The sequence below is a fragment of the Stenotrophomonas sp. YJH_SMC_58 genome (assembly GCF_059369635.1).
The window spans coordinates 56704-112233 of sequence record NZ_JCAFSW010000010.1; the positions used below are offsets into that span (position 1 = coordinate 56704).

The 55530-nt window shown below is 67.1% G+C and carries 52 protein-coding genes, 1 tRNA gene and 1 riboswitch (2 of these 54 cut by a window edge); of the genes, 33 read left to right on the top strand and 20 right to left on the bottom strand.

Features of this window, described 5'->3' with window-relative positions; translation table 11 throughout:
* A protein-coding gene (locus AC5P68_RS13950) for a putative peptide modification system cyclase (RefSeq protein ID WP_495217102.1) crosses the window boundary here: on the top strand, positions 1 to 1910 show its 3' portion. Its footprint begins 628 nt before the window's first position; only the last 1910 of its 2538 coding nucleotides appear in the window; its start codon lies beyond the left edge, outside the window; it ends in the stop codon at positions 1908 to 1910.
* On the opposite strand, the gene AC5P68_RS13955 is transcribed toward AC5P68_RS13950, so the two are convergent.
* Entirely contained in the window at positions 1883 to 2188 is a 306-nt protein-coding gene (locus AC5P68_RS13955) for an NHLP-related RiPP peptide (protein WP_033833258.1), read from the bottom strand. The two genes, AC5P68_RS13950 and AC5P68_RS13955, sit on opposite strands and share 28 nt — an antisense overlap.
* Positions 2189 to 2331: 143 nt before the next feature.
* Between AC5P68_RS13955 and AC5P68_RS13960 the strand changes: the two genes are divergently transcribed.
* The gene (locus AC5P68_RS13960; protein ID WP_033833259.1) at positions 2332 to 3501 is read left to right on the top strand and encodes a putative peptide maturation dehydrogenase; all 1170 of its coding nucleotides are present in this window, start codon (positions 2332 to 2334) and stop codon (positions 3499 to 3501) included.
* 21 nt (positions 3502 to 3522) lie between these two features.
* Here AC5P68_RS13960 and AC5P68_RS13965 read toward each other — a convergent pair whose 3' ends face one another.
* Genes AC5P68_RS13965 through AC5P68_RS13975 form a run of 3 tightly spaced genes read right to left on the bottom strand, consistent with a single transcriptional unit; the run spans position 3523 to position 8331 of the window.
* Positions 3523 to 5538 (bottom strand): acetyl-CoA carboxylase biotin carboxylase subunit, encoded by a 2016-nt coding sequence (locus tag AC5P68_RS13965; protein ID WP_414498107.1) that lies wholly within the window; start codon positions 5536 to 5538, stop codon positions 3523 to 3525.
* Between the two features lie 8 nt (positions 5539 to 5546).
* Positions 5547 to 7157 (bottom strand): carboxyl transferase domain-containing protein, encoded by a 1611-nt coding sequence (locus tag AC5P68_RS13970; RefSeq protein ID WP_005411924.1) that lies wholly within the window; start codon positions 7155 to 7157, stop codon positions 5547 to 5549.
* 10 nt (positions 7158 to 7167) lie between these two features.
* Positions 7168 to 8331 carry an isovaleryl-CoA dehydrogenase gene (locus tag AC5P68_RS13975; protein WP_005407660.1) on the bottom strand — a complete coding sequence of 388 codons (1164 nt, stop codon included), beginning with the start codon at positions 8329 to 8331 and terminating at the stop codon, positions 7168 to 7170.
* 161 nt (positions 8332 to 8492) lie between these two features.
* Between AC5P68_RS13975 and AC5P68_RS13980 the strand changes: the two genes are divergently transcribed.
* The 3 genes from AC5P68_RS13980 to AC5P68_RS13990 all read left to right on the top strand — a co-directional run bounded on the left by AC5P68_RS13980 (position 8493) and on the right by AC5P68_RS13990 (position 11590).
* Positions 8493 to 9101: a TetR/AcrR family transcriptional regulator gene (locus AC5P68_RS13980; protein WP_005407661.1), complete on the top strand. Its 609-nt coding sequence runs from the start codon at positions 8493 to 8495 to the stop codon at positions 9099 to 9101.
* A gap of 205 nt (positions 9102 to 9306) precedes the next feature.
* Complete coding sequence (locus tag AC5P68_RS13985) at positions 9307 to 9825, top strand: c-type cytochrome (RefSeq protein WP_005407662.1); 519 nt, start codon at positions 9307 to 9309, stop codon at positions 9823 to 9825.
* 319 nt (positions 9826 to 10144) lie between these two features.
* The gene (locus tag AC5P68_RS13990) at positions 10145 to 11590 is read left to right on the top strand and encodes an ExeM/NucH family extracellular endonuclease (RefSeq protein WP_049404814.1); all 1446 of its coding nucleotides are present in this window, start codon (positions 10145 to 10147) and stop codon (positions 11588 to 11590) included.
* Between the two features lie 301 nt (positions 11591 to 11891).
* On the opposite strand, the gene AC5P68_RS13995 is transcribed toward AC5P68_RS13990, so the two are convergent.
* Positions 11892 to 12749: an EamA family transporter gene (locus tag AC5P68_RS13995; protein ID WP_049403806.1), complete on the bottom strand. Its 858-nt coding sequence runs from the start codon at positions 12747 to 12749 to the stop codon at positions 11892 to 11894.
* A 43-nt stretch (positions 12750 to 12792) separates the two neighbouring features.
* On the opposite strand from AC5P68_RS13995, the gene AC5P68_RS14000 reads away from it, so the two are divergent.
* The 5 genes from AC5P68_RS14000 (at position 12793) to AC5P68_RS14020 (ending at position 19381) form a co-directional block, all read left to right on the top strand.
* Positions 12793 to 13464, top strand: coding sequence for an alpha/beta hydrolase (locus tag AC5P68_RS14000; protein ID WP_049403805.1), 672 nt, complete (start codon positions 12793 to 12795; stop codon positions 13462 to 13464).
* Positions 13461 to 14561: a cell division protein ZapE gene (zapE, locus tag AC5P68_RS14005; RefSeq protein WP_049403804.1), complete on the top strand. Its 1101-nt coding sequence runs from the start codon at positions 13461 to 13463 to the stop codon at positions 14559 to 14561. The genes AC5P68_RS14000 and zapE overlap by 4 nt, the downstream gene beginning before the upstream one ends.
* A 632-nt stretch (positions 14562 to 15193) precedes the next feature.
* The gene (locus AC5P68_RS14010; protein WP_005407668.1) at positions 15194 to 17596 is read left to right on the top strand and encodes a ribonucleoside-diphosphate reductase subunit alpha; all 2403 of its coding nucleotides are present in this window, start codon (positions 15194 to 15196) and stop codon (positions 17594 to 17596) included.
* 144 nt (positions 17597 to 17740) lie between these two features.
* Positions 17741 to 18760, top strand: coding sequence for a ribonucleotide-diphosphate reductase subunit beta (locus AC5P68_RS14015; RefSeq protein ID WP_005407669.1), 1020 nt, complete (start codon positions 17741 to 17743; stop codon positions 18758 to 18760).
* 162 nt (positions 18761 to 18922) lie between these two features.
* Positions 18923 to 19381, top strand: a complete 459-nt coding sequence (locus AC5P68_RS14020; protein ID WP_227416083.1) for a hypothetical protein — start codon at positions 18923 to 18925, stop codon at positions 19379 to 19381.
* Between the two features lie 39 nt (positions 19382 to 19420).
* Here AC5P68_RS14020 and AC5P68_RS14025 read toward each other — a convergent pair whose 3' ends face one another.
* Entirely contained in the window at positions 19421 to 20056 is a 636-nt protein-coding gene (locus AC5P68_RS14025) for a LysE family translocator (protein WP_005407671.1), read from the bottom strand.
* A 152-nt stretch (positions 20057 to 20208) separates the two neighbouring features.
* Here AC5P68_RS14025 and AC5P68_RS14030 point away from each other — a divergent pair, with 152 nt between their 5' ends.
* From AC5P68_RS14030 to AC5P68_RS14040, 3 genes are all read left to right on the top strand, one after another.
* Positions 20209 to 20610, top strand: coding sequence for an acyl-CoA thioesterase (locus AC5P68_RS14030; protein WP_005407672.1), 402 nt, complete (start codon positions 20209 to 20211; stop codon positions 20608 to 20610).
* Positions 20611 to 20665: 55 nt separating this feature from the next.
* Entirely contained in the window at positions 20666 to 21481 is an 816-nt protein-coding gene (locus AC5P68_RS14035; protein ID WP_495217103.1) for an NAD-dependent protein deacetylase, read from the top strand.
* Positions 21482 to 21602: 121 nt separating this feature from the next.
* A complete protein-coding gene (locus tag AC5P68_RS14040; protein WP_005411935.1) occupies positions 21603 to 22703 on the top strand; it encodes an NADH:flavin oxidoreductase/NADH oxidase in 1101 nt (366 codons plus the stop codon).
* 3 nt (positions 22704 to 22706) lie between these two features.
* Here AC5P68_RS14040 and AC5P68_RS14045 read toward each other — a convergent pair whose 3' ends face one another.
* Positions 22707 to 23618: a LysR family transcriptional regulator gene (locus tag AC5P68_RS14045; RefSeq protein WP_111108756.1), complete on the bottom strand. Its 912-nt coding sequence runs from the start codon at positions 23616 to 23618 to the stop codon at positions 22707 to 22709.
* A gap of 114 nt (positions 23619 to 23732) precedes the next feature.
* On the opposite strand from AC5P68_RS14045, the gene purU reads away from it, so the two are divergent.
* The gene (gene purU / locus AC5P68_RS14050) at positions 23733 to 24584 is read left to right on the top strand and encodes a formyltetrahydrofolate deformylase (RefSeq protein ID WP_005411937.1); all 852 of its coding nucleotides are present in this window, start codon (positions 23733 to 23735) and stop codon (positions 24582 to 24584) included.
* Between the two features lie 291 nt (positions 24585 to 24875).
* On the opposite strand, the gene pncA is transcribed toward purU, so the two are convergent.
* The 4 genes from pncA to AC5P68_RS14070 all read right to left on the bottom strand — a co-directional run bounded on the left by pncA (position 24876) and on the right by AC5P68_RS14070 (position 29242).
* The gene (pncA, locus tag AC5P68_RS14055) at positions 24876 to 25502 is read right to left on the bottom strand and encodes a bifunctional nicotinamidase/pyrazinamidase (protein ID WP_049403799.1); all 627 of its coding nucleotides are present in this window, start codon (positions 25500 to 25502) and stop codon (positions 24876 to 24878) included.
* Positions 25503 to 25557: 55 nt separating this feature from the next.
* Positions 25558 to 26244 (bottom strand): epoxyqueuosine reductase QueH, encoded by a 687-nt coding sequence (locus AC5P68_RS14060; RefSeq protein WP_005407678.1) that lies wholly within the window; start codon positions 26242 to 26244, stop codon positions 25558 to 25560.
* A 161-nt stretch (positions 26245 to 26405) separates the two neighbouring features.
* A riboswitch (cobalamin riboswitch) is annotated at positions 26406 to 26635 on the bottom strand.
* 83 nt (positions 26636 to 26718) lie between these two features.
* On the bottom strand, positions 26719 to 28128 hold the full coding sequence (locus AC5P68_RS14065) for a nicotinate phosphoribosyltransferase (RefSeq protein WP_423373162.1): 1410 nt from the start codon (positions 28126 to 28128) through the stop codon (positions 26719 to 26721).
* 64 nt (positions 28129 to 28192) lie between these two features.
* On the bottom strand, positions 28193 to 29242 hold the full coding sequence (locus AC5P68_RS14070; protein WP_005411941.1) for a bifunctional nicotinamide-nucleotide adenylyltransferase/Nudix hydroxylase: 1050 nt from the start codon (positions 29240 to 29242) through the stop codon (positions 28193 to 28195).
* Between the two features lie 193 nt (positions 29243 to 29435).
* Between AC5P68_RS14070 and AC5P68_RS14075 the strand changes: the two genes are divergently transcribed.
* Positions 29436 to 31328: a patatin-like phospholipase family protein gene (locus AC5P68_RS14075; RefSeq protein ID WP_423373163.1), complete on the top strand. Its 1893-nt coding sequence runs from the start codon at positions 29436 to 29438 to the stop codon at positions 31326 to 31328.
* A 317-nt stretch (positions 31329 to 31645) separates the two neighbouring features.
* Here the strand turns inward: AC5P68_RS14075 and AC5P68_RS14080 are convergent, their stop codons facing one another.
* Positions 31646 to 33013 carry a helix-turn-helix domain-containing protein gene (locus tag AC5P68_RS14080; RefSeq protein WP_049452549.1) on the bottom strand — a complete coding sequence of 456 codons (1368 nt, stop codon included), beginning with the start codon at positions 33011 to 33013 and terminating at the stop codon, positions 31646 to 31648.
* A gap of 115 nt (positions 33014 to 33128) precedes the next feature.
* On the opposite strand from AC5P68_RS14080, the gene AC5P68_RS14085 reads away from it, so the two are divergent.
* From AC5P68_RS14085 to mmsB, 5 genes are read left to right on the top strand one after another with little or no spacing between them, the layout of a single operon-like run.
* The gene (locus AC5P68_RS14085) at positions 33129 to 34634 is read left to right on the top strand and encodes a CoA-acylating methylmalonate-semialdehyde dehydrogenase (RefSeq protein WP_012478809.1); all 1506 of its coding nucleotides are present in this window, start codon (positions 33129 to 33131) and stop codon (positions 34632 to 34634) included.
* 14 nt (positions 34635 to 34648) lie between these two features.
* Positions 34649 to 35815 carry an acyl-CoA dehydrogenase family protein gene (locus tag AC5P68_RS14090; protein ID WP_033833499.1) on the top strand — a complete coding sequence of 389 codons (1167 nt, stop codon included), beginning with the start codon at positions 34649 to 34651 and terminating at the stop codon, positions 35813 to 35815.
* Positions 35812 to 36609, top strand: a complete 798-nt coding sequence (locus AC5P68_RS14095; RefSeq protein WP_005411946.1) for an enoyl-CoA hydratase — start codon at positions 35812 to 35814, stop codon at positions 36607 to 36609. The genes AC5P68_RS14090 and AC5P68_RS14095 overlap by 4 nt, the downstream gene beginning before the upstream one ends.
* On the top strand, positions 36606 to 37781 hold the full coding sequence (locus AC5P68_RS14100; protein WP_049433153.1) for an enoyl-CoA hydratase/isomerase family protein: 1176 nt from the start codon (positions 36606 to 36608) through the stop codon (positions 37779 to 37781). The genes AC5P68_RS14095 and AC5P68_RS14100 overlap by 4 nt, the downstream gene beginning before the upstream one ends.
* The gene (gene mmsB, locus AC5P68_RS14105; RefSeq protein ID WP_005407687.1) at positions 37778 to 38668 is read left to right on the top strand and encodes a 3-hydroxyisobutyrate dehydrogenase; all 891 of its coding nucleotides are present in this window, start codon (positions 37778 to 37780) and stop codon (positions 38666 to 38668) included. Before AC5P68_RS14100 ends, mmsB begins: the two co-directional genes overlap by 4 nt.
* A gap of 148 nt (positions 38669 to 38816) precedes the next feature.
* On the opposite strand, the gene AC5P68_RS14110 is transcribed toward mmsB, so the two are convergent.
* Together AC5P68_RS14110 and AC5P68_RS14115 are read right to left on the bottom strand one after the other, a co-directional pair.
* A complete protein-coding gene (locus AC5P68_RS14110) occupies positions 38817 to 39242 on the bottom strand; it encodes an organic hydroperoxide resistance protein (RefSeq protein ID WP_014035621.1) in 426 nt (141 codons plus the stop codon).
* A gap of 111 nt (positions 39243 to 39353) precedes the next feature.
* Positions 39354 to 40334 (bottom strand): cation diffusion facilitator family transporter, encoded by a 981-nt coding sequence (locus tag AC5P68_RS14115; RefSeq protein WP_049403794.1) that lies wholly within the window; start codon positions 40332 to 40334, stop codon positions 39354 to 39356.
* A gap of 104 nt (positions 40335 to 40438) precedes the next feature.
* Here AC5P68_RS14115 and AC5P68_RS14120 point away from each other — a divergent pair, with 104 nt between their 5' ends.
* The gene (locus AC5P68_RS14120) at positions 40439 to 40618 is read left to right on the top strand and encodes a hypothetical protein (RefSeq protein WP_033833506.1); all 180 of its coding nucleotides are present in this window, start codon (positions 40439 to 40441) and stop codon (positions 40616 to 40618) included.
* A 293-nt stretch (positions 40619 to 40911) separates the two neighbouring features.
* On the opposite strand, the gene AC5P68_RS14125 is transcribed toward AC5P68_RS14120, so the two are convergent.
* Together AC5P68_RS14125 and AC5P68_RS14130 are read right to left on the bottom strand one after the other, a co-directional pair.
* Positions 40912 to 42693: a peptidoglycan-binding domain-containing protein gene (locus AC5P68_RS14125; RefSeq protein WP_033833503.1), complete on the bottom strand. Its 1782-nt coding sequence runs from the start codon at positions 42691 to 42693 to the stop codon at positions 40912 to 40914.
* Positions 42694 to 42735: 42 nt separating this feature from the next.
* A complete protein-coding gene (locus AC5P68_RS14130; protein ID WP_005407691.1) occupies positions 42736 to 43155 on the bottom strand; it encodes a lysozyme inhibitor LprI family protein in 420 nt (139 codons plus the stop codon).
* 220 nt (positions 43156 to 43375) lie between these two features.
* Here AC5P68_RS14130 and dusA point away from each other — a divergent pair, with 220 nt between their 5' ends.
* The 4 genes from dusA (at position 43376) to AC5P68_RS14150 (ending at position 47202) form a co-directional block, all read left to right on the top strand.
* A complete protein-coding gene (dusA, locus tag AC5P68_RS14135) occupies positions 43376 to 44407 on the top strand; it encodes a tRNA dihydrouridine(20/20a) synthase DusA (RefSeq protein WP_033833505.1) in 1032 nt (343 codons plus the stop codon).
* Positions 44408 to 44620: 213 nt separating this feature from the next.
* Positions 44621 to 44995 (top strand): hypothetical protein, encoded by a 375-nt coding sequence (locus AC5P68_RS14140; protein WP_005407693.1) that lies wholly within the window; start codon positions 44621 to 44623, stop codon positions 44993 to 44995.
* 73 nt (positions 44996 to 45068) lie between these two features.
* Positions 45069 to 45752, top strand: a complete 684-nt coding sequence (locus tag AC5P68_RS14145; protein ID WP_004136763.1) for a response regulator transcription factor — start codon at positions 45069 to 45071, stop codon at positions 45750 to 45752.
* Between the two features lie 25 nt (positions 45753 to 45777).
* Positions 45778 to 47202 (top strand): ATP-binding protein, encoded by a 1425-nt coding sequence (locus AC5P68_RS14150; RefSeq protein WP_032953760.1) that lies wholly within the window; start codon positions 45778 to 45780, stop codon positions 47200 to 47202.
* Positions 47203 to 47801: 599 nt separating this feature from the next.
* On the opposite strand, the gene AC5P68_RS14155 is transcribed toward AC5P68_RS14150, so the two are convergent.
* Together AC5P68_RS14155 and AC5P68_RS14160 are read right to left on the bottom strand one after the other, a co-directional pair.
* Complete coding sequence (locus tag AC5P68_RS14155; protein WP_414497863.1) at positions 47802 to 48593, bottom strand: M90 family metallopeptidase; 792 nt, start codon at positions 48591 to 48593, stop codon at positions 47802 to 47804.
* Complete coding sequence (locus AC5P68_RS14160) at positions 48560 to 48838, bottom strand: hypothetical protein (RefSeq protein ID WP_005407696.1); 279 nt, start codon at positions 48836 to 48838, stop codon at positions 48560 to 48562. The genes AC5P68_RS14155 and AC5P68_RS14160 overlap by 34 nt, the downstream gene beginning before the upstream one ends.
* A gap of 144 nt (positions 48839 to 48982) precedes the next feature.
* Between AC5P68_RS14160 and birA the strand changes: the two genes are divergently transcribed.
* From birA to AC5P68_RS14190, 6 genes are all read left to right on the top strand, one after another.
* Complete coding sequence (gene birA, locus AC5P68_RS14165; protein WP_033833474.1) at positions 48983 to 49951, top strand: bifunctional biotin--[acetyl-CoA-carboxylase] ligase/biotin operon repressor BirA; 969 nt, start codon at positions 48983 to 48985, stop codon at positions 49949 to 49951.
* Positions 49948 to 50679: a type III pantothenate kinase gene (locus AC5P68_RS14170; RefSeq protein ID WP_005407698.1), complete on the top strand. Its 732-nt coding sequence runs from the start codon at positions 49948 to 49950 to the stop codon at positions 50677 to 50679. The genes birA and AC5P68_RS14170 overlap by 4 nt, the downstream gene beginning before the upstream one ends.
* Before the next feature lie 9 nt (positions 50680 to 50688).
* On the top strand, positions 50689 to 51549 hold the full coding sequence (locus AC5P68_RS14175) for an SPOR domain-containing protein (RefSeq protein ID WP_049452260.1): 861 nt from the start codon (positions 50689 to 50691) through the stop codon (positions 51547 to 51549).
* Positions 51550 to 51589: 40 nt separating this feature from the next.
* A tRNA-Thr gene (locus AC5P68_RS14180) sits at positions 51590 to 51665 on the top strand.
* 206 nt (positions 51666 to 51871) lie between these two features.
* Entirely contained in the window at positions 51872 to 52159 is a 288-nt protein-coding gene (locus tag AC5P68_RS14185) for a type II toxin-antitoxin system RelE/ParE family toxin (RefSeq protein WP_288419445.1), read from the top strand.
* Between the two features lie 58 nt (positions 52160 to 52217).
* Positions 52218 to 52520, top strand: coding sequence for an addiction module antidote protein (locus tag AC5P68_RS14190; RefSeq protein WP_049433632.1), 303 nt, complete (start codon positions 52218 to 52220; stop codon positions 52518 to 52520).
* A 453-nt stretch (positions 52521 to 52973) separates the two neighbouring features.
* Here the strand turns inward: AC5P68_RS14190 and AC5P68_RS14195 are convergent, their stop codons facing one another.
* A complete protein-coding gene (locus AC5P68_RS14195) occupies positions 52974 to 53381 on the bottom strand; it encodes a hypothetical protein (protein WP_288419447.1) in 408 nt (135 codons plus the stop codon).
* 592 nt (positions 53382 to 53973) lie between these two features.
* Between AC5P68_RS14195 and AC5P68_RS14200 the strand changes: the two genes are divergently transcribed.
* A complete protein-coding gene (locus AC5P68_RS14200) occupies positions 53974 to 54744 on the top strand; it encodes a DUF3011 domain-containing protein (protein WP_049454227.1) in 771 nt (256 codons plus the stop codon).
* Positions 54745 to 54768: 24 nt separating this feature from the next.
* Here the strand turns inward: AC5P68_RS14200 and AC5P68_RS14205 are convergent, their stop codons facing one another.
* Entirely contained in the window at positions 54769 to 55128 is a 360-nt protein-coding gene (locus tag AC5P68_RS14205; protein WP_288419449.1) for a hypothetical protein, read from the bottom strand.
* Positions 55129 to 55245: 117 nt separating this feature from the next.
* On the opposite strand from AC5P68_RS14205, the gene rocF reads away from it, so the two are divergent.
* Positions 55246 to 55530 carry the 5' portion of an arginase gene (rocF, locus tag AC5P68_RS14210; RefSeq protein ID WP_033833619.1) on the top strand. 636 nt of this gene lie beyond the right edge of the window, so only the first 285 of its 921 coding nucleotides appear in the window; it begins with the start codon at positions 55246 to 55248; the stop codon falls past the right edge of the window.

Sequence of the window (55530 nt, forward strand, 5' to 3'; positions counted from 1 at the left end):
CCAAGGCCCGGCGTGATCTTCCGTTGTGGCGCCGTCCGCTGGCGATGGCGGCGCAGGCCGCCGTACTGCTGGCCGCAGTGCTTGGTGTCTGGTTGCTGACCCGGCCACAGCCGGCCATCGCGTTCGCCGAACGCGACTGGGTGGTGCTCGGCGGGCTGCATAACCTCACCGGCAATCGACTGCTCGATGACGCCCTGGACCAGGCGTTCCGGATCAGTCTCGAGCAGTCCCGCTACGTCAACGTCGTCAGTGACGACCGCGTCGGCCGCACCCTTGAGATGATGCGGAAACCGCCGGATCGCGGTGTCCGTGAACGTGGCGATGCCGCCGCTGTGGCGGTGCGCACGGGCGCCCGCCTGGTGTTCGTGCCATCGGCGACCGATGTCGGCGGCCGAACCCGCTTCAGCGTGGAGGTGGTCGAGCCGTCGACGCTGCGCACCCTGGCCGTGGTATCCGCCGATGCGAAGGCCGGTGCAGTACTGGCGGCGGTGGACGATGTTTCGCGCCAGCTGCGTGATCGCCTGGGCGAAGAGCCCGCATTGATCCAGCGCGACAGCCAATCCCTGCCGGAGGTGACCACGGGCAGCATGGATGCGTTGCGTGCGTTTGCCTTGGGCCAGAAGCGCTACAGCCGAGGAGATTTCAACGGCGCTATGGCGTTCTTCGGGCAGGCGATCGAGGTCGATCCTGAGTTCGCCCTGGCATGGCTGGGCCAAGCCCGCTGTCGCTTCGCCATGATGAATTACCGCGATGCCCGACGTCTGCTGGCAGAGGCCGACCGTCGATCAGGGCACCTTACGCCACGCGAGCGCCTGTACGTGCAGAACTGGGCGCTGCAGATCAGTGATCCGGATCGCGCCACCGACGGCTGGGCGCGCATGGCGGAGCTGTATCCGGATTACATGCCTGCAAGCTACAACGCCGGTCTGAATCTTTTCCACGAGAACCGCGTTGCCGAGGCCCTGGCGCTTTCCCGGCGTGTTGCACAAAGCAGGGTCGAGCTGCCTGAGATCGCGCAGGACCAGTACGGCCGCGCCTTGCTGGCCAGCGAGCGCTACGCAGAGGCTGACATCGCGTTCAGCCGTGCCGCCGGCAATGGTTGGGAAGGTGCATTGATGCGCCAGGCGACGGTGGCGGCAGCGCGTTCCGAGTTCGAGAAGGCCAATGCGCTGCTTGGGCGGATCGATCCAGGCAACTTCCATGCTGGCAATTTCGCTACCACGATTGCGCTTGACCAAGGCGATGTCGAGGGCGCCATCAAGCTCGCCGAACAGGGAAGGATGCTTGCCGGACAGCGCCAGGGCATGGATCGGTACAACTTCGACATGCCCCTGGCCGTCGCCTACATGATGGCCGGCAGAAGGTCGAAGGCGCTGATGGTGGCGCGCGTGGCCGCGACCGCGCCGTTCGCAGAGCTGAGCGGCGAACCCGCGGTGGAGGTGGTGGATCGCCTGGTTGCAGCACACGCAGCAGCCTTGCTGGCACTGAGACTGGGCGATGCCGCACCGGCCAAGGCGGTCCAGGCCCGGATGAACGCGCTTCAGGATCTCCCTGACAGCAGCGTGTTGCGCCAGTACGTCACCCTGTTGGCCGGGCGGATGATGCAGCATGAGGGCCGGCCCCAGGCCGGGCTGGACCTGCTCGTACCGCTGCTGAAGAAGCAGCCACGCCTGCAGGTGCGGCTGGCAGTGCGTGACCTGGCGCTGGAGGCGGGCCTGAAGGATGTTGCCCAGGAGCAGACGCGTTGGCTGCGTGATCGCCCCGGATTTGCATATGCAGAAGCGCAATGCAGCTTCTGCCTGCAGGCGCTTAACGTAGTGGATGTGCGGAGGCTCATGCCGGCGCCGGCAATCGAGGCTGCCGACACCATGGCCTCGATGCCTCAGCGCAGCGTGCGCGGCGAGCCGTAACCGTCCTCAAGCATCGGCACGGAGTAGCCGGTACCACTGGTCAGCATGGCGATGATCTGGTCTTCGGCCTGTGCGATGACGTCTTTCTCCGCCAGGCAGATGTTCTTGCAGCAATCCTGGACGAACTGCTGAAGGTCAGCCGGGTTGGATGGAACGTGTCCAGCCAGCAGTATCGCGGCGGCCGTGTCGGTAGCGAAGAGCTGGCGGAAGGTGTCATCGGTGGCGAGGCGCTGAACCAGCGTCCTTGCGACCGGCAGCGAGAGCGTCAACGTGGGCATTGTGTCCTGCATCCATGGAGTGTCGAGGGGCAGTGGTGATGTCGGCTTGGCAAAGCGGTTCTTGAGAGGGTAGAGCGGGAGATGTAAAGGAATCGGGTCGCGGTTCGATAACGTGGATTCACGATGAAGGAAGGGCTGATCCGATGGATGTCAGGCGCTGCGCGATCGTAGTGGTACAGCCCACCGAGCAGATCCGGTTTGAGTTTGAGGGCCTGCTGCGCGGTGGTGATGGGCTGGTGCGCACGCTTGCCTGGGAGGCACTCGCCCCCCACCTGGATGGACCGGTGGTGCTGGACGCTGCGGCACAGGCACTGCTGGGAAGCCTGAGCCCAAGTGCATGGACCACGCTTGAGGCAGGGAAGGCCTGTTCACCTGCCATGGACCTGCTGATCGCCAGTGGCCTGGTGTTGACTCGCGGACAGGATGACGATGTTGCCGCTCGTGACGAGCGGCTGCGTGCAACGCATTGGCACCCCCTGGCTGCGGTCATGCATGCCTTCTCACGCTGGGAGGATGTTGACGCCGTTCGCAACATGCGTGAATCACAGATCGAAACGGCCTCGCAGATGCGCAGGACATTGGGACCGCCGCCACCGCACGCTGCCGCTGCCGACGCTGGGTTGGTACCACTGCCGCCTCAGCAGTCCACCGATTTCGACGCACTGCTGGCGCGGCGCGTCACCTGCCGGAACTTCGATGTCACCCGATCACTGCCGCTGCCCCTGCTGAGCCAGATGCTGCAACGGGCATTCGGCAGCAGCAGCTGCCAGCGCGAAGGCGATGATCTGGTGTTCCTGAAGAAGAACGTACCTTCGGGCGGCGGACTGCATCCTGTGGAAGCCTACGTGCTGGTGCGCAATGTCGATGGACTTGCCGCGGGCATGTACCTCTATCGAGCGCAGGGCCACGGACTGATGCCGGTTGATTGCCCCGTGGCCATCGATCGCGACTTCGTGATGTCCATGGTCGGGCAGCAGCACTGGTTCGCGGATGCGCACGTGCTGGTGGTCCTGGCCCCACGTTTCAACAGGACGTACTGGAAGTATCGCCAGCATGGGAAAAGCTATCGGGTTGTCGCGATGGAGGCGGGACATCTATCCCAGACGCTGTACCTGGCGGCCACGGATGCCGGCCTGGGAGCATTCATTACTGCAGCGATCAACGAAAAGCCCATCGAACGTGCCCTGGGCCTGGACACGATCAATGAGGGGGTACTCGCGGTCTGCGGTTTCGGATGGCGTGCATCACGGATGACGACCAGCGAACTGGACCCGGCAGGCGTGATCTGGAACCTTGAAGACCGCGCGGGCTGACCCCGCGCGGCCTCTGCTGCATCACGCCGCGTCGAAGTCCACCAGCACCGCACCATCACCCACCTGGTCGCCGGCCTTGGCGCGATAGCCCTTCACCGTCCCATCCGCCGGTGCCTGCAGGGTGTGCTCCATCTTCATCGCTTCCAGCACCACCAGCGGCGTGCCGCGCTTGACCTCGGTACCGGCGGCGACCAGCGTGGCGACGATCCTGCCCGGCATCGGCGCCAGCAGGCTGCCGGCATCCGCCACGGCGTGGTCCGATTCGCCCACCGGATCGTGCAGGGTGAAGCGGTGCTGGCCGTCGGCGCCGAACAGGTACAGCTGGTCACCGTCGCGCAGCAGCTGCAGCGACCAGCGGCGTTCGCCCAGCTGCACGGTAAGATGCTGCGCATCGGCTGTGCCGATCACCTGAACCGGCGCGGCGTCATCGCGCTGCACGCGCCAGCCATCGGCCTGTGCCCACACTTTGAGCGTGTGCTTGCGTTCGCCCTGCTGCAGCGGCAGCACGCGCGGTGCCGATGCGCCGAGGCGCCAGCCATCCTGGGCCTGCCATGGCGAATGCGGGTCGCGCGCGTCGGTGCTGGCACCGGCAGTGCCAGCAACCGCGGCCACGGCGGCCAGCTGCCACAGGGCATCATCCGTTTCGCCCACTGCACTCAATGCCGCCTGTTCGCGTTCGATCAGCGCGGTATCCAGCCTGGCGTGCGCGAACGAATCGGTATTCACCAGCCGGCGCAGGAAGCCGGCATTGGTGGTCACGCCTACCACCTGGCAGTCGGCCAGCGCCTGGCTCATGCGGCGCAGCGCGGCATCGCGGTCCACGTCCCAGACGATCAGCTTGGCAATCATCGGGTCGTAGTACGGAGTGATGCTGTCGCCTTCCTCCACGCCGGTATCCACGCGCACATGGGCCGACGGGATTGGCAGGCGCAGGCGGCGCAGGGTGCCGGTGGAGGGCAGGAAGCCACGGTCGGCATCTTCGGCATACAGGCGCGCTTCGATCGCGTGGCCGTGGATGGCCAGCTGCTCCTGGCGCAGCGGCAGCGGCTGGCCCGAGGCCACGCGCAGCTGCCATTCCACCAGGTCGGTACCGGTGATGTACTCGGTGACCGGGTGCTCGACCTGCAGGCGGGTGTTCATTTCCATGAAGTAGAAATCGCCGTCCGGGCCGGCGATGAACTCCACCGTGCCCGCACCTTCATAGCCCACCGCGCGCGCGGCATCGACCGCCGCCTTGCCCATCGCCGCACGACGTTCCGCGCTCATGCCCGGGGCCGGCGCTTCTTCCAGCACCTTCTGGTGGCGGCGCTGCACCGAGCAGTCGCGCTCGAACAGGTACACCGCGTCACCGTGGCTGTCGCCGAATACCTGGATCTCGATATGACGCGGGCGCTCGACATACTTCTCGACCAGAACGTGGTCGTTGCCGAACGCCGAGGCCGCCTCGCGCTGGCAGCTGGCCAGCGCATCGACGAAGTCCTCGCTGCGCTCGACCTTGCGCATGCCCTTGCCACCGCCACCGGCGCTGGCCTTGATCAGTACCGGGTAGCCGATGGCGTCGGCCTGCGTGCGCAGGAAGTCCGGTGCCTGCTGATCGCCGTGGTAGCCCGGGGTCAGCGGTACGCCGGCCTTGGCCATCAGCGCCTTGGCCGCGCTCTTGTCGCCCATCGCGCGGATGGCGCTGGCCGGCGGCCCGATGAAGGTGATGCCGGCGGCGGTGCAGGCATCGGCGAAGTCGGCATTCTCGGACAGGAAGCCGTAGCCGGGGTGGATGGCCTGCGCGCCGGTCGCGCGTGCCGCGTCGAGCAGCGCATCGCCGCGCAGGTAGCTCTCACGTGCGGCGGCCGGACCAATGCGGATGGCTTCGTCGGCCAGGCGCACGTGGCGCGCGTTGCGGTCGGCATCGGAATACACCGCCACGGTGGCGATGCCGAGGCGGCGGCAGGTGGCGATGACGCGACAGGCGATTTCGCCACGGTTGGCGATCAGGACTTTGGTGAACATGGCAACGGGCTTCATGGGAGCGTGCTCGGTCATGGCATGGATTACATGCGGAACACGCCGAAGCGCGTCTGCTGCGGGGCGGCGTTGAGGCTGGCCGACAGCGCCAGGGCCAGCACCCGGCGGGTGTCGGCCGGATCGATCACGCCGTCGTCCCACAGGCGCGCGCTGGCGTAGTACGGGTGGCCCTGCTGCTCGAACTGGTCGCGGATCGGCGCCTTGAACGCGTCTTCCTCCGCAGCCGGCCACTGGCCGCCCTTGGCCTCGATGCCATCGCGCTTGACCGTGGCCAGCACGCTGGCGGCCTGCTCGCCGCCCATCACGCCGATGCGTGCGTTCGGCCACATCCACAGGAAGTTCGGCGAGTACGCGCGGCCGCACATGCCGTAGTTGCCGGCGCCGAACGAACCGCCGATCACCACGGTGAACTTGGGAACCTTGGCGCAGGCCACCGCCATCACCAGCTTGGCGCCGTCCTTGGCGATGCCGCCCTGTTCGTACTTGCGGCCGACCATGAAGCCGGTGATGTTCTGCAGGAACACCAGCGGAATGTTGCGCTGGGTGCACAGCTCGATGAAGTGCGCGCCCTTCAGCGCCGACTCGGAGAACAGGATGCCGTTGTTGGCGATGATGCCGATCGGGTAGCCGTTCAGATGGGCGAAACCAGTGACCAGCGTCGCGCCATAGCGCGGCTTGAATTCGTCGAAGCGCGAGCCATCGACCAGGCGCGCGATCACCTCGCGTACGTCGTAGGGCTTGCGCGTATCGGCCGGGATCACACCGTACAGTTCGTGTGCCGGCAGCAGCGGTTCTTCGCTGGCCTGCACCGCCATCGCCGGTTCCGGCTTGCGCCAGTTCAGCTGCGCGATGATCGCACGCACCCGTGCCAGTGCCTGCAGATCGTTGTCAGCCATGTGGTCGGCCACGCCGGATATGCGGGTGTGCACGTCGGCGCCGCCCAGTTCCTCGGCGGTCACTACTTCACCGGTGGCCGCCTTCACCAGCGGCGGGCCGCCGAGGAAGATCGTGCCCTGCTCGCGCACGATCACCGTCTCGTCGCTCATCGCCGGCACGTAGGCGCCACCGGCGGTGCAGCTGCCCATCACGCAGGCGATCTGCGGAATGCCCTGCGCCGACAGGTTGGCCTGGTTGTAGAAGATGCGGCCGAAATGGTCGCGGTCGGGGAAGACTTCGTCCTGCAGCGGCAGGAACGCGCCGCCGGAATCGACCAGGTAGATGCACGGCAGGTGGTTCTGTTCGGCAATCTCCTGCGCGCGCAGGTGCTTCTTCACCGTCATGGGATAGTAGGTGCCGCCCTTGACCGTGGCATCGTTGGCCACGATCACGCACTCCACGCCGCTCACCCGGCCGATGCCGGCCACCACGCCGGCGGCCGGCACGGCGTCTTCGTACATGCCATGCGCGGCCAGCGGCGCGATTTCGAGGAAGGCGCTACCGGGGTCGAGCAGGGCGTCGATGCGGTCACGCACCAGCAGCTTGCCGCGTGCGGTGTGCTTGGCGCGCGCGGCCTCGCTGCCACCCAGCGCGGTGCGCGCCAGGGTGGCGTGCAGATCGTCAACCACGGCCTGCATGGCCGCGCGGTTGGCTTCAAAGGTATCGCTGCCCGGTTGCAGCTGGCTGTTCAGGACGGTCATCGCGGTGGCCTTACAGGGTGCGCTGGAACAGTTCGCGGCCGATCAGCATGCGGCGGATCTCCGAGGTGCCGGCGCCGATTTCATACAGCTTGGCGTCGCGCCACAAGCGGCCGGTCGGGTATTCGTTGATGTAGCCGTTGCCGCCCAGGATCTGGATCGCCTGGCCGGTCAGCCAGGTGGCCTTCTCGGCGGCGTACAGGATGGCACCGGCGGCGTCCTGGCGGGTGGTGCGGCCCTGGTCGCAGGCGCGCGCCACGGCATAGACATAGGCGCGGCAGGCGCCCAGGCCGACGTACATGTCGGCGATCTTGGCCTGGATCAGCTGGAAGCTGCCGATCGCCTCACCGAACTGGTGGCGCTCGTGCACGTACGGCATCACCACGTCCATCGCCGCGGCCATCAGGCCCAGCGGGCCGCCGGACAGCACCACGCGCTCGTAGTCCAGGCCGGACATCAGCACGCGCACGCCACCGCCAACCTGGCCCAGCACGTTTTCTTCCGGCACTTCGCAGTCCTGGAACACCAGCTCGCAGGTGGGCGAGGAGCGCATGCCCAGCTTGTCCAGCTTCTGCGCGGTGGAGAAGCCCTTCATGCCCTTCTCGACCAGGAACGCGGTGATGCCCTTGGCGCCGGCGTCCATGTCGGTCTTGGCATAGACCACCAGCACGTCGGCATCCGGGCCGTTGGTGATCCACATCTTGTTGCCGTTGAGCACGTAGCGGTCGCCGCGCTTGTCGGCGCGCAGCTTCATCGACACTACGTCCGAACCGGCACCCGGCTCGCTCATTGCCAGCGCGCCGACCAGGCTGCCGTCGCACAGGCCGGGCAGGAAGCGCTGCTTCTGTTCTTCGTTGCCGTTCTTGCGCAGCTGGTTCACGCACAGGTTGGAGTGCGCGCCATAGGACAGGCCGATGCCGCCGGAGGCACGCGAGATTTCTTCCATCGCCACCACGTGGGCCAGGTAGCCCATGCCGGTGCCGCCGTATGCTTCTTCCACGGTGAGGCCGAGCAGGCCCTGTTCGCCCAGCTTCGGCCACAGGGCCAGCGGGAACTGGTTGCTGGCATCGGCCTCGGCGGCCAGCGGTGCGACCTCGGCGGCAGCAAAATGGGCCACGCTCTGGCGCAGCAGGTCGATGTCTTCGCCAAGGTCGAAGTTCAGGGATGGCACGTGCATTGTGGTGGCTCCACGACGGGATGGCAGGAAATGGACGCACCCGGCGGGAAAGCGGGCGGCGGTCTGCAGGACCGCTGCCCGCACGGGCGATTGGACCCCAGCGTAGCGGGGTTCGGATAAGAAGTGAATACAAATTCAAAAATTGAAACCAGAATCAAAACATGGCCTACAAACGCTCTGCACTGATGGAAGAACGCCTGGCCGGGGCCCGTGAACGGATCCTGCTGGCCACCCGTGAGCTGGTCGCCACCGGCGGCTGGCGCAACGCCCCGGTGACCGCCGTGGCGACCCAGGCGGGGGTATCCACCGGCCTGATCTATCGCCATTTCCCGTCCAAGGCCGAGCTGTTCGTGGAGGTGCTCAACGCCGCGGTGGCCCACGAGGTCGCGATCATGGAGCGCATCGCCAGTGGTCCGGAGGTGGCCAGCGAGCGCCTGCGGCTGGCGATCACCGCCTTCGTTCGCCGCGCCCTGGCCGGGCCGGGGCTGGCGCATGCCTTCATCGTCGAACCGGTCGATCCGGACGTGGAGGCTGAGCGCATGCGTGGTCGTCGCGCCTTCGGCGACGTGTTCCTGCGGCTGGTGGAGGAGGGCGTGGCCGCCGGTGAGCTGCCTGCGCAGGACGCGCATGTGGCCGCCGCCTGCCTGGTCGGCGCCTTCACCGAGGCGATGGTCGGCCCGACCGCACCCAGCCGCGAAGCGCACCGCGACGAAGACGCGCTGGTGGATGCGATCTGCAGCTTCTGCCTGCGCGCAATCGGCGCCCGGTAACGTGGTAGAGCCGGCCGCTGGCCGGTTTCTGCACGATCCATCCGGCGGGATGGCGATGCCGGCCAGCGGCCGGCACTACCGGGCCGGCATGTTGCGCCGCACCAGCAGTGACGCCTGTTGTCGCACGCAAAGCGCGTTCTATACTCGGTCCATCACGCAGTCGCTCAGCCGTGGTCCAACGACTATCAGCCAGGGGTAACGAAGAGTGCGGAATTACGATCTGGAGTTCCTGAAACGCTTCTCCATGGTGATCGCGCTGCTGGCGACCATCACCCTCGGCCTCATCCTCCTTGCCGCCTACATCCACACCCGGATTCCGCCCGAGGTGTCGCCGACGGCGGCCAAGCGCACCGAACAGCGCATTTCGCCCACCGGCGCGGTCTATGCCGGCAGCACCGGCGCCGCCGCGCAGGCAGCGGCCAAGGCCGCCGCGCTGGCCAAGGCCGCCTCGCAGGTGGCCTACGGTGGCACCAAGGACGGCAAGGTCATCTTCGACAACCTGTGCACGGCCTGCCACACCACCGGCGTGGGCATGGCGCCGACGCTGGACCATTCGCACTGGGACAAGCGCATCGCGCAGGGCAAGGACACCCTCTACAAGCACGCCATCGAGGGCTACACCGGCCCGGATGGCGGCATCATGCCGCCCAAGGGTGGCAACCCGGCGCTGACCGAGGAACAGATCCACGCCACCGTGGACTGGATGCTGGGCAACCTGAAGTAGGCGCCGGGACGGCCAAACCGCGAAACGGCGGAAACGTCGGAAACGTCGGAACATGGAACCGCCGAACGGGATGGCGGAACCGCGGAACGGGGGTAGAGTCGACTGTTGGTCGACTGCTCTTCCCAACGCCACCGAAAAAGCCCGCGCTGCGCGCGATAGTCGATTAACAGTCGACTCTACCCGCCGGTCGCCCCAATCGCCGCGGTCGTTCTCCGTCTGCCACCGGCGGCTTTGCCGGCCAAGGCCAAAACCGCGCGCGTCGCTGGGGTTTCGCATTTCAAGGTTAGTCTGTGCGCCTCTTCCATGGAGTCGCCCGCCGATGCGCCGCCGTTCCCTCGCCCTTGCCCTGTCCCTGCTGCTGCCGGCCGGCGCCTTTGCCCAGGCCCAGCCGCAGGCCGCACCGGCCGCGGCGCCCTCCGCTGCGCGCAGCAGCGCCACCGTGGTGCTGACCGCCGCGCCGGCCGACTGGCGTGCACTGGATGGCCAGCGCGTGCGCATCGCCGCACCGCTGACCCTGGCCGGTACCGACGGCCTGGAGCGCTTCGGCCAGCTCACCGTGGCCTTCGATGGCCGCCTCTGGCAGCCGACCGAAGTGGCCACGCCGGGCACTGCCGGCTATGAGCAGGTGATGGCCGACAACCAGCGCCGCCGCCTGGTGCTGGAAGATGGCAGCGATGCCCGCGACCCGGCCAGCGTGGCTTACCTGCCGGGCAACCCGGTGCTGCGCACCGGCATGCAGCTGCGCGATGTGCAGGGCATCGTGCGCATGGATGCGCATGGCCATCCGCGCCTGCAGGTCGAAGGCGCGCTGAAGCTGCCGGAGCTGAAGCGCCCGGCGGTGCCGACCGTGCCGGGCAACCTGCATGTGGCGGCCTTCAACCTGGAGAACTTCTTCAACGGCGACGGCCAGGGCGGTGGCTTCCCGACCCTGCGCGGCGCACGCACGCTGGAGGAACACAAGGCGCAGATGGCCAAGCTGGTCACCACGGTCAACGCGCTGGGCGCCGATGTCGCCGCGCTGATGGAGCTGGAGAACGACGGCTACGGCCCGCAGTCGGCCATCGCCGAACTGGTCGATGCGCTCAACCGCGACCGTGGCGCGCAGGGCGACTGGCGCTTTGTCGACGCGGGCAACGGCCCCGGTGACAACCCGATCCGGGTCGGCATCATCTACCGCAGCGCGCGCCTGCAGCCGGTGGGCAAGCCGGCCACGCTGACCGGTGGCCCCTTCGTCGAGCACAGCCGCGTGCCGCTGGCGCAGGCCTTCCAGGGCAAGCAGGGCGCGCCGTTCGTGGTGGTGGCCAACCACTTCAAGTCAAAGGGCTGCCGCGACGCCGCCGGTGCCGACGCCGACCAAAACGACAACCAGGGCTGCTGGAACGCCACCCGCGTGACCTCGGCGCAGCAGCTGCACGCCTGGCTGCAGACCGACCCGACCGGTACCGGTGCAAAGGACGCGGTGCTGCTCGGCGATTTCAATGCCTACGCGATGGAAGACCCGATCCGCACCCTGCATGACCTGGGCTGGCAGGACGCGTTCAAGGTCGCCAAGATCGAGCATCCCTACAGCTACGTCTACAACGGCTATACCGGCCGCCTCGACCACGCGCTGCTGAGCCCGGGCATGGCCAAGCGCCTGCGCGGTGCCGCCGAGTGGCACAGCAACGCCGACGAGCAGGATGCCAGCGGCTACCAGGGCCGCAACGTGCAGGGCCCGTGGCGCAGCTCCGACCACGACCCGCTGTTGTTGGGTTTCGACAGATAAGGTTCGGCGGGGACCTGCTCTGGGCGGGACCTTGATCGGCACGGATCCTGCCGTTGCTTTTGATCTTCCACTCCGTCTTCAAGCGAGCCGAGCATCGCAGGTGAATCAGGGGCGAAGAGGCGCCGATGTTTGAGCGCAGCGAGTTCGGCGCCGTCCCCTGATTCACCGAGAAGCGCAGGGAACCGGTGCACAGCACCGGCTCGCGGCTGGCGGCGCGTTTCTTTTGGTTACTTTTCTTTTCGCGCGAAAAGAAAAGTGACATCCCACCGCGGGCGCGGAAATGGCCCGCCGCAACCAACGCTCACCCCCAGGCGATCAACCCGATCGCCAGCACCGCCAGCGCCAGGCCGGCGCGGTTCCACCGGGTGGTCGCCTCGCCGAAGGCGAACACGCCCACCAGCGCGCCCAGCACCACCACGCCGATGTTCATGCCGGCGAACACGGTGGCCGGGCTGTCCGGCATCGACTGGTGCGCGTGCACATAGAAGAGAATGTTGCCGCCATTGAGCAGGCCCAGCAGCGCGCCCGCGCCCAGGTTGCGCCAGGCCAGCCGGCTGCGGCCACGCGCATGCCGCCACAGCTGCAGCGCCAGCATCAGCACGAAGGCCACGCTGAAGCTGGCCAGCACCGCCGCCATCGACGGCGTGCCGGACAGCGCCACCTGCTTGAGCAGCACGTCCACCACCGCAAACCCAGCCCATACCCCCAGCAGCCAGCCCCAGCCGCCGGGCGAGGACGCGACCACCGGCCCGCGTGGGCGCAGGCTGATCGCCACCATCGCCAGCAGGCCCAGGCCGAGCCCGGCCAGCTTCCACGGCGTGGCAGTCTGGCCGAAGAACAGGAAGGCGGCGGCCAATGACAGCAGCAGCGACAGCCGCTGCGCCACGTCGCTGCGGACGATGCCGGCCACCGCCACCGCGCGGCCCAGCACCAGGAAAATCGAGGGCAGCACCACCGCCAGCGCCAGCAATGACAGCCACGGCGCGTGCGGCGCGCGCAGCGAATCCAGCGGCGGCTGCAGCACCACGGCGGTGAGCGTTGCCGCCACCAGATAGTTCCAGGTGACCATCTGCGAAACATCCAGCTGGCGGCGTCCGGCCACCTTCAACAACACCGAAACCAGCACGCTGCAGATCACGGCCAAAGACAGGTAGAGCATGGGGCGGGCACAGGGCAGGGGCGGGGGACGGTATCATGGTGCCATGCACAAGCCCTTGTTCCCCGTTGCCCCCGGCGAAACCGCCTGCCTTGAACTGGACGGCCCGGCCGGCCCGCTGGAAGTGGTCGTCGACCTGCCCAAGGCCGATGCGCCGGTGCAGCCGATCGTGGCCATCATCTGCCACCCGTTGTCCACCGAAGGCGGCACCCTGCACAACAAAGTGGTCACCATGACCGCCACCACCCTGCGCGAGCTGGGCATCGCCACGGTGCGCTTCAACTTCCGCAGCGTGGGTGGTTCGGCCGGTGAGTTCGACCATGGCGTGGGCGAGCAGGACGACCTGAAGGCCGTGGCTGCCTGGGTGCAGAGCCAGCGCCCCGACGACCGCCTGTGGCTGGCCGGTTTCAGTTTCGGTTCGTTCGTTTCGCTGAAGGCCGCTGCCGCGCTGCAGCCCGAAGCGCTGATCTCGATCGCGCCGCCGGCCGGCCGCTGGGATTTCGATGGCATCGCACCGCCGGCGCGCTGGCTGGTGATCCAGGGCGAGCAGGACGAGATCGTCGACCCGCAGGCCGTCTACCAGTGGCTGGACACGCTGGATTTCCCGCATGAGCTGGTGCGCATGCCCGAGACCAGCCATTTCTTCCACCGCAAGCTGATCGACCTGCGCGGCGCGCTGACCCACGGCGTCAAGCACTGGCTGGGCGCGGCGGCATGAGCGACGTGGAACTGACCCCGTCGCAGCGGTACGCGGAAGGGGTTGCCCGTGGCGACTGGCAGAACGACCCGGCCCAGCATGCGGCGCTGGCCGAGCTGGACCGCATCCACCTGGGCCTGCTGGACAGTGCCGAGGACGGTTGGCTGGACCGCCTGTCCTCGTTCTGGAAGAAGCCCGAGCCGGTCAAGGGCCTGTACTTCTGGGGCGGCGTCGGCCGCGGCAAGACCTTCCTGGTCGACCTGTTCTACGACGGGCTGCCGATCAAGCAGAAGTACCGGACCCACTTCCATCGCTTCATGCGCAGCGTCCACGAGCGCCTGCGCGAGCACCAGGGCCAGAGCGACCCGCTGGCGAAGATCGCCCAGGAATGGCGCAGCAACCTGCGCGTGCTGGTGCTGGACGAGTTCTTCGTCACCGACATCGGCGATGCGATGCTGCTGGCGCGGCTGCTGGAGCGCCTGTTCGCCGAGGGCGTGACCCTGGTCACCACCTCCAACACCGCAGTGGAGAACCTGTACCTCAACGGCCTGCAGCGCGAGAGCTTCCTGCCGGCCATTGGCCTGCTGCAGCGCTTCTGCGTCGAGCTGTATGCCGAAGGTACCGAGGATTACCGCATGCGCGCGCTGACCCGCTCGCCGGTATACCGCGCACCGCTGGCGGCCGACAGCGATGAGTGGCTGGCCACGCGCTGGAACGAGCTGAGCGGCGGCCAGCCGGCCAAGCCCGGCAACATCGAGATCGAGGGCCGCAAGATCCCGGTGCGTGGCCGTGGCAAGAGCATTGCCTGGTTCGATTTCGCCGCGCTGTGCGAAGGCCCGCGCGGGCCCTCGGATTACATCGAGATCGCGCACGAGTTCAACACGGTGCTGCTGGGCGGCATTCCCGCCTTCGACCGCCTGAACGAAGATGCCGCGCGCCGCTTCGTCAACCTGATCGACGAGCTGTACGACCGCCACGTCAACCTGGTCTGCACCGCCAGCACCTCGCCGATCGAGCTGTACACCGGCCAGCGCCTGCAGGGCGCGTTCGAGCGTACCGCCTCGCGCCTGATCGAAATGCAGAGCGCCGAGTACCTGGGTACCCCGCACCGGGCGTGAGGGGCCTGCGGGCGTACGTTGCCGGCCAGCGGCCGGCACGACCACCCTGGGATTCCGGTAGTGCCGGCCGCTGGCCGGCAATGATCGGGGGAAGGGTGCAACGGCGTTTCCCTGCGGCCGCTGCTCCAGCCTGGCCGACACATGCAGCCTCGGGTCGCTGCCCGGCGGGCGGTCCCGGCGTCCACCGGATTCCCACCGGCTGCCCACCACCTATCCACAGGGTTGTCCCTAGCCAGTTTCATCACTGTCATGTGAAGCTGTCATTGTTCCGTTTTCGCGGTGCGTTGTACCACCGCAATGACGCCTTTCGGGCTTGACTGCGCAGCCGGTTCCGGCAGGTCTGAAGCGTCTGATCCGGACGCCGGCGGCACGATCCTTGCGGCGCAAGGGATTGCCGAATTTCACTACATTTGGCGTTGACGGGCCCCATCACCCCCACTATCTTGTGGCCGTCGGTCGCAGCAACCCCAATTCCAGGGGGGCCCGGGTACCCATCCGCGATCGTCAACGGCAGTGGCAGGCGCAGGGTCTCATCCGCTGCGACGCCGACCTGCCATCCTGGGCCGTCATGTCCCGGGCTGCGTCACCCGATGCATCGAGCACCCACCAATCACGCCAAGAGGACACACGCCGTGACCACCGAATCCAGCGCCACCATCGAGAAGGAAAGCGAATTCCTGTTGACGTCGCCGCCGACGGCCAACGCGATGAGTGTGACCAAGCGCAATGGCACGACCGAACTGGTGGACCTGAACAAGATCGTGCGCGCGGTGCAGCGTTCCTCCGAAGGCCTGCACGCCGTCGATCCGATGCGCGTGGCCACCCGCACCATTTCCGGCCTGTACAACGGCGCCACCACCCGCGAGCTGGACGAACTGTCCATCCGCACTGCCGCCCTGCTGATCGGTGAAGAGCCCGAGTACGGCCGCCTGGCTGCGCGCCTGCTGGCCAACTACATCGCCAAGGAAGTCTCGGGCCAGGAAATCTACGCCTTCTCGCAGTCGGTCAGCCGTGGCCATGAAGTCGGCCTGATCAACGACCGCCTGCTGAACTTCGTGCAGACCAACGCGCGCAAGCTCAACGATGCCATCGACATCTCGCTGGACCTGAACTTCGATTACTTCGGCCTGCGTACCCTGTACGACCGTTACCTGCTGCGCCACCCGCACACCCGCAAGGTGATCGAGACCCCGCAGCAGTTCTTCCTGCGCATCGCCAGCGCGCTGAGCGAGGACGTGTCCGAGACCCTGGCGCTGTACAAGCGCATGGGCAACCTGGACTACCTGCCGTCCAGCCCGACCCTGTTCAATTCCGGCACCACCCACGAGCAGCTGTCCTCGTGCTTCCTGCTGGACTCGCCGCAGGACTCGCTGGAGTCGATCTACTCCAAGTACGGCGACATCGCCCAGCTGTCGAAGTTCTCCGGCGGCATCGGCGTCAGCTACACCCGCGTGCGTTCGCGTGGTTCGCTCATCAAGTCGACCAACGGCCACTCCAACGGCATCGTGCCGTGGCTGAAGACCATGGATTCGTCCGTGGCCGCAGTGAACCAGGGTGGCAAGCGCAAGGGCGCGGCCTGCGTGTACCTGGAAACCTGGCACGCCGACATCGAGGACTTCCTCGAGCTGCGTGACAACACCGGTGACGAAGCCCGCCGCGCGCACAACCTGAACCTGGCCAACTGGGTGCCGGACCTGTTCATGAAGCGCGTCGAAGCCGACCAGGAATGGTCGCTGTTCGATCCGCGCGTCGTGCCGGAGTTCACCGACCTGTTCGGCGAAGCCTTCGAGGCCGCCTACCTGCAGGCCGAAGCCCAGGGCAAGGCCAACCGCACCATCTCCGCCCGCAAGCTGTACGCCCGCATGATGCGTACGCTGGCCGAGACCGGCAACGGCTGGATGACCTTCAAGGACAAGTGCAACCGCGCCAGCAACCAGACCCTGCGTCCGGGCAACGTGATCCACCTGTCCAACCTGTGCACGGAAATCCTGGAAGTCACCTCCAACGATGAAACCGCGGTGTGCAACCTGGGTTCGATCAACCTGGGCAACCACTTCGACGAGCACAACGAGTTCGATTTCGAGAAGCTGGCCGAGACCGTGCGCCTGGCCGTGCGCCAGCTCGACCGCGTCATCGACCTGAACTTCTACCCGATCGAAACCGCCCGCCGCGCCAACCTGCGCTGGCGTCCGGTCGGCCTGGGCTGCATGGGCCTGCAGGACGTGTTCTTCCGCAAGCGCCTGCCGTTCGACAGCGCCGAAGCCCGCGCCCTGTCGAAGAAGATTGCCGAAGCGATCTACTTCCACGCGCTGGAAACCTCCTGCGAGCTGGCCCAGGAACGTGGCAAGCACCCGTCGTTCAACGACACCCGCGCCGCCAGTGGCGAACTGCAGTTCGACGCCTGGAACGTGGTGCCGGAAGACACCGCACGCTGGGACGCCCTGCGCGCCCGCATCAAGGAACACGGCCTGCGCAATTCGCTGATGATCGCGATTGCGCCGACCGCGACCATCGCCTCGATCGCCGGCTGCTACGAGTGCGTCGAGCCGCAGGTGTCCAACCTGTTCAAGCGCGAAACCCTGTCCGGTGACTTCCTGCAGGTCAACCGTTACCTGGTGAACGAGCTGAAGAAGCTGGGCCTGTGGACGCCGGAAATGCGCGATGCCATCAAGCTGGCCGAAGGTTCCATCGCCGGCGTGGCGCAGATTCCGGAAACGCTGCGCGAGGTCTACCGCACCGCGTGGGAACTGCCGATGCGTTCGCTGATCGACATGGCCGCCGAACGTGGCGCCTTCATCGACCAGTCGGCCTCGCTCAACCTGTTCATGGAAAGCCCGAACATCGGCGCGATGTCCTCCATGTACATGTACGCCTGGAAGCAGGGCATCAAGACCACCTACTACCTGCGTTCGCGCCCGGCCACCAAGATCGCCAAGACCACGGTGAGCGCTGCGGCCCCGGCCAAGGTATTCAGCCCGGACGAAGCCATCGCCTGCTCGCTGGAAAACCCGGAAGCCTGCGAGGCCTGCCAGTAACACACCGCGCGGTGGGTGCCGACCGTTGGTCGGCACTCGAACACCTCGCACCTGTAGAGCCGAGCCATGCTCGGCTGCGGAAAAACACCCACGGTAGCGCCGGGCCACGCCCGGCGGCTCACCCAGGAATTCAAGGAAACACCCATGGCCGACAAGCCCAAGCAGATGCTGCTCGATCCCGGTTTTGAACTGACCCTGCGCCCGATGCGCTACCCGCAGTTCTATGACATGTACCGGAACGCGATCAAGAACACCTGGACGGTGGAAGAGATCAACTTCCAGATCGACATCACCGACCTGCACAGCAAGATGTCGCCGGGCGAGCGCCACCTGATCCACCGCCTGGTCGCGTTCTTCGCCACCGGCGACTCGATCGTCTCCAACAACCTGGTGCTGAACCTGTACCAGCATCTCAATGCGCCGGAAGCGCGCATGTACCTGTCGCGCCAGCTGTATGAAGAAGCGCTGCACGTGCAGTTCTACCTGACCCTGCTCGACAACTACCTGCCGGATCCGGAAGAGCGCGCCAAGGCGTTCTCGGCGGTGGAGAACATCGACTCGATCAAGAAGAAGGCCGATTTCTGCTTCAAGTGGATCGACTCGATCCAGAGCCTGACCCGCATCGAGACCCGCGAACAGCGCCGCCAGTTCCTGCTCAACCAGATCTGCTTCGCCGCCTGCATCGAAGGCCTGTTCTTCTTCGCGGCCTTTGCCTACGTGTACTACTTCCGTTCGCGCGGCCTGCTGCCGGGCCTGGCCTCGGGCACCAACTGGGTGTTCCGCGACGAGAGCGCGCACATGGAGTTCGCGTTCGAGTCGGTGCGCGTGGTGCGTGAGGAAGAACCGGACCTGTTCGACGAAGAGATGAAGCAGCAGGTCTACGACATGCTGGCCGAAGCCATCGAATGCGAAGTGCAGTTCGCCGAGGACGTGCTGTCCGGCGGCGTGGCCGGCATCTCCACCCGCGACATGCGCCAGTACCTGCAGCACTGTGCCGACCAGCACTTCGCCAAGCTGGGCATGGAAAAGAAGTACAACGTGCGCAACCCGCTGCCGTTCATGGAACTGCAGGACGTGCAGGAACTGACCAACTTCTTCGAACGCCGCGTCTCGGCCTACCAGGTCGGCGTGCAGGGCGAAGTCGCCTTCGACATGAACTTCTGATCGAACCGGCCCGGCCTGTCGCAACGAAGAACCCCGGCCAATGCCGGGGTTTTTCGTTGCGCATCAGAAGGATGAGCTATTCTCGCTGGACGCCAGTGGCGGCAGTGCGTCGTACCCCTGCCGGGCCTGGAGGAAAAGGGGAAGCGACTGCAGGAATGACGCGTGGACAATCCCAGCGCCGGGTTTCCGTGCGCGTGGTCCTGCCATGGTGGCGCAACTGAATGGACCCTGGAGGTCGCAATGGAGACTGCAGTGCCTGGAACAGCAACCCGCAGGACCGTGTTTCGTGGGTGGATGGGGGGACTGTTCGCCGTCCTGGTCGCCTGTCCGCCCCTCGCCCATGGCACGAACTGCGATTCCAAGGTGACCAACGTTTCCATCGATGCCAGCGGCAAGGTGTTCGTGGCGACCACCGTCTCGCCCATCCACGCGGTCTGCAACATCGTCAGCAAAGGCGACTTCAGCATGCCGCCCGAGGTTTGCAAGGCAACCTACGCCATGCTGATGAGTGCGAAGGTCTCCGCCATACCCATCCGCCTGTACTACACCAGCGTGCCGCAATGTGGCGATATCAAGGCCTGGTCGGCACAACCAAGCTTCTACCACGCTGAACTGTTCTGATTACGGGGCCGGGCGTATCGCCTGGAGGGCACGCCGCGATCAGCGCCGCCCTTCCACCGCCATGCGCACCGCCAGTCCGGCCAGCACCGTGCCCATCAGCCAGCGCTGCACCATCTGCCAGGTCGGGCGTGCGGCCAGGAAGCCGGCGATGCTGCCGGCGGTCAGCGCGATCATGCCGTTCACGCTGACGCTGACCAGGATCTGGGTGGAGCCCAGCACGATCGACTGCATCAGCACGCTGCCTTCGCTGTCCGGGTGCAGGAACTGCGGCAGCAGCGACAGGTACATCACCGCCACTTTCGGGTTCAGCAGATTGGTCAGGAATCCCATCGTGAACAGCTTGCGCGGGCTGTCCTGCGGCAGTTCGCGCACCGCGAACGGCGAACGGCCACCGGGCTTGAGCGCCTGCCAGGCCAGGTACAGCAGGTACAGCGCGCCACCGATGCGCAGCGCGTCGTAGGCGAACGGTACCGTCATCAGCAGGGCGGTGATGCCCAATGCCGCGCACAGCATGTAGAACACGAAGCCCAGTGCCACTCCGCCCAGCGAGATCAGTCCCGCCATCGGCCCCTGGCAGATCGAGCGCGAGATGACGTAGATCATGTTCGGCCCGGGCGTGAGCACCATGGCCAGCGAAACCAGCGCAAAGGCCAGCAGGTCGGAAGTGGCGGGCATGGGAGGTCCTGGCAGTGGGCGTGGCGCAGTGTAACGCCTGCTGCAGGCGCGGCCTGCGCAGGCACCGCTGCCGGGTGACCGTTGCACGTGCATTCCGATGGCCGTCACGCCGGTCGCTTAGAATCCGCAGCACCCCACACCGAAGCTCCCCCATGACCCCGATCCCCGAGACCGTGCCGCCCATCGAAGTGCGCATGGCCGAAATCGTCTTCCCCAACCACACCAACCACCTTGGCACCCTGTTCGGTGGCCAGGCACTGGCGTGGATGGACAAGGCCGCGTTCCTGGCTGCCGCCCGCTACTCGCGCCGTACCGTGGTGACCGCGCGCAGCGACCAGGTCGACTTCAAGCTGCCGATCCGCATCGGCCAGATGGTGGAAACCATCGGCCGCATCGTCGAAGTCGGCCGCAGTTCGATGAAGGTGGAGGTGGAACTGGTCGCCGAAGACCTGCACAGCGGCGAGCGCAAGCTGTGCACCCGCGGCCACTTCGTGATGATCGCGCTGGACGAGGAAGGCCACCCGATCGCGGTGCCGCCGCTGCCGGCGGCCTGACCCGGACAACCGACCGGCGCTTGCGGGGGCGCTGCGGCGCCCCCATCTGGCAGCCATGACCCCGCCACTGACCGACTTCATCGACCGCGCCCAGCGCCTGTTCGTGCTGACCGGCGCCGGCTGCAGCACCGCCTCGGGCATTCCCGATTACCGCGATAGCGACGGCCAGTGGAAACGCACGCCACCGGTGACCTACCAGGCCTTCATGGGCGAGACGGCTACCCGCCAGCGCTACTGGGCGCGCAGCCTGCTGGGCTGGCCGCGCTTCGGCCTGGCCCGGCCCAACGGTACCCACCAGGCCCTGGCCGCACTGGAAAGCCGTGGCAAGCTGCAGGTGCTGCTGACCCAGAACGTGGACGGCCTGCACCAGCGCGCCGGCAGCCGTAACGTGATCGACCTGCATGGCCGCCTGGACCTGGTGCGCTGCATGGGCTGCGAGCGCCGCAGTGGCCGCGAGGACTTCCAGCAGCGCCTGCTGGACGCCAACCCCGGCTGGGATGCGCTGGAGGCCGGCGTCGCGCCTGATGGCGACGCCGACCTGGAGACCGATTTCTCCAGCTTCGTGGTACCCGGGTGCCCGCACTGCGGCGGGGTGTTGAAGCCGGACGTGGTATTTTTCGGCGAAAACGTGCCCCGCGAGCGGGTGGAGGCGGTGCACGAGCACCTGCAGCAGGCCGACGCCGTGCTGGTGGTGGGCTCGTCGCTGATGGTCTATTCCGGCTTCCGCTTCGTGCAGGCGGCGGCCAAAGCAGGACTGCCGGTGACGGCGTTGAACCGTGGCCGCACCCGTGCAGACGACCTGCTGCAGTTCAAGGATGAACGCGATTGTGCTGAGGCCCTGGCGTCGGTTATCGAACCATCGGCTGGGTAGAGTCGACTGTCAGTCGACTCTACAGGCCACCCGCCGCCGCGAAACAGCGATCCATCCAGATGGTTGATCCCGGAGCCGTGCGGCGGTGCAATACGCATCCCCTACGTCGTCCATCACTGTCTTGAGCCAGCTGTTTTCGCCGATCTCGTTCGGCCCCCTGACCCTGTCCAACCGCATCGTCGTCGCGCCGATGTGCCAGTACTCCGCCGAAGACGGCCGCGCCAGCGACTGGCATGCCATGCACCTGGGCAACCTGGCGCAATCCGGCGCCGGCCTGCTGATCCTGGAAGCCACCGCGGTCGAGCCGCGTGGCCGCATCAGCTGGGCCGACCTGGGCCTTTGGGATGACGGCACCGAGGCCGCGTTGGCACAGGTACTGGCCAGCGTCCGCCGCTGGTCGCCGATGCCGCTGGGCATCCAGCTCGGCCATGCCGGTCGCAAGGCCTCGGTGAACCGCCCTTGGGACGGCGGTGGCCAGCTGCCGGCCGACGATGCGCGTGGCTGGGCCACCGTGGCGCCGTCGCCGCTGCCGTTCCACGCCGCCGATCCGGCACCGCAGGAACTGGACGAGGCCGGCATCGCCGAGGTCATCGCCGCCTTCGCCGCCAGTGCGGTGCGTGCCGAGCGCCTCGGCTTCGAGCTGATCGAGCTGCATGCCGCCCACGGCTACCTGCTGCACCAGTTCCTGTCGCCGCTGAGCAACCGTCGCACTGATGGCTACGGTGGCTCATTGCCGAACCGCCTGCGCCTGCTGGTGGAAGTGTTCGACGCCGTGCGTGCGGCGGTATCGGACAAGGTCGCCGTGGGCGTGCGCATCTCCGCCAGCGACTGGGTCGATGGCGGCTGGGATCTGGTGCAGAGCGAAGCGCTGGCCCAGGTGCTGGACGCGCGCGGCTGCAATTTCCTGCACGTCTCCAGCGGTGGCCTGGACGAACGCCAGAAGATCACCGTCGGTCCGGGCTACCAGGTGCCGTTCGCGGCAGCGATCAAGGCCAAGGTGCGCATGCCGGTCATCGCCGTGGGCATGATCACCGAGCCCGAGCAGGCCGAATCGATCCTGCGCCATCGCCACGCCGATGCCGTGGCCCTGGCGCGCGGCATCCTCTACGACCCGCGCTGGCCGTGGCATGCCGCTGCCGCATTGCGCGACAGCGTGGAACCTGCGCCACAGTACCTGCGCTGCGAGCCGCGCGATGCGCGCGGCGTGTTCAAGACGCGCTGAGGCTCACACCCGCCAGGCCGGCGCGATGCCGGCCTGAAGGTGTTCGAACAGCGCGCGGATCTTGGCGGTGAAATCGCGGCGGTCGCTGACGCAGAAGTAGACCTCCATCGGTTCCGGGCGCCACGCGGTGTCGGCGCCGAACACCGCCTGCAGGCGGCCCTCGCGCAGGTACGGCTCGGCCACGAATGCGGCCAGCCGGGTGATGCCGGCACCGGCCGCCGCCAGCGTCGCCAGCGCATCGATGTCATCGCAGACCATGCTCGGTGGCAGCGTGGCGTCCACGCGCTGGCCGTCCTTCAGCAGGCCCCAGCGCAATGGCCGGCCATCGGTAGGGAAGCGGTGCAGCAACCCGCGATGACCGCCCAGTTCGGAAGGCTGTTGCGGGGTGCCGTGCGCCTTCAGGTAGGCCGGCGAGGCACAGAACACGAACGGAACACGCGCCAGCTGCCGCGCGACCACGCCGTCCTCCAGCTGCGCCCCGATGCGGATGCTGGCATCCACCGCTTCCGGCCCATGCTGCACGGCGCGGTCGGTCAGGCGCAGCTCCAGCTGCAGTTGTGGGTAGCGCTGCTGCAGTGAAGGCAACAAGGGGGCAAGCACGTGGCGACCGAAGGCGCTGCTGCTGGCGATGCGCAGCGGCCCGGCCGGTTCGATGTCACCGGCGGTGACCATCGCCTGCGCGCGCGCCAGGTCGGCTTCGATGTGGCGCACCTGCGCCAGGTACAGCGCGCCGGCCTCGCTGAGGGCCAGCTGCCGCGTACTCCGGTTCAGCAACCGTACGCCCAGATGGGCCTCCAGCCGGTTGATGTTCTGGCCGACCGCGGTGGCGCTGATGCCAAGGATGCGGGCCGCGGCGGCAATGCTGCCGGTCTCTGCGGTGCGGGTGAAGCTGCGGATCAGTTGCAACAGGTTCATGACCGACCAGCTTGCCACGGGAAGGTCCAAGTATCGCTTGGTACTGAACCAAGCAGGTCGGTTGCACCCGTGATCATCCGGCCGCTGGGCAGGGCGCTGCCCTACACTGTGGCGATGCGCCCCGATTCCATTCTTACCCTGTCATGCCCCGACCGCACCGGCATCGTCTACCGCGTGTCCGGCCTGCTGTTCGACCACGGCTGCAACATCCTCGACGCCCAGCAGTTCGGCGATGAGGAGAGTGGCCGCTTCTTCCTGCGCGTGCACTTCGACCGCGATGCCGGCCTGCCGCTGGAGACCGTGCACGCCGCCATGGCCACGCTTGCCGAAGGCTTCGGCATGGACTGGCAGCTGCACGATGGCCGACGCCGCGCGCGGCTGCTGGTGCTGGTCAGCAAACAGGGGCATTGCCTCAACGACCTGCTGTTCCGCGCCCACAGCGGCCAGCTGAAGGTGGACATCGCAGCAGTGGCGTCCAACCACGCCGACTTCGCGCCGCTGGCGGCGTCCTACCAGGTGCCGTTCCACCACCTGCCGGTGACCGCCGATACACGCGCGGTGCAGGAGCAGCAGATCATCGACCTCGTCGAGCGCGAACGCATCGACCTGGTGGTGCTGGCGCGCTACATGCAGATCCTGTCACCCACGCTGTGCCGCGCGCTGGCCGGCCGTGCCATCAACATCCACCACAGCTTCCTGCCCAGCTTCAAGGGCGCGCAGCCGTACCACCAGGCACACGCGCGTGGGGTCAAGATCATCGGCGCCACCGCGCACTATGTCACCGAGGACCTGGACGAAGGCCCGATCATCGAACAGGACGTGGCCCGCGTGGACCACGCGATGGCACCGCGTGAACTGGTGCGGCTGGGCAGCGATACCGAATCGCTGGTGCTGGCACGCGCGGTTCGCCGCCATGTGGAGCACCGCATCCTGCTCAACGGGCATCGCACGGTGGTATTCCGGTAATCGCCCATCCCGCGTCCGCCGGGCATGGCCCGGCGCTACCACGGGTGCTATCCGGTAGTGCCGGCCGCTGGCCGGCAACTGCAGAGGTCCCGAGGTTGCCGGCCAGCGGCCGGCACTACCGAATCTTGATTTCATCCAATGAAAAGCCCCCGGTTCGGCCGTCCCGCGATCTATAGGGGGGCGTAGTTAGGGGGCTGGATGAATCGATTGTGTTGTTGTGGGCAGGAGCGCGCAAGCGGCATAGCGACGTGCGCGGTAGCGCCGCGCCGGGCCATGCCCGGCGGTCACGCCTCAGACGATCGCGATCCCCGCCTTGCCCAGCGCCTCGCGCACCATCACGTCGTTGGCTTCGGTCACCGGCTTGGTCAGCTCCCACAGGAACTTCACCCGGAAGCCGGACTTCACCGCGTCCTGCGCGCTCCACAGCACGCAGTAGTCACGGGCCAGGCCGCATACGTGCACTTCGCGGATGCGGCGTTCATGCAGCCAGCCGGCCAGGCCGGTGGCCGGGCGCTCGCCCTCGGGGCCGTGGTTCTCGCGGAAGGCGCTGTACGAATCCACCTGTTGGCGCGTGCCCTTGCGCAGGATCAGGTCGGCCACGGTCCAGTCCACGCCCGGGTGCAGGGCGGCACCGGCGCTGCCCTGCACGCAGTGGTCCGGCCACAGGGTCTGCGGCTGCGCGTGCAGCAGGATGGTCTCGAACGGGCGTTGGCCGGGGTGCTGGCTGGCGAACGAGGCATGGTCGGCCGGGTGCCAGTCCTGTGTTGCCACCACGGTGCGGTAGCGGCGCTGCGCCAGCAGATCGGCAATGGGTGCCACCAGCGCATCGCCCTGGTCGCAGGCCAGGGCGCCACCGGGCATGAAGTCCGGCTGCAGGTCGATCACCAGCAGGGCGACATCGGCGGGCAGGGCGGTCATGGCAGTTCCGGTACAACAGAAGGGGCGACCAGCGTGGCCGCCCCATGCCTGCACGTCAATCGTCCTGCGGCGTCCCAGCGTCCTGCCCGTAGTACAACAGGCCGATCTTGATCCGCTCGCGGCCATTCTCGCGGCGATGGCGGTTGGCATCGCGCAGCGAGTACACGCAGCCGCAGTATTCCTGCTGGTAGAACTGCTCGCGCTTGCTGATCTCGATCATGCGGCTGGCACCGCCGCCCTTGCGCCAGTTGTAGTCCCAGTACTGCAGGCCTTCATAGCGCGAGGCGGCGCGGATGCCGCAGTCGTTGATCTGCGCCATGTTCTTCCAGCGCGAGATGCCCAGCGAAGAACTGATGGTGTCGTAGCCGTGCTCGTGCGCGTACAGCGCAGTGCGCTCGAAGCGCATGTCGAAGCACATCGTGCAGCGGATGCCGCGTTCAGGCTCGTTTTCCATGCCGCGTGCACGGCTGAACCAGTTGTCGGTGTCGTAGTCGCAGTCGATGAAAGGAATGCCGTGCTGCTCGGCGAAGCGGATGTTCTCCTGCTTGCGCAGCTCGTACTCCTTCACCGGGTGGATGTTGGGGTTGTAGAAGAAGATCGCGTAGTCGATCCCGGAGGCGGTGATCGCCTCCATCACTTCGCCGGAACAGGGCGCGCAGCACGAATGCAGCAGCAGGCGCTTGCCGTCGGCGGGCAGGGTCAGGGTGGGGCGTTGGAGCTCGGTCATCGTCAGGTACCGCATGGACCGCCGGCAACGGCGGTGGCCCATGCATCAGCGCGTGGGTGAACGGGTCTGGCCGGATACCGTGAACAGGACGCGCGCGGCCACATCGCCTGCACGCGCAGGACGACGACGGCCCCGGCAACCTCCCCGCGGAGATTCCAGGTCGAGTCAGGGGACGGTCGTGTCCCCCGGCCGGGGCCGGTATTCGGGCTGATGGACTCGGGCCGCAGCCCACCTACTACCTGCCGCTTCCCAGGCGCGAGCCCAGTGCTGTTGGCAGGATTCGTTTCCATTCACCGCTGCGGGGCAGCTCCGGAATGGACGCGCGAGGCGCCTTCACCGGATTCCCGTTTAAATCCCTCCCCGCGCCGCAGCGATGGGAGGGATACCTTCGGCGTGTGCAAGGTGGACCTGTTGGTGGCGCCGGTCAAGAGCGCAGGGGGCAGAGCCCGCTGCGCTGCAACGGGATCCAACCCCGGTCGGGATGCACCTTCAATGCCCCACGGCCGCCCGCGTGCGGATGTCGTCCAGCCGCTGGTCGTGCAGCAGGCGGCCGTTCTCCCACACGGTCACCATTGCGTCCTCGAAGCCGTCCGGCAGGGTGTCGTCGCCATTGGCCGGCAGTGGCACCGTATGCAGGCTGCCATCGTCCAGGCGGCGCAGCAGGCGCATGCGGCCACGCTTGCTGGCCTTGCCGGCGTCGGTGACCGGATCCTTGTAGACGTCGATCCACTCACCCTCGACCCGTGCGGCCGAGCACTTCAGCGCGAACTTCTGCGTATCGCGGTCCAGCCGCTGCAGCAGTGCACCGCCCATGCCGAAGGCCACGTTGTCGACGGCGTAGCCGTCGTCGGTGATGCGCTGCAGGATCGCGCGGATGGTGTCCGGATTGATGCCATCGCCCTGGATCACCCGCACGTGGTTGAGCACGCGATAGCCCTTGCCGTTGAGGCTGTGGCCGAAGGCTTCATCCAGCCGGCGCAGGCTTTCGGCCACCACCTCCACCGGGTCACCCGAGTCGGGACGGATGACCAGGGTGGCGCCCGACGCGATCACGTCATCGCGCAGGGTGGTGCCCCAGTGTTCGCTGATCGCGCGGTAGATGTCATAGCTGTCCGACACCACCGCCACGATCGAACCGGGCTTGCCGAACTGGCGCAGCATGTTGCGATAGGCGTCCACCTCGCGTTCGCGGCCCCAACTGGTGATGGTGCTGTGCTCGGCGGCCGGAATCGAATAGCCGGCCATCGGCGCGTGGTAGTGCGCGCGTGCCAGGCACAGCGCCGACACGGTATCGGTGCCGAGGAAGTTGACCAGGTGCGCGGCACCGCCCAACGCGGCCGATTCCAGGCTCGATACACCGCGCGCGCCGAAGTCGTGCAGCTTGAACGGCAGCTGCCCCTGCGGGTCGTCGCTGGTCTGCTGCAGGAACGCGGCGATGGTCTGCCGTGCGTGCCAGCTGATGGTGGCCACGGTGACCGGATACCACACGCGCAGCAGCAGCGTTTCCAGATACGACGGCACCCAGAACGCAGCCGGATCGGTCGACTCGATGGTCATCAGTGCCTGGTGGGTGGGCACCACGCTGCCCTCGGGAACGGCGCAGATGCGCACCGGCAGGTGGCCGCCAAGCCGGTCGACGATATCGCGCCAGCCGGCCTCGTTGAACGGTTGGCCATGGGCGGCGAATACCGCAGCAGCGTCGTCGATGTCGGCGTGGGTGACCGGTCGTGCCAGCGCGTCCTTGAGGATCGCCTGCAGGCCGAAGAACACCGTGCGATCGTGCAGGCCGCCACGTGATTCGACGTAGAAGAACGTGGCATCGGTACCCGGCGGGTACTGCAGCCAATGGCTGGCCTTGTAGCTGTCGGTGTTGAGGAGAAGATTATCGAGGTAGTGCATGACGGAAGCTCCTTCGCGTCGAGTGACACCAGCGGTCTGTCCGCCAGTGGGGAGGCCGGGCCTGTCAGCCGCGGCCGAGGAAATACTCCAGGATGTGCAGGTGGTCTTCGAACAGCTGCGGGCCCATGTCCAGGGCTTCACTCACCGGTATCCAGCGCGCCTTGTCGGCGTCATCGCCGCCGCGCACCGGCGGCAGGTCACCGGCCGGAAACTCGAAGTGGAAGCCGTGGGTGATGGTGCGGCCGCGCTGGCTGCGGTCGGGGTGGTCGAAGACCTGCTGGCCCTTCAGCGAACCCTTCAGCACCGGCAGTGGAATCTTCAGCCGGGTTTCCTCGCGCAGTTCGCGCAGGCAGCTGTCGAGCAGGCTCTGTTCCTGGCCGACGAAGCCGCCGGGCAGCGCCCACAGCCCCTTGCCGGGTTCCGAGCGGCGACGCACCAGCAGCACGTGTCCTGAATGCACCACCACCGCATCGGTGGTGACGAAGGTGGGCGCGTAGGGCGCATCCTTCCAGGCGGCCTTGTACTGTTCGATGAAGCGGTACTCGGCCACCAGTTGGCCATACGCAGGCGCGCTTTTGCGGAACGCTTCGAGCATGTCGTACACCGGCGCCGGCACATTGCCACGCAGCATCAGCAGCGCGCCGTGGAAGTCGACGTCGCCGGCTTCGAACAGGTAGCGCCGCAGCTCGGTGGCCGACAGGGTGGCGGTATGCTGCACGTCCACCAGCGGCCACTGCGGGAACTCGCGCAGGTAGTAGCTGGACGCGTCCTTGTCCATGCCGATCAGGCCCACCTTCGCATCGGCGGCGGCGCCGTCGTTGCGCAGGGCTTCAGCCACCTGGCGCTGCACGTTGGCGATCCACTGCGCTTCGTTGTACAGGTGGTCACGCAGCGGGCGGATCAGCAGACGGTCGGTGTGGCCATCGAGGGCGGCCTGGATCATCACGGCGCGTTCGGCCACGGTCCAGGGATTGCGCAGGCTGCGGGGGGTATCGGCAGAGCCGACCAGGAAGATCAGCTTGCGGGCCCGGCTCAGGGCCAGGCGGGCAACGGCGGCGTGGCCGTTGTGGAAGGGCTCGAATCGCCCGATGAAGACGAGATAGTCGAATTCCATGAGAATCCCTCATGTCGTTGTGGCAGCCGCGGGTCTGTCCCTTGGCTTGCTGCAGATGCTACGCCGATGGCGGGGCGGGTCAAGCCTGCAGCCGTGCTTTCTGCTGAACGGCGCATTGCGTGCGCGGACTGCGCCGTTGTTCTCAGGCCCTGAGAAGCCCCTGCGCCATACTGGCACCCACGCGGCGGACGGCATGCTCGGGGGCAAGACAGTGGCGGACAAGTACTGCGATCTGGTCATGAAAGGCGGCATCACCAGCGGCATCGTGTACCCCAATGCGGTACTGGCGCTGGCGCGCGAGTATCGCTTCAAGAGCATCGGCGGCACTTCGGCCGGCGCCATCGCCGCCGCCGTGGCGGCTGCGGCGGCCTGCGGTGATCGTCGCCAGCAGGCCGGCGAGCACCTGCCCGGCGATGCAGGCTATGGCGGGTTGTCGGCGGTGTCGGCGCAGCTGTCGCGGCGCGGCTTCATCTACAGCCTGTTCCAGCCCGCACGCGGCGCACGCGCGGCCTATCGCCTGCTGGTGGTGCTGACCGGCAATGCCAGCCTGCCGCACAAGCTGCTGTGCCTGGCCGTTGCCGTGTTCGAGATCGCGCCGCTGGAAGTGCTGGTGTCGCTGGCGCTGCTGCTCGGCCTGGGCTGGTGGGGCGGTGGTTGGAGCGGGGTGGCGGCCACGCTGCTGCCGTCTCTGCTGTGCGCGTACGGTGCGGGTGTGGCCGGTGCCGCGCTTCGTGTGGCACGCGTGGCGCGACGCAATCTGCTGGGCCTGTGCAGCGGCCTCGGCCGCGATGCACGCACGCCGGCACTGACCGAGTGGCTGCACGAATGCCTGCAGCAGTTGTCCGGCAAGCCGCTGGATGCACCGCTCACCTTCGCCGACCTGCACGATGCGCCGCGCTATGCCGGCGAGCCGGACAGCCCGCATGCGATCAGCCTGCAGATGATCACCACCTGCGTGTCGCACAACGAGCCGCGCACGCTGCCGCTGGGCGGCGCACAGTTCTGGTTCCTGCGCGAGGAATTCGAGCAGCTGTTCCCGGCCAGCGTGGTGCAGTGGCTGGTGACGCAGGCCGGCCCGCCGCTGGAGGTGGAAGGGCGGCAGTACTACCACCTGCCGCCGGGCCCGAAGCTGCCGGTACTGGTGGCCACGCGCATGAGCCTGAGCTTCCCGCTGCTGATCAGCGCGGTGCCGCTGCATGAACCCTCACGCCGCGAACGACGCTGCGAGCCGACCGCGCCGGCGGCCGACCCCGAGCACAACGTGGCCGACAGCATGGAAGGGCTGACCAGCGCCGGGCAGGCTTGCGGCCCGGTGATCACCGCCTTCCGCATCTGCTGGTTCTCCGATGGTGGCATCAGCAGCAATTTCCCGATCCATCTGTTCGATGCCGCGTTGCCGCGCTGGCCGACCTTCGCCATCAATCTGGTCTACCCGCAGCACGCTGAAGAGGTGAACCACGGCAGCAGTGGCCGCCAGTCGCTGGAGCACGCGGTGTTCCTGCCCACCGAGAACCGACACGGCTGGCAGCGCACCTACCAGTCGATCGCCACACCGCTGGCGGCCGCCGAGCTGGGCCGCTTCCTGTTCGCGGTGGTGGCGACCATGCAGAACTGGCGCGATCTGCTGCAGGCGCGCGCGCCGGGCTACCGCGACCGCATCGTGCACGTCAGCCTGCAGGGCGACGAAGGCGGCATGAACCTGGACATGCCGCAGGAGGTGCTGACCCGCATCGCCGACAAGGGCAGCCTGGCCGGTGCGCGCTTCTGTTCGTTCTCGTTCGAGAACCACTACTGGATCCGCTGGCGCAACCTGGCCTCGGCCTACCAGCGCTACACGGTGGAAGTGGCACGCACCGATGATCCGGCGCAGCAGGTACTGGCCTACCGCGCGGCGTACGCGATGGTTGCCAGTGGCCAGCCGACGCCACCGTCGTACAAGCTGGGCTCGGAAGACAAGCGGCTGGCCTCGCAGCAGCTGTGGGGGTTGATGGTCGAGCAGGGCCGCAGCTGGGAGGACCTCGGCCCCGACCTCACTGACGGTGCACCACGCCCGCTGCCGCAGATGAAGGTGACCCCGATCTACTGAGCCGGTAGTAGATCCACGCCATGCGTGGATGCATTTCGCGCAGGGCCAGAGCGTGCCGACCAACGGTCGGCACCCACCATCAGCATCAGCATCAGCATCAGGTTCCAGCAGCAGGAGGAAACTGTCGAAGGCGGGCTGGTGTCGGATTGCGGGGTGTCCGCGGCATGGATGCCGGGGGTCACTTCAGGGACGGGTTCACGGCGTCCCCGCAATCCGACACCACCCCGCCATCCCACGGAAAGCCCGCTGTTGCTTTTGAGGTTGCCGGCCAGCGGCCGGCACTACCGCAGGTGCAGGGCGCAGCCCTGCAGAACCCCCTACCGCCCCGGCAACTGCGCGAACGCGCGCTGCATGCAGTCCTCGCGCGGGCACACCCGGCAACCCGGCCCGATCGACACCGAGTTCCCCGGGCTCTGTACATCCAGCCCCAGCGAATACACCAGGCGTTCGGCATGCTGCAGGTCGCAGCCCAACGCCACCGCGAACGTCTTGCGTGGCTGGCCATGGCCCACCGGCCCGCTGCTGACCTGCCGCGCCAGCCAGAAATGACGGCGGCCATCGGGCATGCGCGCGGTCTGGGTGAGGATGCGCCCGGGCTGGTTGAACGCCTCGTAGACGATCCACAGCGGGCACGACCCTCCCACCTGCGAGAAGTGGAAATCGGTGGCCGAATGGCGTTTGGACACGTTGCCGGCACGGTCCACGCGGATGAAGAAGAACGGCAGCCCGGGCGCACTGCGCCGTGCCAGCGTGCTCAGCCGATGGCAGACCGCTTCGAAGCCCACGCCGAACTGGTGCGCCAGCAGCTCGATGTCGTAACTGCTGGTCTCGGCCGCACGCAGGAAACGCATGTACGGCATCACCAACGCACCGGCGAAGTAATTCGACAAGCCAATCCGCGCCTGCGCGATGCGTGCCTCATCGCTGAAGCCAGCGCGCGCCACTACCGCATCGATCTGCGGCAGGTAGCCGTGAAGGGCCAGCTCGGCCGCCATCTGGAACGCCTGCTGGCCGGGCTCCAGGTAATCGGGCAGCCACAGCCGCCGCGCATCGGCATCGTATTGCCGTTTCTCGCGCCCGGCCTGCAGTGCGGCCACTTCCACCAGCACGCCATGGCGGTCGGCCAGCAGCTGGCGCAGCCGCGGTGCCACATGCCCGGGCGACAGCCCCCATTCGGCGAACAGCTGCTCGGCCAGCTCGTCCAGTTCGGGGATGTGGTTGTGCATGCGGTTGAAGAACTCGCGCACCTGGTCACCGGCGGGCAGGGTGCTGCCGGCACCGGGCTCGCCCAGCTGGAACTCCAGCGCGGCGGCATGCTCGCGCAGCGCCAGGTGGCGGCGGTGCAGGTCCAGCAGTGCGCGGCTGACCTGCGGCAGGTTGCCGGCCAGGGCGCGCAGCTCGGTCGCGCTGACTTCGGCCAAGCCGAGGTCGCGCAGGGTCTCGCCCAGGGCTTCCTGCAGGGCAGCGGGCTCATCTTCGTCGAACAGTGAGGAAACATCGCCCAATACCTCGCCCAGCTTCTTCTGCACGGCCGGGGTGAGTGGGCGTTTGTTGCGCTCGATCTGGTTCAGGTAACTGGCCGACAGGCCCAAGGCGCGGGCCAGGTCCACCTGGCTGTAGCCGCGTTGCTCGCGCAGCCGTAGCAAGCGCAGGCCAAGCTGCCGCTGGGTGGCTGAATAATTCACAGAATTAACATGAATCGTCTGGCGTGTTGGCCAGATTAAGCGGATTCAGCCCGGAAATCGAGACGGGTGATGTGAATAATGCCAAGCATCTTTCGCACCCCGTGGGATTGTCGTCATGACTGTTGCAGCGCCCCGTATCCGCATGCTGATCGATGGCCAGTTCGTTGAATCGGCCACCTCCCACTGGCAGGACGTGATCAATCCGGCCACCCAGGACGTGCTGGCCAAAGTGCCGTTCGCCACCACCGGCGAAGTGGACGCCGCCGTCGCCGCTGCCAAGGAAGCCTTCAAGACCTGGCGCAAGACCCCGATCGGTACCCGCGCGCGCATCTTCCTGAAGTACCAGCAGCTGATCCGCGAGAACATGAGCGAGCTGGCCCACATCCTCACCGCCGAACAGGGCAAGACCCTGCCAGACGCCGAAGGCGATGTGTTCCGTGGCCTGGAAGTGGTCGAGCACGCCGCCGCCATCGGCAACCTGCAGCTGGGCGAGCTGGCCAACAACGTGGCCAATGGCGTGGACACCTACACGATCATGCAGCCGCTGGGCGTGTGCGCTGGCATCACCCCGTTCAACTTCCCGGCGATGATCCCGCTGTGGATGTTCCCGATGGCGATTGCAACGGGCAACACCTTCATCCTCAAGCCGTCCGAGCAGGACCCGATGGTCACCATGCGCCTGGTCGAGCTTGCCTTGGAAGCCGGCATTCCGAAGGGCGTGCTGAACGTCGTCCACGGCGGCGAGGAAGTGGTCAACGCGATCTGCGACCACCCGGACATCAAGGCCGTGTCGTTCGTCGGCTCCACCCGCGTCGGTACCCACGTCTACAACCGCGCCTCGCTGGCCGGCAAGCGCGTGCAGTGCATGATGGGCGCCAAGAACCACGCCGTGGTGCTGCCGGACGCCAACAAGGAACAGACCCTCAACGCGATGGTCGGTGCCGCCTTCGGTGCCGCGGGCCAGCGCTGCATGGCCGCCTCCACCCTGGTGCTGGTCGGTGAGGCGCGCAACTGGGTGCAGGACCTGGTCGAAAAGGCCAAGACGTTGAAGGTCAGCGCCGGCACCGTGTCCGGCACCGACGTCGGCCCGGTCATTTCCTGCAGCGCCCGTGAGCGCGTGGAAGGCCTGATCGCCTCGGGCGTGGAGCAGGGCGCCAAGCTGGTACTCGACGGCCGCAAGCCGCAGGTCGATGGTTTCGAGAAGGGCAACTTCGTCGGCCCGACCATCTTTGCCGGTGTCACCACCGACATGCGCATCTACCAGGAAGAAATCTTCGGGCCGGTATTGGTCATCCTCGAAGCGGAAACGTTGGAAGACGCCATCGCGATGGTCAACAGCAACCCGAACGGCAACGGCACCGCACTGTTCACCCAGTCCGGCGCGGCCGCGCGCAAGTTCCAGGAAGACATCGACGTCGGCCAGGTCGGCATCAACGTGCCGATCCCGGTGCCGGTGCCGCTGTTCTCGTTCACCGGTTCGCGCGCCTCCAAGCTGGGTGACCTCGGCCCGTACGGCAAGCAGGTGGTGCTGTTCTACACCCAGACCAAGACGGTCACCGCGCGCTGGTTCGATGACGAGACGCTGAGCCACGGCGTCAACACCACGATCAGCCTGAAGTAACGGCAGGAGCAGCCATGAGCCACTCGATGACGACGGAACTGGAAGAAGCGCAGCAGGCGTACCGCGAGGCGGCGCGCGACTTCGCACAGGCCGAACTGGCGCCGCACGCTGCGCGATGGGATGCGGAGGGCATCTTTCCGCGCGAGGCGATCGCCAAGGCCGGTGAACTGGGCTTCTGCGGCCTGTACATGGACCCGGAAGTGGGCGGCAGCGGCCTGAGCCGACTGGACGCCGCCGTCGTCATCGAGGAGCTCGCCAACGTCGATCCGTCGACCGCGGCGTACATCAGCATCCACAACATGGCCTCGTGGATGGTGTCCAAGTGGGGCCAGCCGGCCCTGCGCGATGCGTGGGGCGCCGATCTGTCCTCGGGCAGCAAGCTGGCCTCGTACTGCCTGACCGAACCGGGTGCGGGTTCCGATGCGGCGTCGCTGAAGACCACCGCCGTGCGCGATGGCGACTTCTATGTGCTGAACGGCTCCAAGGCCTTCATTTCCGGCGCCGGTGCCACCGAGCTGCTGGTGGTGATGGCGCGCACCGGTGGCCCCGGTGCCGGGGGTGTCAGCGCGATTGCGGTGCCGTCGGACCTGCCGGGCATCAGCTTCGGCCGCAAGGAAGAGAAGATGGGCTGGAACAGCCAGCCCACCCGTGGCATCACCTTCGAAAACGTCCGCGTGCCGGTCAGCCACCTTCTGGGAGAGGAAGGCGGCGGATTCAAGCTGGCGATGAAGGGTCTGGACGGCGGCCGCATCAACATCGCCGCCTGCTCGCTGGGTGCCGCGCAGGGTGCGCTGGATGCCGCACGCCGCTACATGGGCGAGCGCCGCCAGTTCGGCAAGGCGCTGGCCGAGTTCCAGGCGCTGCAGTTCAAGCTGGCCGACATGGTCACCCAGCTGGTCGCCGCCCGGCAGATGGTGCACACCGCCGCGCGCAAGCTCGATGCCGGTGCCAGCGACGCCAACGTGTGGTGCGCGATGGCCAAGCGCTTCGCCACCGATGCCGGCTTCAACGTGTGCAACGAAGCGCTGCAGATCCACGGTGGCTACGGCTACATCCGCGAATACCCGATCGAGCGCCTGCTGCGTGACTGCCGCGTGCACCAGATCCTGGAAGGCACCAACGAGATCATGCGGGTGATCGTTGCCCGTCACCTGCTCAACACCGAAGAGGAACTGCGATGAAGGATTGGCGTACCCAGGAGCACGTGGGCCTGAAGGTGGAGGTGGATGGCCACACCGCCGTGGTCACCCTGAACAACCCGCCGGCGCACACCTGGACCGTGCACAGCCTGTCGGCGCTGCGCGACCTGGTGGGCGCGCTCAACGCAGACCGCGACATCTACGCGCTGGTGATCACCGGTGACGGCGAGAAGTTCTTCTCCGCCGGTGCGGACCTCAACCAGTTCGCCTCCGGCGACAAGGCCGCTGCACGCGAGGCCGCGCGCCGCTTCGGTGAAGCCTTCGAAGCGCTGTCCGGTTTCCGTGGCGTGTCGATCGCCGCGATCAACGGCTACGCCATGGGCGGTGGCCTGGAATGCGCGCTGGCCTGCGACCTGCGCATCATCGAAGACCACGCCCAGGTCGCGCTGCCGGAGGCCACCGTCGGCCTGCTGCCGTGTGCTGGCGGCACCCAGAACCTGCCGCGCCTGGTCGGCGAGGGCTGGGCCAAGCGCATGATCCTGCTGGGCGAGCGCATCAATGCCGAGACCGCACTGCGCATTGGCCTGGCCGAAGAAAAGGTCGGCAAGGGCGAAGCCAAGGCACTGGCCCTGGAATGGGCGAAGAAGGCCGGCAAGCAGAGCCCGACCAGCATCGCCGCCTGCAAGACCCTGGTGCAGTCCACCCGCACCGGCACCCACGCCTCGGCGCTGGTGGCCGAGCGTGAAGCCTTCGTCGACCTGTTCGACACCGCCGACCAGGTCGAGGGCGTGACCGCCTTCCTGGAAAAGCGCACCGCGCAGTGGAAGAACGCATGAGCACCGACACCGTTGCCGACGACGCACCGGTGCTGTTCGAGGAGCGCGTGGCCGGCAACGGCGCGCGCATCGGCATCGCCACGCTCAACGCGCCGCGCACGCTCAATGGTTTCTCGCTGCCGATGGCGCACCTGCTGCTGAAGCAGCTGAAGGCCTGGGCCGATGACGACGGCATCGCCATGGTGGTGCTGCAGGGCGCCGGTGAGAAGGCGTTCTGCGCCGGCGGCGACCTGCACAGCCTGTACAAGAGCATGGTCGCCTTCCGCGAGGCCGGCTGCAGCGACATCCGCGAGAACGACTACGCCGCCGAGTTCTTCGACGTCGAATACCGCGTCGATCATCTCATCCACACCTACGCCAAGCCGATCCTGTGCTGGGGCCATGGCATCGTGATGGGTGGCGGCATCGGCCTGATGTCCGGCGCCAGCCACCGCGTGGTCAGCGAGCGTTCCAAGCTGGCCTTCCCGGAAATCACCGTCGGCCTGTTCCCCGATGTCGGTGGCAGCTGGCTGCTGCCGCGCGTACCGGGCAAGGGCGGCTTGTTCCTGGCGCTGACCGGCGCACTGCTCAACCCGGGCGATGCCATCTACGCCGGCCTGGCCGACGTGCACGTGGCCGAAGAGCGCCGCAGTGCAGTGTTCGATGCGCTGCTGCAGGTGGCCTGGTCCAGTGATTCCGCACACAACCACGAACGCCTGACCCATCTGCTGCAGTCGCATGCCAGCGATGCCGCCACCGGCCCGCTGCTGGCCAATGCCGCGCAGGTCGAGGCGCTGTGCGAGGGCGATGACCTGCCCGCGATCATCGAGCGCATCAGCAAGCTGCAGACCGACGATGCCTGGCTGCAGGCGGCACAGAAGACCCTGGCTGCCGGCGCACCGGGTTCGGCACGCTTGGCGTACGAACTGCAGCGCCGCAGTACCGGCCAGGACCTGGCCGCGGTCTATCGCCTGGAGTACATCGTCGCCCTGCACTGCGCCGCCCACGGTGATTTCGCCGAAGGCATCCGCGCGCTGCTGATCGACAAGGACCGCAATCCGCAGTGGAACCCGGCCACCCTGGCCGAGGCCACCGGCGCGTGGGCCGACACCTTCTTCGCTTCCCCCTGGGCCGCTGCCGCGCATCCGCTGGCCGACCTGGGCACTCCCCTTGTTGAAAGGAGCCTTGCATGAGCCGCATTGCATTCATCGGGTTGGGCAACATGGGTGGCCCGATGGCCGCCAATCTGGTCAAGAACGGCCACAGCGTGCGCGTGTTCGATCTGGTCCCGGCCGCGGTGCAGGCCGCCGTTGACGCCGGTGCCAGTGCTGCGTCGTCGGCGCGCGACACCCTGGCCGATGCCGAAGTGGTGATCTCGATGTTGCCGGCCAGCCGCCACGTCGAAGGCGTGTACCTGGGCGATGACGGCATCCTTGCCGCGATTCCGGCCGGTGCGCTGGTCATCGACTGCAGTACGATCGCCCCGGCCAGCGCCCGCAAGGTCTCCGAGGCCGCTGCCGCGCGTGGCCTGCAGATGATCGACGCACCGGTGTCCGGCGGTACCGCCGGTGCCCAGGCCGGCACCCTGACCTTCATCGTCGGTGGCGAAGAGGACGCGCTGGAACGCGCGCGCCCGGTGCTGCAGGCGATGGGCAAGAACATCTTCCATGTCGGCGCCAGCGGCGCCGGCCAGGTCGCCAAGCTGTGCAACAACATGGCGCTGGGCGTGATCATGGCGGTGACCGGTGAAGCCATCGCGCTGGGCGTGGCGCACGGCCTGGACCCGAAGGTGCTGTCGCAGATGATGGCGGTCAGCACCGGCCGCAGCTGGGCCACTGAAGTGTGCAACCCGTGGCCGGGCGTGCTGGAAAACGCGCCGGCCTCGCGCGGCTACAGCGGCGGTTTCGGCAGCGATCTGATGCTGAAGGACATGGGCCTGGCGGTGGAAGCGGCGATGAGTGTCGGTGCCTCGATTCCGCTGGGCGAAGTGGCCCGCAACCTGTACTCGATGAACCACCAGGCCGGCCGCGGCAAGCTGGATTTCTCCAGCGTCGTGCAGCTCATCACGAGCGAGAAGTGACCTGGTAGTGCCGGCCGCTGGCCGGCAACCTCATGCCCCCCTGTGGGACAACGAAGGTGGGATGGGCGGATGTTCGGTTTCGACCGGCATCCGCCCATTTTTTTGCTCTTTACGTTGGTAGTGCCGGCCGCTGGCCGGCAGCACCCCATCAGGCAACGATCAGCGTCACGTCGATGTTGCCGCGGGTGGCATTCGAGTACGGGCACACGATGTGCGCCTTCTGCACCAGCTCTTCCAGCTGCTCGCGCGGCACGCCCGGAGCGCTGATGGTCAGCTCGGCTTCGATGCCGAAGCCGGTCGGGATCTGGCCGATGCCGACCTTGCCAGTGACGGTGGTGTCGGCCGGCAGCGCGACCTTGGCCTGGCCGGCCACGAACTTCAGCGCGCCCAGGAAGCAGGCCGAGTAGCCGGCGGCGAACAGCTGTTCCGGGTTGGTGCCCGGGCCACCGGCGCCGCCCAGCTCGCGCGGGGTCGACAGCTGGATGTCCAGCACGTTGTCGGAGGAGACGGAACGGCCTTCACGGCCGCCGGTGGAGGTGGCCTGGGCGGTGTACAGAACCTTTTCGATGGACATCGGGATGCTCCTGGTCGGTGGGTGGGTGGTGCGTTGGAGCGTACTTTGCCCGGTTTCCGCGTACGTTGGGTTGCAGGGCGTACGAAAAACTTGATCGATCGTCCTGGTGGCCTAGATCGTCCACTCGCGGTCGGTGGTGAACATGATGGTCAACCAGCGGTCCGGCGAGGCCTCGCCCAGCGCGTCGCCGATCTCGTCGCGCAGCTGGTCCCATTCCACCAGCGGCCGCGGCGGGTCGTTTTCCGGCACCACGAAGAACAGCTCGATCTGCTCGCCTCGCCCCACCTGCGCCACGTAGCTGCGGTGCTCGACGAAGCCATGCTTGGCCACGATCGCGCGTGCCACGGCATCCACGTGCGCCTGCAGCTCCGGCGGGGTGACCAGCAGGATGCCCGCCAGCGCCCGGCGCACGGTGCCGAGCGGGGCGATCATCACCAGCACGCAGACGAAGGCGAGGATGGCCGGGTCGATGTACGGCCCGACCCAGGCCCACGAGGTGCCCTGCACCAGCACGCCGCCGAGGAAGGCCAGCAGGTAGCAGGCTGACATGCTGGCCGCGATCACCCAGTTTTTCGCATCCAGTGCGATGAACTCCGAGCCGATGCGGCGGTTGGCGCGCAGGATGAACCAGGCCAGCGCGCCTTCGCCGACGATGGACAGCCCGGCGAAGGCGATGGCCGGGCCCAGTGCGATGTGGCGGCCCCCGGACATCAGTGCATCCACCGCATTGACCAGGGCATACAGTGCCGCACCGATCATCAGCGTGCCGCTGACCCCCAGCACGATCGGTTCCAGGTGCCAGAAGCCCATGGTGAAGCGCTGGTTGAGCCTCGACTGCAACGCGTCGGTCTGGGTGGACAGCGCGATCAGGCGTGCCACCAGCAGCGACAGCCAGGTCATGACCACGTCGATCAGGCCGTAGATGCCGTCGAAGATGATCAGCGAGGAATTGGCCAGCAGGCCGAATACCACTGCGGCGGCGGCCAGCAGCAGCGAGGCGGCGATCGACAGGCGCAGCACGCCCTGTTCGGTGGCGGGGTCGAAGAACTGCGGGCGGTGGGTGGCCATGGCCCGATTGTAGGGCGGCGGCATGCTTCGCTGCCTTCCGCTGTCCGGCATCGTCGCAGAACGTCGAGGACATCGCCGAGACGCCCAGCGAGCGTGACCGCGGATTCGTCGCCCAGGGCATGGCCAACATGGTCATCGAACTCCTCGGCCGCATGCTGGATATGCAGCGCTACGATGCCGGTGACACGCAGGTCTACCGCGTGCGTGGGCAGGTGTTCTTTGCCTCGGCCGGCCCTCTGGGTGCGGTGTTCGATTACCCGCACGTGACGCCGAAGGTACAGATTGATCTGCGCGACGCCCACCTGTGAGACCTGACCGCCTGAGGCGGCAGTGTTTCAAGAAGCAGACCGCCTATGGATGGCGGGTACTGACCACTTAGGGAAAGCTCCGGACGGACTTATCTGTCGTCAAAGCGTCGACGCGATCAAACCGGATCGGCTACACCTCGAGGCCGACTCCCTCGAAGCGTGGGCACGCTCCGGGGCGCAAGACCTCGCATTTGCGACAATCCTCGACGCACCTCAACCAATGCCCCCGTCGGCCTCAAGCCGACGAGGGGTGAGCAAGGTAATGGCACTCGCAGGCCCGTGGGCCCGCTCTCTTACGCCATCATGGCCCGCGGGCCGTGCTGCTGGGTCTGCTGGTCGATCTTCTGCTGCTCGCGCTGCTGATCGCTCACCTGCAACGCCCGCTCGCTGTTCTCCTGCACGCTCTGGCGCATCGCGTCAGCGGTCGATACCGGCGCGGTATTGCGGTTCAACGCGCTTTCGTCATGCAGCGCATTGGCCTGCACCGCGCGCGCCATCGAGCCATCCTGGTTCAGCTCAACGCGATCAACCCGGTACAGGCCGGCACGTGCAGCTTCCACGGTAAGCGCAGCGGCCAGCTTCTCGCTGTGCTCGCCGGAGGGCAGGCCACGCGCTTCCTCGGCGAACTTCACCTGCACCAGGGTCTCGGTGTACAGCCAGTTCTGCGGGCTGCGCGGGTCGGACATCGGGTACACCGTCTCGCGCGCAGGCTCGGCCGCGGCCTGCTGCTCCTGGGTGTTGCCCTGTGCCTGCGCACGCTGCTGCACTTCATTGGCCAGCGCCTGGCGGGTTTCCGCATCGGCAATGCCGGTCGCAGGCAGGCCATGCTGCTGCTGGAACGCGTTGATCGCATGGCGGCTGCCACCGCCCAGATAGCCGTCGCTGCCGATGGCCTGACCCTTGGCGTCGGTCAGCCCCAGCGCGGCCAGGTTGCCCTGGAGTTCGCGCGCGTCGCGGTCGATCGCGGCCAGCGTGGCTGGCCCGGCCTTGCCGTCCACCGGGTCCAGATTGTGTGCGCGCTGGAAGTCTTCCACCGCCTTGCGGGTGGTGGCATCGAAGCGCCGGTCCGGATTCAGCGTCTGCTGGCCGCCAGCACTGGCATAGCCCAGCGTGACCAGATTGCTCTCCAGCTTCAGCACGTCACGGCCGCTGGACCCTTCCTTCAACGTCTGCGAACCGGCCTGCTGGCGCGGTGCGCCGATCTGGTCCAGCGCCACCTTGATGTCTGCATCGTTGTGCTCACCGGCGGGTGAGTAGTCGCGGCTGCTGACCTTGGCATGGGCGCGGTCCATTGCGTCCTTGTTGTTGGCGTAGGCATTTTCGTAGCGCACGGCGATGTCGCCGGCCTTGGGCGCGTCGAAGTACTGGTAGGTCTCGCGGATCTGCCCGGCCTTCGCGCGCAGCGCCTCGTAGTCACCGCCTTCTTCCAGCACCTTCTGCAGCTTGGGCAGCTGGCTGGGCAACTGGTTGGCGGTCTTGGCGATCAGGCTGATCGCTTCGAAGCGGTTTTCCTCGGCGATGCCGCTGCCGTGTGCGTCCACCATCGCCATGCCGATCCGGGTGGCGTTGCGCACCTGCGGGTAGTCGATGTTCGCGTGGATCCACTGCTTGCCCTCGGCCGAACCGGCCCAGGCGTTGATGCTGTCGCGCGTGTTGGTATCGATGAACTGGATCGAGCTGCGCCCGCTCAGGCCATTGCCGTGGCTGAGCAGGTCGCGGCGCAGGTCGGCGTGGTCCTGGGTGAACGGCAGGTTGTGCGCCTTGGCATAGCTGCTGGCCTGATCGATCACGGCGTCGACATAGGTCGTCTCGCCCGCCTTCAGTGCGTGGCCGTCGATGGCGCCCAGCGCCCACTCGCCGCGCTGGCCGAAGTCGACCTGGATCGCGCCCAGGCTGTAACCGCTGTTCTGCGCGACTTTGTTCACTGTGCCCCAGTGCGGTTCGGTCACGCCCTGGGTGATGCCGGCGATGGCCAGATGGTAGGAGGCGGGACCCCCTTCGGTACCACGGCCGACGGCGAAATACACGGCGCCGGAGGTGGCATCGAGATCATGGGTATCGATGTTGGTTGGCATGTCTTACATCCTTGTGCAGTCAGAGGGTTTGCCCCTCAAGGGTCAGTCCAGCAGCTGCAGATACTTCTGCAGCTGGTCGGCACGCGCGCTCAGGCGCATCACATCGTTCAGCTCGCCCTGCAGGTTGCCGGGCTGCGAATCGTCGTACAGCGCGGTATCCAGTTCGCTATCGCGGCTGCGCGACTGCAGCCACGCGCGCTGGGCATTCACCAGCTTGGTCTTCTTTGCGCCACTCAGCTTTGCCTGCAGCTGGCGGTAGGCCTGGTTCAGACGCTGGTCCTGGCGTGCGCTTTCCGAGGTCAGGCAGGCGGCCTGCTCGATCGCACCCTGTGCCTTGTCACGGCAGGTGGTGAAGGTCGGGCTCAGCCCGGTGGCAGCCGGTGCTGCGGTTGCCGTGCCGATGGCCAGTACGGCGACCGCCAGCGCGGTGGCGAGGGTCCTGCTCAAACGCTTGTGCTGCATCATCTGCTCCACACGTCCAATCCATTGCGAGCGACGGACTATAGCGGCGTCAATATTTCGTCGTCGTCAACGAATCGCGACAACTGTGACCGGTTGCCCGTCATTGTGGGGTGGCGCCGCCCGGCCTGCGGACGGCCCTCGGGCCCGGGCGCCCCAGCGCTATCCGGGCGCCAGCCGCCGCCATTCAGCCGAGCGGTGTAAACTATTGATCTCACTGACAATGCCAGTCTCCACGATCAACACCCCGATGACGTCCGCCACCGCCCGTTACGCTGATTCCCTGCGCCTGTCCGTTGCCCCGATGATGGACTGGACCGACCGCCATTGCCGCGTGTTCCATCGCGTGCTGGCGCCGGGTGCACGCCTGTACACGGAGATGGTGCACGCCAACGCGGTCATCCACGGTGACCGCGAGCGCTTGCTCGGCTTCGACCGCAGCGAACAGCCGCTGGCGCTGCAGCTGGGCGGCAGCGATCCGGCCCTGCTGGCGCAGGCTGCGCGCATTGCCGCCGAGTGGGGATACGACGAGGTCAACCTCAACTGCGGCTGCCCATCCGACCGCGTGCAGGCCGGGCGTTTCGGCGCCTGCCTGATGCGCGAGCCGGTGCTGGTGGCCGAGTGCGTGGCGGCCATGGTCGATGCGGCCGACATCCCGGTAACGGTAAAGTGCCGCCTGGGCGTGGACGAGGACAACGACTACGACGTGTTTGCCAGCTTCGTCGACCGCCAGGTCGCCGCTGGTGCGGCGATGGTGGTGGTGCATGCGCGCAACGCGTGGCTGAAGGGCCTGTCACCGAAGGAGAACCGCGAGGTTCCGCCGCTGAAGTACGACTGGGCCTACCGCCTGAAGCAGGAACGCCCAGCACTGCCGGTGGTGATCAACGGTGGCCTGGCCAGCATCGAGGCGGTACAGGCGCAGGCCGCGCACGTCGATGGCGTGATGCTGGGCCGGGCGGCCTATCACGACCCCTATCTGCTGCATCAGCTGGAGGCGCTGCACACCGGCGCCCCGCTACAGGCACGTGGTGACCTGCTGCGCGCGATGCGCCCCTACATCGAGGCGCGGCTGGGCGAAGGCCTGGCGCTGAAGCACATCACCCGCCACCTGCTCGGCCTGTTCCATGGCCAGCCCGGTGGTCGCGCCTTCCGCCAGGTGCTGAGCGAGGGCGCACACCGCCCGGGCGCCGGCTGGAGCCTGATCGAACAGGCCTTGGCGGTCACCGAACGCGAAGCTGATCGCGCCGCGGCGTGACGTCGGTCACGGTCCTGACTTGACAAGGGGCGGCGATTCGTCCCGAATGTTCACCTAGATGAACGACGCGAGCGCAGGGCCGGAAAAGTTCAGACCGGATTCACTGCCCCAAACCAAGAATTTGCAAAGGATTTGTAAAGCGCCGGGTCCCGAACCCGGCTCCCGGATTTACGACTTTTGAACGAATCGCCGTGCTCGGCTAGGATCGCATCGATGTCTTCCGCTCCCTTCCATCGCCGCATTGCCCTGGCCACCTGCGTGGTGCTGGCGGCTGCGCCGCTGTCTTCGGCGCTGGCGCAACAGCCGCCGCGCGGCGATCAGGGGCGCGCGGAGATGATGGAGCGGGGCGAGCGCGGTGGCCGTGGCGACGAGCGCTCGCTGTCCGATGCCGTGCGCCGCGTGCAGCGCACCACCGGCGGCCACATCCTCGGCGCCGAGCGCGTGCCGTTCGATGGGCGTGACATCAACCGGGTGAAGTACATGGACGACCGGGGCCGGGTCCGCTACATGGACGACCCCGCACCGTCGCGTTCACAGCCGCGCACGCCGCGGTCGGATATGTCATCACTACGCGGCGATAACCCCTGAACAGGGATAGTTGTCGCTATCAACCCGTACCCCACAGGCCTCCGGGCCACACCCAGGACACTAGGGAGAGTTCATGCGTATCCTTCTGGTCGAAGACGAAGCCCCGCTGCGTGAGACCCTGGCAGCCCGGCTCAAGCGCGAAGGCTTTGCCGTCGATGCTGCGCAGGACGGCGAGGAAGGCCTCTACATGGGGCGCGAAGTTCCGTTCGATGTCGGCATCATCGACCTCGGCCTGCCCAAGATGTCGGGCATGGAGCTGATCAAGGCCCTGCGTGACGAAGGCAAGAAGTTCCCGGTGCTGATCCTGACCGCGCGTTCGAGCTGGCAGGACAAGGTCGAAGGCCTGAAGCAGGGCGCCGACGACTACCTGGTCAAGCCGTTCCACGTTGAAGAGCTGCTGGCCCGCGTCAACGCGCTGCTGCGCCGCGCCGCCGGCTGGAGCAAGCCGACCCTGGAATGCGGCCCGGTCGCCCTGGACCTGGCTGCGCAGACCGTCAGCGTGGCCGGCAGCAATGTCGACCTGACCAGCTACGAATACAAGGTGCTGGAGTACCTGATGATGCACGCCGGTGAACTGGTCTCCAAGGCCGACCTCACCGAGCACATCTACCAGCAGGACTTCGACCGCGACTCGAACGTGCTGGAAGTGTTCATCGGCCGCCTGCGCAAGAAGCTGGACCCGGATGGCGAACTGAAGCCGATCGAGACCGTGCGCGGCCGCGGCTACCGTTTCGCGATTCCGCGCAACGAGGGCTGAGCCGGCTCAGCCTGGCGAGACCATGATGTCCGGCCGTCTGTGGTTCTTCCGACGCTGGCGGCCGCGCTCCCTGCAGGCGCGCCAGATGCTTGCCGCGTCCGTGGGCCTGGTCGCGTTCCTGGCCCTGGCCGGTTACGCACTCGACGCCGCCTTCGCCGATACGGCGAAGGCGAACCTGCGTGAGCGCCTGAAGAACTACGCCACCGCGTACGCGGCCGGCATCGACTTCACCCGCGACCGCTCGCTGTACATCCGCGAGCAGCCGCCGGATTCGCGCTTCGACGTGCCGGGCAGTGGCCTGTACCTGCAGGTGGTGATGCCGCACGGCAAGGGCAATTCGATGTCCGCCGAAGGCCCGATGCTGCCCACCGTCGGCGGCGGCCTGCTGGCGCCACGCCAGGAAGTGTTCGAAGGCCCGCTGCCGATGATCCAGATCGACGGCAGCCAGGGCTCGGTGTACCGCTATGGCCTGGGCCTGGTGTGGGACGCCGACGCCGACCCGGCCACCGAATTCCCGTACACCATCTATGTGATGGAAGACTCGCGCGCGTTGGGCGCGCAGCTGCGCGTGTTCCGTGGCCGTGTCTGGTTCTACCTGGGCGGCATCGGCCTGATCCTGCTGCTGCTGCAGACCGTCATCCTGCAGTGGAGCCTGCGTCCGCTGCGTCGGGTGATCACCGAGCTGACCAAGGTGCAGCGCGGCGAGACAGAGCGCATGAGCGAGCGCCACCCGCGCGAGCTGGAACCGCTGACCGACAGCATCAACGCCTTCATTGAAAGCGAGCGCGAGAACCTCGAGCGCCAGCGCAACACCCTGGCCGATCTGGCACACAGCCTGAAGACGCCCATTGCGGTGCTGCGCACGCAGATGGACAGCGGCGCGGGCGATGGCGCGCTGCGAGAAGAGCTGGACGTGCAGCTGCAGCGCATGAACAACTTGGTTTCGTACCAGCTGGCACGTGCTGCGTCGTCGGGCCACAAGCTGTTCTCCGCGCCGCTTCCGATCGAGTCCAACGCCGAGGAAATCGTGCGTGGCCTGGAGAAGGTCTACGCCTCCAAGGGCGTGCTGTGCGAGTTCGACATCGATCCGGCCGCGCGCTTCCACGGCGAACCGGGCGACCTGCAGGAACTGCTCGGCAACCTGCTGGAAAACGCCTTCAAATGGGCCAACCGCCGCGTGCTGCTGACCGCGCAGCCGCTGCCGGCACCGAACGCGCGCCGCGCAGGCCTGCTGCTGGCGGTGGACGACGATGGCCCGGGTATCGCCCCGGACGACATCGGCAAGGTGCTGCAGCGTGGCGTGCGTGGCGACGAGCGCGTGCAGGGCCACGGAATCGGCCTGTCGATCGTGCAGGACCTGATCAAGGATTACCGCGGCGAACTGGCCGTCGGCCGTTCCAGCGAACTGGGCGGCGCCCGTTTCGAAGTGCGTTTGCCGCCAGGGCCGTAAACCTTCGCAATCGGTAGTGCCGGCCGCTGGCCCGCATCCTCATGATCTTCGGTGGCATTGCCAGGTTGCCGGCCAGCGGCCGGCACTACCGTGTTTCGATCTTCGGCGGCTCGCCATAGAACCGCCGCAGCCACGCGTTCCCGTCCGCCGGGCGTCGCCTGACGCAACAGCGCGTGGTATTCCGGTAGTGCCGGCCGCTGGCCGGCATCCTCATGATCTTCGGTGGCATTGCTAGGTTGCCGGCCAGCGGCCGGCACTACCGTGTTTCGATCTTCGGCGGCGCGCCGTAGCACCGCCGCAGCCGCGCGTTCCCGTCCGCCGGGCATCGCCTGACGCAACAGCGCGTGGTATTCCGGTAGTGCCGGCCGCTGGCCGGCACCCTCATGATCTTCGGTGGCATTGCCAGGTCGCCGGCCAGCGGCCGGCACTACCGTGTTTCGATCTTCGGCGGCTCGCCGTAGAACCGCCGCAGCCGCGCGTTCCCGTCCGCCGGGCATCGCCTGACGTAATAACGCGTGCGTAATCCGGTAGTGCCGGCCGCTGGCCGGCACCCTCATGATCTTGGGTGGCATTGCCAGGTTGCCGGCCAGCGGCCGGCACTACCGTGTTTCGATCCTTGGCGGCTCGCCATAGAACCGCTGCAGCTGCGCGGCGACCTCCGGCAACGCCTGCTGCAGCAGATCCGGTGCCGAGAAGTGATACTCGCTGGCCACCGCGAAGAACTCTTCCGGCGCCTCGGCCGCGTACGGGTCGATCAACGTCTCCTCGCCGGCATCCACCTGCGCGCAGAAGGCGTCGTAGGAACGCTGGAAGGTGGCTGCCCACTCGCGCTGCCACTCGCGCGGCAGTGGCGGCGTGCCGTCCATCGCGCCATCCAGCGCATCCAGCTTGTGCACCATCTCGTGCACCGCCATGCAGTAGCCCTCGTGCGGCGTCGCCAGGTCGGCCTGCACATCGGCCCACGACAGGATCAACGGACCGCTGTCCCACGACTCGCCAATCAGTTCGTCATCCCACTCATGCAGTACGCCGGCCGCATCCATGTGGCTGCGATGTACGCGGAATGCATCGGGGTAGACGATCAGCTGCGACCAGCCTTCCAGACCCACCTCGCCGAACTCCAGCAGCGGCAGGCAGCACAGTGCCGCCAGCAGCACGCCATCGCCGGCCTCCAGCTGCAGCTCGCCGATCGGGGTAATGGTCTTCTCGTGCAGGAAGCGCGTGGCCAGCAGGCGCAATCGCGCGCGGCGATCGTCGTCCAGACCGTGCATCCAAGCCGCACGGCGGCAGGCCTCATCCCACAGTACATCGTCGATCGGCCGCGGCGCAGGCCGCAGCCACTGCAGCAACGACTTGATCAGCGGAACATTCCCGGCAGGTAGCTGTGCCACTTCGGTGCGCGGATGCGCTGCAGCACGTCGTCATCGCTGCCACCGCCGCCCGTGCTGGTGCTGGCTGCCGGGCGGACCGGTGCCGGCTTGGTGGTGGCGGCCGAAGCGGTCGCGGTCGGTGCACGCTGCGAAGCGGCATCGCCGTTGGAGGACACGCAGGCGCCGCGGCTGTCGTCCAGCGCTGCCGTCGCAGACGCCGCGAAGGGCATCGTCAGCAGGATCAGGCAATGGGCATAACGGCGCATTGACGACATCCACGTTAAGGGAAGGTGAGTTCCCGATTCTAGCCCGAACCCGGCGCCCCGTTGGAAGCCCCCGCGGAACCCAGCGTGGCGGGCGCCGCTGGCGGCTTTCCCGCATAATTCCTTCCTGACTTCGTGGAAGCTGCCGTGGACGACCGCCAATTGCTGGCCAAACTCGCTGCCGGTCGCCTCTCCGGCGACGCCCTGGCCCGTGAGCTGGGCCAGACCCGGGCGGCCATTTGGAAGCGTATTCAAGGACTTAGAGCCGCCGGTGTAGACATCGAGGGGCGTGCAGGTGAGGGCTATGGCCTGACCCGCCCGGTCGACCTGCTGGACCCGGCCGCGATCCGCGCCGGCCTGCCCGGCGACGCCCAGGCGCTGCTGCACGACCTCCAGGTGGCCTGGACAGTGGACTCGACCAACGCCGAATTGCTGCGTTGCAGCGCGCCCCAGCGCGGGGTGAGCGTTCTGCTGGCCGAGCGCCAGACCGGCGGCCGCGGCCGTCGCGGCCGTACGTGGGCGTCGCCGCTGGCCGCGCATATCTACCTGTCGGTACTGCGGCTGTTTTCCGGTGGCCTCGGTCGCTTGGCCGGGCTGAGCCTGGTGGCCGGCATCGCCGTGGCCGAAGCGCTGCACGACCTGGGCTACACCCAGGCGCAGCTGAAGTGGCCGAATGACCTGATCGTCGATGGCAAGCGCAAGCTGGTCGGCCTGCTCGCAGAAGGCGGTGGCGAATACGCCGGCCCGGCGCGCGCGGTGATCGGCATCGGCATCAACACGCACATGCCGCCGTCCTTCGCCGAGCAGATCACCCAGCCGTGGGTTGACCTGGACACGCTGGCCGGCAAGCCGGTGGACCGCAACGTGGTGGTTGCTGCCGTGCTGGCGCGCCTGCTGCCGGCACTGGAAGAATTCGATCGCGAAGGCCTCGCTCCCTTCCTGCCGCGCTACGCCGCGTTCGACATGCTGGCCGGTCGCGAAGTGCGGGTGGAACTGGAAGGGCAGTGGCAGCATGGCACCGCACTCGGCCTGGCTGATGACGGCGCCTTGCGCGTGCGCATCGATGGCCGTGAGCGCCTGCTGCACGCCGGCGAAGTCAGCGTGAGGGCGGCATGAGCGATTGGTTGTTCGACCTCGGCAACTCGCGCTTCAAGTTCGCGCCGTTGCAGGGTGACCGTGCCGGTGACGTGCAGGCCTGGGCGCATGGCGCCGAAGGCATGGCCGGACAGCCGCCGCACAGCCTGCCCAGCGGTACCACCGCGTTCGTGGCCAGCGTGGCCGCACCGTCGCTGACCAGCGCCATGCTGGACCAGCTGCAACGTCGCTTCGAGCACGTGCACGTGGTGCGTACCAGCGCCGAATGCGCCGGTGTGCGCATTGCCTATGCCAAGCCCGAAAAATTCGGTGTGGACCGCTTCCTGGCCCTCCTGGCCGCGGCCAAGGCGCAGCGCCCGGTGCTGGTGGTCGGGGTGGGCACCGCACTGACGATTGATCTGCTTGACGCCGACGGCCAACACCACGGTGGCCGCATTTCCGCATCGCCCACCACCATGCGCGAAGCACTGCATGCCCGCGCGGTGCAGCTGCCGGCTACCGGCGGTGACTACAGCGAATTCGCCAACGACACCGCCGACGCGCTGGCCTCCGGCTGCGATGGTGCGGCCGTGGCACTGATCGAACGCAGCGCACAGCAGGCGCACACGCTGCTGGGCGTGGCACCGTCGCTGCTGGTGCACGGTGGCGGCGCACCGGCGCTGATGCCGTTGCTGCCCGGCGCGGATTACCATCCCTCGCTGGTGCTGGATGGCCTCGCCCGCTGGGCGGTGCACCAGCCCGCAGGCTAGTATCCGCGCATGCTGACCCGTGCCCTGATCGTCGTACTGGCCATCCTCAATCTTGGCGTCGCCTGCTGGTGGCTGCTGCGCGATGCGCCGCAGAAGCCTGCGCCGCCGCCGCAACCGGCCGGCGTGGCCGAGCTGCGCTGGGTGCCCGGTGGCGTGGATGCCGCTGCGGCCGCCGAAGCCACAGCCGCCGCGCCGACCGCGCCGTTGATGGAGCGCGAACCGGCGGACAATACGGCCGTGGCTGTAACGCCGGCGCCCGCCGCCCCGGCCAAGCCGGAGATTGCCAAGCCGCAGGCGGCTGAGGCTACGCCGGTTGCTGCCGCTGCCAAGCCGGCAACACCGCCTGCACCGACCCCGACCCCGGCGCCGGCGCCGGAAAGGCCCGTAACCCCGCCCGTGGCTGCCGAACCGCCGCGCTGCGTCGCGCTGGGCCCGTTCGCCGACCGCGCCACCGCGAGCAGCGCGCAGGGCAAGGCCGGCACGCTGCTCAGCCAGGTGCGCCTGCGCGAACAGCCCGCTGCCAGCGGCAGCGCCCGTTACCGGGTGATGCTGCCGGCCGCCGCCAACCGCGAAGAAGCCCAGGCCACCGTGAAACGCATCGTCGCCGCTGGCCTGAGCGACTACTACATCATCAGCCAAGGCGAGGAGGCCAACGCCGTGGCGCTGGGCCAGTACCGCAACCGCGAAGGCGCCGAGCGGCGCATGGCGGCGGTGCAGGCCGCCGGCTTCCAGCCGCGCCTTGTCGCCAGCGGCGACGCCGGCCAGTGGTGGCTGGAAGGGCAGCTGGCGGCAGGCACGCAGCCGGCCCAGGCCCAGCAGCGCAGCGGGGCGGCACAGAGCCGGTCGCTGGAATGCACGCGGTTGCGCTAGAATCCCCGGACCGCGGTGCTGCCGCCGGTGCATCCCCCATGCCGCTTTAGCTCAGTTGGTAGAGCAACTGTCTTGTAAACAGTAGGTCATCCGTTCGATTCGGATAAGCGGCACCACCACACTCCAGTTGTGCAGCTCGACACGGCGGCGCAGTAATCGGTCGAGCACTGCTCCCTGCTGCGTCTCTCCCCTTCTTTTCCTGCCTTGCTGTTATCTCATCTTGCACCTGACGAGGCGCGTCCCACCTGTCTGTGCGCGTCCTTCGTGGTTGATACGCGTTTCTCGTAGTTGAAAATGTGTAGTCAGTAGGCTACATTTTTCCATGAAGATCCAGCGTACCCGTCAGTTCGCGACATGGATTGACGCTCTCAAGGACGTAACTGCGCGCGCTCGCATCTTGGCCCGCATCGGTCGGCTCGCCGAAGGCCATCCGGGCGATCACCGCTATCTGGGGGACGGTATTTCCGAACTGCGTGTCGATGCAGGGCCGGGCTACTGCCTGTACTACACCCAGCGCGGCAGGCAGTTGCTGATTCTTTTGGTCGGAGGTGACAAAAGCTCACAGCAACGCGATATCGAAAAGGCCAGGGAGATTGCACGCGCCCTGTGAGCGTCGAACCGGCTGTAGTCGAAATGAATCAATACCCAAGTACTGGAGCAGTTCCATCATGGCCACTAAGAAAAAAGTCGAACTCAAAGCATTTGATGTGGCCGAACACCTTCGGACACCCGAAGAAATGGCCGCCTATCTCGACGCCTGCATCGAGGAAAGCGACGGCGATTCCGCATTCATCGCTAAGGCGCTTGGCGACATCGCGCGCGCTCAGGGTATGAGCAAGGTTGCGCGCGCGGCGGGCCTGTCGCGCGAGAGCCTTTACCGCGCACTGTCCGGCGAACGCAGCCCCGATTTCGCCACCATCCTGAAGGTGACCCGTGCCTTGGGTGTGCGCCTGCATGCCAGTGCCGTGTGAGGCGTCAAGGCACTGCGCTCCACTTCCGCCGCTCCAAGAAGTCCGGTGCGATCAGTCTTAATCAAACCGAATGATGCGGATCAACCCTCTTGTCGACGATCCGTCTCCGAAGGCGGCCACCGTGCCACAGGGGAATACCTCTTTCGCACCGTCATGGTTGACGAATGAGATCGTGCAATTCGTCCGCGTTCCAGGACGGATCCGGGTGATGGCTCTGTCATTCAAGACGAAGCTGTACCACATGAGTTCAGGACTCATGGAAGGCGCCATGGGGCGTGCGGTGGACGCGATCATCTCGGCAACAGCGCCGCCACGCGAATCCTCTTCGTCCAGGCGCAGCTCAACGAGGACAGGTTTGGGTAGGGTGTGCTCATTCCAGCAGCGGGTCTGCCTGAATCGTTAGCTGGGTTGCGGCGTGTTGAACCTATGCGTTGGGGATCTCAACGTTCCGCATTATTGAGTCCCACCCATCTGCAACGCCACATACTCCGCCAGCCCGCGACAGGCCAGCATCAGCCCTTCGCGCGTGCCGTCGCCGATATCGTCCTTCTCGTCCCCATCCACGCGCACGCGCTCGGCGGCGTGGTACAGCTCCAGCAACGACACCAAACCCACCGCGGCGCGATCCCTGCGCGCGGCGGCCACCGCTTGGCCGGGCGTGCTTGACGACCCCTGCCACGGCTGTCCATCGGCGGCGTCACCGGCCTGGATGCGTTGCAGGCAGCCGGGCAGGTTGATGGGCGCGGGCGCCTCGTTGGCGGCAGCGAAAGCGGCTTCCAACGGCTGCGCCAGTTCGGGCGGCAGGCGCAGCGCAGCCTCGCCCAGGGTGGCGGTCAGGTACGGGTGATCGGTCTTGGGCATGCGGGCGTCCTCGTCGGCAACAGAGGTGCCACCCGAAGAGGGTGGCGGGCGATGCGTGGCTTCCAAGACCGGGTCAACGAATCGGCGGGCACGAGGCCCCCACGCACCGCCCGCCGTCGATCGGCTAACGGATTGCCAGCCGGCGCCGCCCCTGAAAGGACGACGCCGGCTGGCAAGCGTATACATCGTTGACAACGCGGGCTTGGAAGTCCCGACCACCTTTGCAGGTGGCGATTCATCATGCGCACGCGAAATCACCGCCTGCCAGTCGTTTGTTTCGATGGCATCGGGTGATCTGAAAGGAAAAATGAATTATCGCGTTTGGCCCGTTTCGAGCATCGCAATGCCAGAAGCGACATATCGCGCAGCGCCGTCATCATCGGTCATCCGGGCTGCGCCACTGTTGCCGCACGGCTTACAGTAGCGTGCGACGTAAAGCTGGCTTAACAGCCTCGGCAAGGGACCAAGGCAACGATACCAGACCCAAAAGTGCCAACGGGCGCCCCGGATCTTGATATTCCTCACGGACCGCCCGCAGCGCCCACCGCATACTGCCGCTACACGCCCACCTGGGCCTCTTCGGGATCCGCACATGCGTCGCCACGCCCTGTCGCTCACCGTCGCACTGGTATCCACCGCTTTCGCGGCCCCGGCCATGGCTGCGGTACCGTTCTTCAACGCCAGCTGCCCGGGCGGTATCGATGTGCACGCTGATGAAGGCGGGCCGGTCTACGTGCAGGGCCGCGAGGCCACGCTGAAACGTTTCAACGACCGCTATTTCGAAGCAGGCGATGCCAACAGTGGCATCACGCTGTCGATCAGCCGCAACGATGACGGCTCGCCGCAGGTCAGCTACACCGGCCGAGGCGGCGCCAATGGCATCTGCCAGGTCAGTAGCAGCGGTGCGCCCGCGCCCGCCACAAACAGCGCCCGCCCTGGCGACGCTGCCGCCGGGGATGCCGCGCTGCCGCGCGAAGTCACTTGCGAATCCACCGGCCAGCAACAGGTGTCGTGCGATCTGAATACCCGTGGCAATGTGGAAATCGTGCGCCAGCTCAGCCGTACCCGCTGCGAGGAGGGCAAGAACTGGGGCCTGTCGCGGCACTCGGTGTGGGTCAATGGCGGCTGCCGCGCGGTGTTCCGCAATGTGTCCTCGGTGACTACCCCCGCGCCGGCAGGCGATACCGCGTTGGGCGCCTGCAACATGCGCAAGCGCGCGCAGGGCGCTCTGGTCACCCAGATGCCGGTGGGCAGCGATTACCAGGAACTGATCATCGATTACCCCGATGGCCGCTTCCTGTGCATGATGCGCAACAACGGCCAGGTGCAGAGCCTGACGCCGGTTCGCCGCCGCGGACGCTGAGCGCGCAGCGGGTTGGGGTAGGCTTCAGCCGCAGGACTTATACAGCAACACCCACGCCAGCATCAGGGTGAACATGCCAACGAAGGTCAGGCCGAACCATAGCGCCGCCAGCTTCACGTTGCCGATCAATGCCGTCGCCACACGGGGCAGCTCGCTTTTCAGAATCGGGTGTTCGGCGTGTGCTTTGCGCAGACGCTGCCAACCCAACCCGAGGAATACCAGGGTCGAGAACGGCACCAGCAGCAGCGTCGCCTGCATCAACCAGCCGTTCTGCGACGCATCGATCGAGCTGCTGAAAAAACCGCAAGAGCGGCGATGGGTAGCGCCCCGATGAAAAAGCGCGGCCAGGCCGTATTGATGAAGGGCGACATCGCAATCTTCCATGAAGCGGGGGCAGGTCCGCGCGGCATCATGCCATGTGATTGCCCTGCTGCACCGCCGCGAGTGGTGTCACACAGCTCTGGCTAGACTGTGCTTCTTTTTCCCCCGCAGGAGGCACCCATGGCCCATCCCATTTCCGTATCGTTGATTGGCGTTCCCACCGACGTGGGTGCCGGCCATCGCGGTGCACGGCTTGGCCCGGAAGCGCTGCGCGTGGCCGGCCTGCCGGAGGCGCTGGAAGCGCGCGGCGTGGACGTGCGCGACGTGGGCAACCTGGATGGCCCGCGCAACCCGTGGACTGCGCCGGTGGAAGGCTACCGCCACCTGGACGAAGTGGTGGCGTGGAACCATGCACTGATGGAAGCCAGCTATGCCGAACTTCAGGCCGGGCGCATGCCGATCATG

Excerpts from the sequence above, each read along its gene's own strand:
- AC5P68_RS13955 (WP_033833258.1), bottom strand. The coding sequence starts at position 2,188 with ATGCCCACGTTGACGCTCTCGCTGCCGGTCGCAAGGACGCTGGTTCAG.
- AC5P68_RS13960 (WP_033833259.1), top strand. The coding sequence starts at position 2,332 with ATGGATGTCAGGCGCTGCGCGATCGTAGTGGTACAGCCCACCGAGCAG.
- AC5P68_RS13965 (WP_414498107.1), bottom strand. The coding sequence starts at position 5,538 with ATGACCGAGCACGCTCCCATGAAGCCCGTTGCCATGTTCACCAAAGTC.
- AC5P68_RS13970 (WP_005411924.1), bottom strand. The coding sequence starts at position 7,157 with ATGACCGTCCTGAACAGCCAGCTGCAACCGGGCAGCGATACCTTTGAA.
- AC5P68_RS13975 (WP_005407660.1), bottom strand. The coding sequence starts at position 8,331 with ATGCACGTGCCATCCCTGAACTTCGACCTTGGCGAAGACATCGACCTG.
- AC5P68_RS13980 (WP_005407661.1), top strand. The coding sequence starts at position 8,493 with ATGGCCTACAAACGCTCTGCACTGATGGAAGAACGCCTGGCCGGGGCC.
- AC5P68_RS13990 (WP_049404814.1), top strand. The coding sequence starts at position 10,145 with ATGCGCCGCCGTTCCCTCGCCCTTGCCCTGTCCCTGCTGCTGCCGGCC.
- AC5P68_RS13995 (WP_049403806.1), bottom strand. The coding sequence starts at position 12,749 with ATGCTCTACCTGTCTTTGGCCGTGATCTGCAGCGTGCTGGTTTCGGTG.
- AC5P68_RS14000 (WP_049403805.1), top strand. The coding sequence starts at position 12,793 with ATGCACAAGCCCTTGTTCCCCGTTGCCCCCGGCGAAACCGCCTGCCTT.
- zapE (WP_049403804.1), top strand. The coding sequence starts at position 13,461 with ATGAGCGACGTGGAACTGACCCCGTCGCAGCGGTACGCGGAAGGGGTT.
- AC5P68_RS14015 (WP_005407669.1), top strand. The coding sequence starts at position 17,741 with ATGGCCGACAAGCCCAAGCAGATGCTGCTCGATCCCGGTTTTGAACTG.
- AC5P68_RS14025 (WP_005407671.1), bottom strand. The coding sequence starts at position 20,056 with ATGCCCGCCACTTCCGACCTGCTGGCCTTTGCGCTGGTTTCGCTGGCC.
- AC5P68_RS14030 (WP_005407672.1), top strand. The coding sequence starts at position 20,209 with ATGACCCCGATCCCCGAGACCGTGCCGCCCATCGAAGTGCGCATGGCC.
- AC5P68_RS14035 (WP_495217103.1), top strand. The coding sequence starts at position 20,666 with ATGACCCCGCCACTGACCGACTTCATCGACCGCGCCCAGCGCCTGTTC.
- AC5P68_RS14045 (WP_111108756.1), bottom strand. The coding sequence starts at position 23,618 with ATGAACCTGTTGCAACTGATCCGCAGCTTCACCCGCACCGCAGAGACC.
- purU (WP_005411937.1), top strand. The coding sequence starts at position 23,733 with ATGCGCCCCGATTCCATTCTTACCCTGTCATGCCCCGACCGCACCGGC.
- pncA (WP_049403799.1), bottom strand. The coding sequence starts at position 25,502 with ATGACCGCCCTGCCCGCCGATGTCGCCCTGCTGGTGATCGACCTGCAG.
- AC5P68_RS14060 (WP_005407678.1), bottom strand. The coding sequence starts at position 26,244 with ATGCGGTACCTGACGATGACCGAGCTCCAACGCCCCACCCTGACCCTG.
- AC5P68_RS14065 (WP_423373162.1), bottom strand. The coding sequence starts at position 28,128 with ATGCACTACCTCGATAATCTTCTCCTCAACACCGACAGCTACAAGGCC.
- AC5P68_RS14070 (WP_005411941.1), bottom strand. The coding sequence starts at position 29,242 with ATGGAATTCGACTATCTCGTCTTCATCGGGCGATTCGAGCCCTTCCAC.
- AC5P68_RS14075 (WP_423373163.1), top strand. The coding sequence starts at position 29,436 with ATGCTCGGGGGCAAGACAGTGGCGGACAAGTACTGCGATCTGGTCATG.
- AC5P68_RS14085 (WP_012478809.1), top strand. The coding sequence starts at position 33,129 with ATGACTGTTGCAGCGCCCCGTATCCGCATGCTGATCGATGGCCAGTTC.
- AC5P68_RS14090 (WP_033833499.1), top strand. The coding sequence starts at position 34,649 with ATGAGCCACTCGATGACGACGGAACTGGAAGAAGCGCAGCAGGCGTAC.
- AC5P68_RS14095 (WP_005411946.1), top strand. The coding sequence starts at position 35,812 with ATGAAGGATTGGCGTACCCAGGAGCACGTGGGCCTGAAGGTGGAGGTG.
- AC5P68_RS14100 (WP_049433153.1), top strand. The coding sequence starts at position 36,606 with ATGAGCACCGACACCGTTGCCGACGACGCACCGGTGCTGTTCGAGGAG.
- mmsB (WP_005407687.1), top strand. The coding sequence starts at position 37,778 with ATGAGCCGCATTGCATTCATCGGGTTGGGCAACATGGGTGGCCCGATG.
- AC5P68_RS14110 (WP_014035621.1), bottom strand. The coding sequence starts at position 39,242 with ATGTCCATCGAAAAGGTTCTGTACACCGCCCAGGCCACCTCCACCGGC.
- AC5P68_RS14115 (WP_049403794.1), bottom strand. The coding sequence starts at position 40,334 with ATGCCGCCGCCCTACAATCGGGCCATGGCCACCCACCGCCCGCAGTTC.
- AC5P68_RS14120 (WP_033833506.1), top strand. The coding sequence starts at position 40,439 with ATGGTCATCGAACTCCTCGGCCGCATGCTGGATATGCAGCGCTACGAT.
- AC5P68_RS14125 (WP_033833503.1), bottom strand. The coding sequence starts at position 42,693 with ATGCCAACCAACATCGATACCCATGATCTCGATGCCACCTCCGGCGCC.
- AC5P68_RS14130 (WP_005407691.1), bottom strand. The coding sequence starts at position 43,155 with ATGCAGCACAAGCGTTTGAGCAGGACCCTCGCCACCGCGCTGGCGGTC.
- dusA (WP_033833505.1), top strand. The coding sequence starts at position 43,376 with ATGCCAGTCTCCACGATCAACACCCCGATGACGTCCGCCACCGCCCGT.
- AC5P68_RS14140 (WP_005407693.1), top strand. The coding sequence starts at position 44,621 with ATGTCTTCCGCTCCCTTCCATCGCCGCATTGCCCTGGCCACCTGCGTG.
- AC5P68_RS14145 (WP_004136763.1), top strand. The coding sequence starts at position 45,069 with ATGCGTATCCTTCTGGTCGAAGACGAAGCCCCGCTGCGTGAGACCCTG.
- AC5P68_RS14150 (WP_032953760.1), top strand. The coding sequence starts at position 45,778 with ATGTCCGGCCGTCTGTGGTTCTTCCGACGCTGGCGGCCGCGCTCCCTG.
- AC5P68_RS14160 (WP_005407696.1), bottom strand. The coding sequence starts at position 48,838 with ATGCGCCGTTATGCCCATTGCCTGATCCTGCTGACGATGCCCTTCGCG.
- AC5P68_RS14170 (WP_005407698.1), top strand. The coding sequence starts at position 49,948 with ATGAGCGATTGGTTGTTCGACCTCGGCAACTCGCGCTTCAAGTTCGCG.
- AC5P68_RS14175 (WP_049452260.1), top strand. The coding sequence starts at position 50,689 with ATGCTGACCCGTGCCCTGATCGTCGTACTGGCCATCCTCAATCTTGGC.
- AC5P68_RS14185 (WP_288419445.1), top strand. The coding sequence starts at position 51,872 with ATGAAGATCCAGCGTACCCGTCAGTTCGCGACATGGATTGACGCTCTC.
- AC5P68_RS14190 (WP_049433632.1), top strand. The coding sequence starts at position 52,218 with ATGGCCACTAAGAAAAAAGTCGAACTCAAAGCATTTGATGTGGCCGAA.
- AC5P68_RS14195 (WP_288419447.1), bottom strand. The coding sequence starts at position 53,381 with ATGCCCAAGACCGATCACCCGTACCTGACCGCCACCCTGGGCGAGGCT.
- AC5P68_RS14200 (WP_049454227.1), top strand. The coding sequence starts at position 53,974 with ATGCGTCGCCACGCCCTGTCGCTCACCGTCGCACTGGTATCCACCGCT.
- AC5P68_RS14205 (WP_288419449.1), bottom strand. The coding sequence starts at position 55,128 with ATGGAAGATTGCGATGTCGCCCTTCATCAATACGGCCTGGCCGCGCTT.